This window comes from Flavobacterium sp. RSP46 (assembly GCF_003984825.1).
Lineage (GTDB): Bacteria > Bacteroidota > Bacteroidia > Flavobacteriales > Flavobacteriaceae > Flavobacterium.
In genome coordinates, this window is sequence record NZ_RYDM01000004.1 from 115344 (window position 1) to 158052 (window position 42709).

Genomic DNA, 42709 nt, shown 5'->3' on the forward strand with positions numbered 1-42709 from the left:
TCGAATCACATTAATTTTCAGCATTTTTTTTAAAATTAAAATAAAAATTCCGGGTAATTCGGGTAATTCGTGGCTGGAATAATTAAGTGGTATAATTACGGACGGTCCTGTATAATAATCTTATTAATAGCAGAACAGCAAAACTTATTTAGAGAAATACTTAAAAAGTATATTTATAAAAAATAAAACTTGCCTTATATTTTTAATAGTACTCTGAATTTTAAAATTGATTTGAATTATTATCTATATTTGGACTGATATCCAAAGTAAATAAACCAACTTTAAAATTTATAACATGAAAAAAATACTAACATTTGTTGCAATTGCATTCTTCACTACTGCTCTTAGTGCGCAAGAAGTAAAAGCTGTCGCAAAAGCTAAAAAAGAATCCTGTTGTGCCAAAAAAGACTCCAAAGCAATGACTGCCGCAGAAGTTGAAACATGCAAAACAAAATGCAAAGCCGAAGGAAAAAAGTGTGCGGCAACAATGGCAAAAGTCAGCGGAAAAAAATGCTAAACTAAAACCTTCCATTTTCACTTTATAAAAAACGACGCTTATTTCAGCGCCGTTTTTCTTTTTAATAACCAGAAAAAAAAATGTTTAACACCGTTGGGGATAAATCATCGACATTCGTTAACCATAGCTTAAACTCCTTTCGAATCCCAGCTTGTTAAAATTGATTTCATTTGTAGCAACTACTACAGCATGAAAACAACACTACTGCTATTATCCGATACGGAATTACAAACAAGATTGCAGCACCAGGATCAGCTTGCCTTTGGCATCTTATTTGACCGTTATTGGAAAAGATTGTATACCTATGCTTTTAAAATCTACAAAGAGGAAGCCATTTGCGAAGATATTGTTCAGGAAATATTTATTAGTCTCTGGGAAAAATCAGCCAATACATCTATTGAAAATTTAGAAGGTTATTTACTCCGAGCCGTCAAATACAAAGTTGCCAATCACATTCGGGATTTAAAATTTGATTCCGGGCATCTTGAAATACTCCAAAACATCCCGAATCCTTCCGGAACCGACAAGCATTTAGTATACCAAGAATTTGAATCCGAAATTTTTAAGCAAATAAAGAAACTCCCTCCCAGAAGCCAAGAAGTCATAATCCTGAGCCGATTGGAACATTACACCAATATTGAAATTGCCCAAAAATTAAACATTTCAGTCCGCACCGTAGAAAAGCACATCAGTGATGGATTGAAATTGCTTAAAATGAAGATTGACCCCTGCCAATTCTCGATTTTTATTACGGGAATGTTGCTGCAATGTTAATCCACTCCCCCTTCTGTTACCAAATCTTTAAGACTGAATTTCCCACTACGTAAAAACAATACCAGCGGGTACTTATAGTAAAAAGACCCGTTTTGCAAAAAGAAGACTTCCTCACATTAGCCCAAAAATATGTTCAAAATAAATGCACGCTATCCGAAAAAGAGGCTGTAGAAACCTTCTTCTTTAAACAAACAGAGAAAGAACAAAACATCATAATACTTTCTTTAACCCAAGAGAAAAGAAATGCAATCCTGCATAAAATAAATACTACCATTAACAAGCCCAAAGGAAAGCTGCAAAAACGCTATTCGAATATGGGCAAAATAGCTGCCATTGCAATTCTTTTTATCGGAATTTCTTTCGTAATAACCCAATCTACCAGTACAAATCGCATCACACAATCCGCTACCAAAGGGGAAATAAAAACACTCTTTTTGCCTGATGGCAGTCAGCTGGTTTTAAATGGCAACAGCAGCGTTACTTACGCAACCAATTTCAAAAACAACCGAAAACTAGACCTTAAAGGAGAAGCTTATTTCAAAGTAGTTCGCAATCCAAAAAGTCCTTTTACAGTAGAAACCCCTCAATTCAAAATCAAAGTTTTAGGAACTTCTTTTACCATTAGCGCGTATGAAAATTACCCCAATACCATCCGTGTGCTATCCGGAAAAGTAACCGTGAATTCTAAAGAAAATCCCAATCACAACGTATTGCTAACTAAAAATCAACAACTGCGTTTTCATACATCACAGCTTCCACTGCTCACAAACAATACCCGGGAAGATTTCTTGGCTTGGACTAAAAATATTATAGTGCTCGAAAATACAAGCCTTGGCGAAACAGCCGCAATTTTGAAAAATAAATTTAATGTGACCATTCTTTTTGAGCATCCAGAATTAGAGCAACTTCGGATTACCGGAAAATTTAAAAACGAAAATATCACTACTATCCTCAACAGTATTGCCGAGGTAAAACAATTAGAAATTCACGTTCAAAACCAAAACACCATTTTTATACGAGAAAAACCAAAGAAGTAAATGCTGGAATTCGCTATTAAAACCAATACTTAAGTGGCATTCGAATTGAGATCCCATTAAAACAAAATAAATATTTAAAACCTATTAAAATGAATTTGAAAATCCAATTTCTTTTTTCCCTAAAATTAAAAAAATACCTGTACCTGTTCAGTTTCCTCTTCATGTTTTCTGCAATGGTTGCAATGCCTCATACAACTATAACTACCGAGGAGAAAAATTTCTCTATCGACATCAAAGAAATCCAAATCAGGGAAGTCTTTGATATCTTAGAAAAAAAGACTCCTTACACCTTTGTTTTTGACGAAACAATCGCCTCTTCAAAACAACGTTTGACTTTAGTGGTAAACAAGGAAAGCATACATACTATTTTAAATAAAATTACCGCCCAAACTGGCTTTCAATTTCGCCGCATCAACAATACCATTTCTGTAACCAAATCTCCTTCAATTCAGCAGCTCACCCGCGGCACAGTAAATGATTCTCAAGGCTTGCCTTTACCTGGAGCAAGCGTTTTAGAAAAAGGAACTACAAACAGCACCACAACTGATTTTGACGGAAAATTTAGTCTGACCACCTCCACGGCTAATGCGATTTTAGTAGTTTCCTATATGGGTTTTGATGACAAAGAAGTATCCGCAAATAATTCTGCGCCACTGGTAATCCGCTTAACAGCGAACACTAATGCGCTGAACGAGGTTGTGGTAACTGCTTTAGGAATTAAAAGACAGGAAAAACAATTGGGTTTTTCGCAACAAACCATCAATGCCGATAATCTGGCACAAACCGCTCCAAATAACTGGTCTTCAGGCCTAAAAGGAAAAGTGGCCGGTTTAAATATCGTTTCCTCAGGATCCGGGCCTCTAAATTCCCAACAAATTACCTTAAGAGGAAATAATTCGTTGAATCCCAATGGGAATAATGCCTTAATTATTGTAGATGGTGTTCCCCTAAACAGTAAAATAACCAGCTCAGGATCTGACAGTGCGTATATGGGCCGCGATTCTCCAGTTGATTTTGGTAACGGTATTTCAGACCTTAACCTGGATGATATCGAAAACGTAACAGTCTTAAAAGGACCCGGAGCCACTGCACTTTATGGAAGTCGTGCCGCAAATGGTGCGTTAATTATCACTACCAAATCCGGTAAAAAGAACAAAGGCCTTGGGATTAGCTATAATACAGGAGTCACTTTTGACGTCATTCAACGTTGGCCAGATTACCAATATGAATATGGTCAGGGTACCGGAAAATCATTTGATCGAAATGGAAATCCGTATTATTCCTATTTAAGTTCTTCCGATGGAAACAATACGGGTTCCACCAGTAGCGCCTGGGGACCAAAATTTGACGGACAATCCTATTTTCAATACGATCCCGTAACGCAGACTCAAGGAACCGAAAGAACACCTTGGACTCCCTACAAGAATAATATTAAAGATTTCTGGCGTACCGGAATTACTATAAACAACAACCTCACGCTTCAAGGCGGGGACAAAAATGGTTCCATGAGAATGTCTATTGGTCATTCTAAAAATGAATGGATCATGCCTAATACCGGATTTGAAAGAATTACAGCCTCTGTGAATGCGGATTATAAAATCTCGGATAAAATTAAAATTGCTTCGGTGATCAATTACAACAACAGAGACAGTGACAATTTACCGAGTACCGGTTACAATAATGGCTCTATCGCCTACTTTACGATTTTCCAAAATCCAAATGTAGATCTCGATTGGTACCGCCCTATTTGGAGACAAGGTCAAAACCAAATCCAACAGCTGCAACCCTTCAGTAGTTATATTGATAATCCCTATTTAATTGCCAATGAAGCTACAAATTCCTTAGCAAGTAACCAAATCGTGGGAAATCTGAACGCCACAATCCAGTTGGCTCCCAATTTAGATCTTTTATTAAGAACTGCTTTAAACACCTACCATCAGGATCGGGAGCAAAAAAGACCCTACAGTATCAACCGGTATGCTAAAGGATTTTTTAGAACACAGGATGTATTTATGCAGGAAGTAAATTCTGATTTTTTATTGACTTACAAGAATAAGCTGTCAAACGATTTTTCCTTTTCTGCGTCAGCAGGTGGAAATGCGATGAGCTATAAATACCAAAGGATGGATGCTGCTGTGGAAGGCTTAGTAGTTCCTGATGTTTATAAATTGGCAAATGGGATCAGCAATCCAATCATAAGTGTAAATGACAGTTATAAAAAAGTCAATAGCTTGTACGGACTGTTCTCCCTTTCTTTTAAAGATCAGATTTTCTTAGATGTTACGGGCAGAAACGACTGGTCCAGTACTTTACCAGTACAAAACAATTCTTTCTTTTACCCTTCTGTAAATACCAGTTTTATTCTTTCTGAAATATTCAACTTACCCAAATCACTGGAATATTTTAAATACCGATTGTCTCTTGCCCAAGTGGGTAATGATACTGATCCGTATAGAACCAGTAAATACTACGATCAATCTGCCTTTGCAAGTTCAGCAGTAGCGCCATCAACCTTGTATAATGCAAATTTTAAACCGGAAATCACCACCAGTATTGAAACCGGTTTTGAAGGGCGATTATTCAAAAACAGAATCAATTTTGACGCGACGGTCTATCAGACAACGACTAAAAACCAAATTATTTCTGTTCCCTTAGACATCACAACGGGATTCAGTTCCGGCATCATGAATTCTGGCGAAGTTCGAAATCGAGGAGTTGAACTCACCCTAACCGGAAAAATTGTCAATATGGATAAATTTAAGTGGTCAACCACTTTAACTTGGTCCAAAAACTGGAATCGCGTCATGGAACTTGCCGATGGTATTCAGGGACAACAAACCATTGGTTCAGGAGGTTCAGCCACATTGATTGCCAAAGAGGGTGGGACAACAACCGCAATATACGGCTACGGTTTTGTACGATCTCCTGACGGTCAGATTGTATATGACAATGCGGGTTTACCGGCCTATCCGGATGAAATTCAATACATAGGCGATGCCACTCCGGATTGGAGAGCCGGATTATACAACAGTTTTAAATTTGGAAACATAGGTTTAAATGTCATGTTGGATGGTCAACTTGGCGGTATCATCTATTCCCAAACCCATCATAAACTATCTGAAATGGGTAAAATCAGATCTACCATAAAAGGACGCGAAGAAGGAGTGATTGTAGGCGAAGGAGTAGTATTAAATTCCGATGGTACGTATTCTCAAAACACTACTGAGGCCCTGACTCCGGACTGGTACGCCAGGTATTACCGCAGAGCCAATGTCGAGTCCAACTCTTTTGAAGCTTCTTATGTAAAATTGAGAGAAGTAAGTCTGCAATACAGTTTCTCTCCAATATGGCTTAAGAATACCGGCATTACAAGTTTAGATGTATCGGTTTTTGGTCGAGACTTAGCGGTTCTTTCTGACTTTCCTATTTTCGATCCGGAAACGGCAGCCTTAAATGGAGATACTATTTTACCCGGTATCGAAATGGGTCAAATGCCCACTCCTGCTACCTATGGTTTTAATTTAAAAGTGAATTTCTAAACTATTATTTAAAGATGAAAAAGATACAAATTTTTACTGCAACTTTAGTTCTAATACTGTTAAACTTTGCTTGCACGGGCGATTTTAGCGAGCTCAATGAAGACCCTAACCGGATTGCCCAGATAAGTCCGGGAACATTAATTAATCCTATTATTTATGGTCTGGCTACACACAACGCGACTAGAAGTGCGGGTGTCACGTTCGATTTGATGCAGGTATCGCTCCCCTTTCCCAGCGTTTCCGGAGGGCTTCACCGTTATGATTTAAGTCAGGAAATAGGCTATTCGTCCTGGGCTAATTATTACAAATGGCTCAATAATATCAAGGAAATGAAAACTGCGGCGATACGGGCAGAGGATCGCAATTATGAAGCCATTGCACTGACACTAAATGCTTGGGTGTATGCCAATCTTACGGATATTTTTGGACCGGTTCCCATGACCGAAGCTGTAAACGGTGAGGAAGGCAACCTTTATCCCGCATTTGATTCTCAGGAATTAATTTACACCACTATTTTAGCCGATTTAGAACGAGCAAATGCCCTTTATAATTCCGCTACACCTATGATTTATGCCAGTGACATCCTCTTTCAAAACAATGTCACAAAATGGAGAAAATTCACTAATTCCCTTCAAATGCGTTTGTTGTTGAGAATATCCAACCGTACCGAAACCAATTCTTTTCAAAAGTTGGCAACGATGATTCAAAATCCAACACAATACCCTGTTTTTGAAAACACATCCGAATCTGCCATCCTGAAAGTAACTGGAGTAACCCCTAATGTTTCTCCTTGGGGAAGACCGCAGGATTTTAGTTTAAACGTAAAAATAGCCTCTTTTTTCATAGACAATCTAAACACCATGGCCGATCCCCGAAGACCTGTTATTGCTGGTGTTGCAAGAGACTTGAACAATGTTTCCATAGGCTACAAAGGAATTCCCAGTGCCTATGCAGGAGCTGAATCTCAGTTTGCTTACAATGCTTCTACGTTTAATGCAACTCAGATAACCAATCCCATGAATATTTTCTTGATGACGTATGCCGAAGTAGCTTTTATAAAAGCCGAAATGGCGCAAAGAGGATTCACTACGGATGCCGAAACGCATTATAAAAAAGGAGTTCAGGCCGCCATGGAGCAATTGGGAGCCACAATACCCAGTACTTATTTTAATAATTCATTAGCAGCTTATGATGGTACTTTAGAAAAAATCATGCTTCAAAAATATTATGCCCTTTATTTTATCGATTACCAACAGTGGTTTGAATACCGCAGAACTGGATTCCCAATTCTTCCAAAAACGACTGCCATGGAAAATAATGGAATTATGCCTTCCCGTTTTTATTATCCAACGAGCATTCAAATCAACAACCAGCAAAATTACCTCAAAGCAGTTGAAATGTTGGGTACAGATGATATTAACACTAAAGTTTGGTGGGACAAATAAAATCTTAATTTAAAATAAATAAACAATGAAAAAATCAACATTCTCCATTTGTGCCTTGCTGTTTTCAATAGGAATTATGGCACAAACCAACGTTCAAGGTTATGTTTTTGAAGACCACAATCAGAACGGCAAAAAAGAACGAAATGAAAAAGGAATTGCTAATGTTTCCGTAACCAATGGTCTGGAAGTGGTCCTTACCGATAAAAAAGGCAAATACATCCTGCCTAGTAGCGACGATGCAATTATAGCCGTAATTAAACCCGCCAATTATAAAGTAGGCGTGGATGAAAATAATCTGCCTCAGTTTTTTTACAATCACAAACCCAAAGGCTCTCCTCAATTAAAATTCAAAGGAGTAGACCCCACGGGAAAATTGCCTAAATCAATCGATTTTGGTTTGGTTCCCCAACAGGAAAATCAAGAGTTTACAGCTCTTATTTTTGGTGATCCGCAACCTTATACCCAGGCTGAAGTTGATTTTTTTGCCAAAGGGATTGTAGCCGAAGTAAAAGGAATTAAAAATGTTCCTTTCGGATTGAGCCTGGGAGATCTAGTAGGAAATGACCTTGCTCTTTTTAATCCTTACATTAAAGCGGTACAAAAAGCGGGGATTCCGTGGTACAATTTATTGGGAAATCACGATCTTAATTTTGATGCCACCACAGATGAAATGGCCGATGAAACCTACGAAGCCCATTTTGGCCCAGCAAATTATGCCTTCAATTATGGTAAAGTCCATTTTATCGTCATGGATAATGTGCTCTATCCTGATCCCCGAAATCAAAAAGGATATTGGGGCGGTTTTACACCAAAACAGTTGCAGTTTATAGCCAATGATTTGAAATTGGTTTCAAAAGAACATTTAATAGTGCTGGCTTTTCATATTCCAATAAGTGAGCTTACCGATGAAGATACTTTCAGAAATGCAGATCGGGATCAGTTATTCGAACTTTTAAAAGATTTCCCAAACACACTTTCTCTTTCTGCCCATACCCACATTCAACGCCAGGATTACTTTGGCAAAACCGATGGCTGGTTACAGGAAAAACCACACCATCATTACAATGTTGGAACCACTTCCGGAGATTGGTATTCCGGAAAACTGAATTCTGAAGGCGTTCCGGTTTCGACCATGCGTGATGGAACACCAAAAGGATATGCCTTTATTAATTTTAAAGGAAATAAATACAGTCTGGATTATAAAGTGGCGGGCAAACCCAAAACCTATCAAATGGAAGTTTTTGCACCCAAAGTAGTGGAAAAAGGCCGTCCTACCCGATCCGGAATTTATGTGAATTTCTTTATGGGAAGTAAAAACGACAGCCTCGAATACCGCGTAGACCAAGGCGAATGGAAAGCAATGGACTATGTAAAGGAAATAGATCCTTCGTATGCCACTGAGGTTTATGAATGGGATCTAACCGAAGAATTAATTCCTGGCAGACGCTCGTCTAATCCTATAGAAAGCAAACATCTTTGGAAAGGAAAAATTCCTACGAATCTGGAAATAGGCGTACATACGATCGAGATTAAAGCCACAGATCAATTTGGAAAAACCTACACTGAAACAACTTCCTACCGCTTGGAGAATCAAAAATAAGTTTGTTTGTTTTTTATTTTTTAAAAGGCTCGCTAAAGATTTTAATCCAGGCGAGCTTTTTTTATTCAAAATAAATAGGAGTACGCTGCTCCCATATAATAGTACAGCACATTCCTTTTTCTGGATTTCAAACTAAAATCAACTTTTTTTCTTTCAAAGCAGTGCGAAATCATAGTCCTATACCAACGTATCACCATCCTTTCCGATATTGGAATGAAGTAAGTGAAGCTAGTTTATCATTTTTCTTTAGCAACCGAGAAATTACACCAATTGAACCAAAAAATACCAAAACAACAACGTGATAAAAGATAGTGGTATTCCAAAACCGATCATCATACTGCTCAATCGAGGTTTTAAACCGTGCGTAGAAGCTAAAATACAAGCTGTAATCATTGGGGCCATAGCCGACTCTAAAATAGCAACTTGAATAATTTTAGAATGCTGTTGCAAAATCAATACATACAACACATAAATAAGAGCCGGGGTCAAAATTAATTTATACAAAAGGCCCAGTCCTAAAAACTTCCAGTGCTGGCTTTTCCGTTCAAAACGCAATTGCAAACCAACCGATAGCAAAGCCAAAGGAGTTACTGCACTTCCCATTTTTTGAAATAAAACTTGGATGTACTCATGGAAATCCACATTACAAACATTCATCAAACAGGCTACTAAAAAAGTTATAAAAGGTGGAAAAAACAGAATCTTCTTGGCAATTTGAACACCATTTGGACTTCCGGTAGAGTATACTGTTGCCACCAGAATCCCTAAGGTCGAAAGCACTACAAAAGAACCGGGCTGATCTACTAAAATAGCCGTTTTCAAACCTTCTTCACCGTATAATGCTTCAATTATTGGAAAACCTAAAAAAGATGTGTTCCCTAAACCAGCCGTGATAATTAAACACCCAGTGAGTTTCTTAGACCAGCCAAATTTGTTTCCTAAAAAACTAAAAAACAAATAGGAAACTACAAATCCAATCCAGGCTACCCCAATAGGGAATAACAATTCAGGACTCCAGTCTATTTTTGGAATATAATACAAGGCCAGAGCCGGAAGGCAAATATAAATAACAAGCTTATTTAACAGCTTGTAAACACTAATAACAGGGAATGCTTTTATATTTTGCAGCACAATACCGAGGAATAAAAAAACAAAAATCAAGATAAAATTATTCATAATGGTGCAAAGATATTGACAAATCCTTTATAAACTCAATTCAAAAAATAAAATTATTGATTTAGCTGTGCATCAAAAGCCTGATCACGATCAATTTGATATTTTATGCAAATCACCATTCATTCACCATCCTTTTTTATTAATTTTACTTTTAAAAAAAGCTGCTTTGCCAAATAAAAAACTACTTCATTCTGCCCTTAACGAAAAACCTGGGATTTCTTCTCCTGAAGCTATCAGTGCTGCAGCGGTGGAACATATCCAGCAATTTAGAAAAATACAGCCTTCATCTAACGAACTCTTTAGCGGTATATTAGCGGGAAATATCACAGCTTTGAGTCGTGCCATTACGTTAGTAGAAAGTACAAACACCAACCATTTAGCGAAAGCCAATGAAGTCATAAATGCTTGTTTGCCTCACGCCAATAAATCCGTCAGAATAGGAATAACAGGGGTTCCCGGAGTAGGAAAAAGCACTTTTATTGAAGCCTTTGGTTTGCACTTGACCAGTTTAGGAAAGAAAGTAGCTGTTTTGGCAGTAGATCCGAGCAGTACCATTTCGCACGGAAGTATTTTAGGTGATAAAACCCGAATGGAGGAATTGGTTAAAGACAAAAATGCATACATCAGACCATCTGCTTCTGGGGAAACCCTAGGTGGAGTAGCCCGAAAAACCAGGGAAACCATCACGCTTTGTGAAGCCTGCGGTTTTGACACTATATTGATCGAAACGGTGGGTGTTGGTCAAAGTGAAACCGCAGTACACAGCATGGTAGATTTCTTTTTGTTGTTAAAAATTACCGGGGCTGGTGATGATTTACAAGGAATAAAACGCGGTATTATGGAAATGGCTGATGCCATCGTAATTAATAAAGCCGATGGAGACAATATCCGAAAAGCTCAATTAGCCAAACTGGAATTCAAGAGAGCTCTGCATCTTTTTCCGGCTAAAAAATCAGGCTGGATCCCTACCACTTCTACCTGTAGCTCCATAAGTCACGAAGGAATAGCGGAAGTTTGGGAAACCATTCATAAATTTCTGGAACTTACTAAAGTCAATAATTATTTCTTTGAAAAACGGAAAGAACAAAACCAATATTGGATGTTAGAAACCATCAACGAACAATTAAAAACTAATTTTTACAATAATCCGGAAATTCAAGCATCAATGAATGCAACTAAAAAAGCGGTGCAAAATGATGAAATTTCACCCTTTGCAGCCGCTCAAAAATTATTAGAAACCTATTTTAAAAAATAGATTTACTCCTCGTAAAGTTTGATTTCTCTATCGTAAAACTCATTGGCAAGAATAATTAATCCTTCCATTTCTGCATTTAGTTCGCCTTCATCCAGATCTTCGGCTTCTTCGATAAATTCGACTTCATCATCTTTCAGATTGATAATAAATCGGGGATAATCCAAATGAATGATAAAAATATCTTCAGGAAAATCGGTGTTGTCGCCCAGTAAAAATTTTGGTAATTCCATGAATTTAATAGTTAAGTATTTATTGTTTTATTTATTCTCGCTTTGCATTACCAACTTTCTTGTCAATCTTGCAAAGCGAATATACAAAAATAAAGCGGCTGCCGTCAATCCTGCCAAAAGCCCGATCCAAATTCCAACTGCTTTTAGATTGGTATAGTTTCCCAGATAGTAGGAAATTGGAAAACCAATAACCCAATAGGACACAAAGGTAATATACATGGGGATTTTCACATCTTGCAAGCCACGTAAAGCACCAAGAACAACAACTTGAATTCCATCTGAAATTTGAAAAACAGCGGCTACTAACAGTAATTTTGATGTGATAGTGATAATTTCAGAATTATCAATCATTTGAGCCGAATCAGACATATTCAAAAATAAATGTGGCAGGTATTGATGAAACGCCACAAAAATAATGGCAAAAAATGTTTCTAAAATTATAGCCAGTAAAAAGATAGAACGGGCTACAACAATCAATTCTTTGTAATCATTCATTCCCTTGGTATGACTCACGCGGATCATGGCGGCAACACTCAATCCCATAGCGACCATAAATGTTGATGATGACAGGATGAGGGCTATTTGATTGGCGGCCTGACTGTTTTTTCCAATCGAACCTGAAAGCCAAATAGCAGCGGTAAACAATGCTACTTCAAACAGCATTTGCATAGCTGAAGGCAACCCAAGATTGATGATTTTTTTCAACACTGATTTTCGTATTTCCTTGAAACTGAAATTTTTGAAATATCGTTTTAATGCTGCATTTCTTTTTATTAAATAATGCATAAAAACGACCATCATAATTCTTGAAATGACAGTTCCTAAAGCCGCCCCAAGAATACCTAATTTAGGAAAAATCCAAATGCCATAAATAAGAACATAGTTAAAAAAAATATGCACCACATTAGCCATAAGTATGGCATACATAGAATATTTAGTTTTTGCTAAACCATCCGCAAATTGTTTGTATCCCTGGTATATTATTACCGGAATCAAAGAAAAAGCAACCCAGTCAATGTACGGAGCAGCCATGTCAGCCACTTCTTTGGGTTGGTGCATCAAGTACATAATTTGTTTGGACAAAACGGTCAGAATAAATAAAGCGACTCCAAGAACTGTACATAAAAGCAATCCATGGTGAAAAATAGAACGGATTTTATCCTCCTCTTTTTCCGCATCAGCTTCTGCAACTAAAGGAGTAATTGCTGTTGAAAATCCTATTCCTATCGATAACGCAATAAAGATGAAACTGTTTCCCAGTGATACCGCCGCCAGCTCCGTAGACCCTAATTTTCCTACCATGAAATTGTCAACAATCCCTATTAAGGTATGTCCCAACATTCCTAAAATTATGGGATACGCTAATCTTGTATTATAAGAAAACTCTTTGAAGTATTGGGATAAATTCACTTTTTGCTTTTTTGATGGCAAATATAATTAGAAGCTTTCAATTGCATCACTACTATTTGATATATATCACTACTTTTTTAGTAAAACAGGCTGCAAGTTATAAATTCTATAACAAAACGAAATAATTGTATAACTTTTTCAGCATTGGTACTGTTACTTTTGATATGTTGTTTTGGGGGCAGTTTAACCTACAAAACAGAATATAAATTTAAAAAATACAATTATGAAAATCACAGAAAAAATGAAAATCGCATTTGCATGTACCATCGTAATGATGTTTGCAAATAATGTACAAGCTCAAGAAACAACCAAAGTAGAGCACTATGATCAAGGATTCCGTTTAGGAGTTGGTGTAAATGGTGGATATTCCGTAAATGATCCATACAAATTAACTTTAGGAGCCGATGCCAGATTACAATATGATTTATCAAAACGATATTCTGTAACCGTAACAACTGGTTTCAACAACTTATTTGTAAGTAAAGCTGATGGATCTGATCTAGGGTTTATTCCGGCAAAAGCAGGTTTTAAAGCTTTTATATGGGACGATCAATTTTATGTAATGGGAGAAGCCGGTGCTGCTTTTGCAGTGACTAACGGTTATAATGAAACCTCATTAATCGTAGCGCCAAGTATTGGTTACGCTACAAAATACATTGATATCTCTTTGCGATATGAGCACTATTCTGATTTTCCTAGAGTGAATAACAATGGAACTCTAGGAGAAGGTGTAGGACAAGTTGGCGTTCGTGTGGCTTATGGTTTCAAACTATAACGTTATTTTGCATTCGGTTAAAAACCGCAAACTTCCCGAATCAGGCTACACTTAACGATGTATCCATGCCTTGCAAACAAATCAAAACCAGAACCTGTTGTGCGCATGCATCACATCCTGCAACTCGCTCCATTTTGCCAATCACTTTAAAATCATCGGGATTTATAGATTTCATAACAAATAATTTATCTTTGCAACTCAAATGTAACAAACTATAAGGATTAATCCTGATGAATTTTAGGAGCATATTCCAGCTATTCGTTGCAATCTTTTATTATTTTAAAGAAAAATAATAAAAGGATTTCCACTATTATCTGGGCTAGGCACTTGTTTTCAAAACATATACAATGGAAAAATTCACACTCGAATTACTGTTTCAAATTATCGGCATTGGTTCCGCATCAGGACTTGTTTACAAAGACAATTTGCTACTGATTATTGGCGACAACAGCGGCTTTCTTTACGAATATCACATCGATTCCAAGGATTTAAAACGCTATCCGCTACTGGAAAATCCTACAGAGAACACGCCAAAAAAAGACAAAGCTGATTTTGAAGCCATAACCCATTTTGAAGACAGCGTGTATGTTTTTGGCTCCGGTTCCACCGAAAAAAGGAACAAAATGATTCAAATCAACTCCAGCCATAAAAGAGTAACTGCCACAAATGATATCACTAATTTATATGCAGCGCTGCAAAGTTTCGGGGAAATAAAAGCCGAAGATTTCAACATTGAAGGTGCCATCTACAATGGCAAAAGTTGGTTTTTAGTGAATCGTGGCAACGGAAGCGCCAATAAGAATGTCCTTTTTACCATCGAAGGAAAAAACCTCACTACTGATTTCGCTATTCTTTCAAACAACTACAAACTCCCAAAAATACAAGGAGTACGAAGTAGTTTTACCGATGCCGTTTTAGTCGACAACAGCATTTATTTTTTGGCCACAGCCGAAGATACCAAATCTACTTATGAGGATGGCGAAATTTTAGGAAGTCTTATTGGAAGCATCAACCTGACAACCATGAAAATCGATTTCACACAAAAAATTAGCAGCACCCATAAATTCGAAGGGTTGACTTTATACGCCAATTCAAAAGAAAAAATAGAATTTCTGCTCTGTGAAGACAAAGATACCGAGGTTTTAGAAACCGAAATTTACAAACTGACATTGGACAACAAATAAAGTCCATTTGATTAAAAAATGTTCGTTGCTGTCAAAATAGCAGAACGTTAAATTTAGATTAAATAGAAAATCAAAATAGATTTCAAATGTAAAACGGACTACTTTTACAGTAAACTTAGCCTTTTATTGGCCTAAAATAATTCTCCAAATGACAGATTTAAAAAATAAAAATGCCCTGATCACCGGCGCAGGAAAAGGAATTGGTAAAGCAATCGCTTTGGCCCTAGCCAAAGAAGGTGTTAATGTAATTTTGATTGCCAGAACACAGGATGAAATAGACAGCGTAGCGGCAAAAGTGCGTTCGTTGCGCGTAAAAGCACTTGCAATAACTGCTGATGTTGCTGATATCAACTCGGTAAACGCTGCCGTTGAGCAAGCATTGGCTGAATTTGGAACCATTGATATTCTAATCAACAATGCCGGAATAGCCGCTTTTGGAAAATTTTTAGAATTAGAACCTACGGATTGGGAACGCATCATTCAGGTAAACTTAATGGGAACCTATTATGTAACTCGCGCCGTTTTACCCAATATGATCGAAAGACAAACCGGGGACATCATCAACATTTCTTCCACAGCCGGATTAAGTGGCAATGCATTGACAAGCGCTTACAGTGCCTCAAAATTTGCCGTTTTAGGATTAACGGAATCGTTGATGCAGGAAGTGCGTAAACACAATATTCGTGTAACAGCCTTAACCCCAAGTACGGTTGCCACGGAAATGGCCAAAGATTTAAAACTGACCGACGGGAATCCGGAAAAAGTCATGCAAGCAGAAGATATGGCCGAATTAATTATCGCACAACTCAAACTTAACCGACGCGTTTTCATTAAAAACAGCAGTATTTGGTCTACGAATCCTTAAAAGTAGTCGGAAGTCAAAAGTCTTAAAGTCGAATGACCAATATCTAGTAAAAAAAAGCATTAAGGGATTAAGAAAATTAAGCATAAAACTTAATGAACTTAATCCCTTAATGGTTTTTTAATCTTTTGCTTATATGACTTATATGTTTAAAAACTAATTAAACCAAAGTTGTAACAAATTCCATTCGAACACTACCGTCTTCATCAATTTTTGTCAAATTGATTTTTTGTAATGTATTTACTAATTCCGGATTCCAAGGGGTTTTTACTTTCACATAGTTTTCCGTAAACCCGTGAATATAGCCTTCTTTATTTTCACTTTCGAACAAAACAGTTCTATTAGTTCCCAACTGACTTTCATAAAAAGCACGGCGTTTTTTGACGGATAAACTGCGCATCATTTTACTGCGTTTAGCCCGAACATTAGCAGGAACAATACCTGCCATGGTTGCTGCCTCAGTATTATCACGTTCAGAATAGGTAAAAACGTGCAAATACGAAATATCCATATCATTCACGAAATGATAGGTTTCCAGGAAATGCTCGTCTGTTTCTCCAGGGAAACCCACAATCACATCCACGCCAATGCAAGCATGCGGCATCACTTCCCGAATTTTATTTACCCTTTCAGTATAAATTTCACGTTGGTACCGACGCTTCATTAATTTCAAAATATCATTGCTTCCAGACTGCAACGGAATATGAAAATGCGGCACAAAAGTTCTGCTTTTTGATACAAATTCAATCGTTTCATTTTTCAATAAATTCGGTTCAATAGAGGATATTCGCAATCTTTCTATTCCTTCTACTTTGTCTAATTCCCGAACCAATTCCAGGAAAGTATGTTCGTGTTTTTTATTACCAAATTCCCCTTTTCCGTAATCACCAATATTTACGCCGGTAAGCACAATTTCCTTGATGTTTTGTTTCGAAATTTCGGCTGCATTTTTCAATACATTTTCCAGTTCATCACTTCTGGAAATCCCTCTTGCTAATGGAATTGTGCAATAAGTACATTTGTAATCACAACCGTCCTGTACTTTCAAAAACGCACGGGTTCTATCCCCAATCGAGTAACTTCCCACATAAAAATCAGCTTCGGAAATCTCGCAGGAGTGTACTTCACCAAAATCATTTTTGGACAAATCATTGATATAATCGGTCAATTTAAACTTTTCGGTAGCACCAAGAACTAAATCCACACCATCAACAGCCGCTAATTCTTCCGGTTTCAATTGCGCATAACAACCCACCGCCGCTACAAAGGCTTTATTGTTCAATTTCATCGCTTTTCGCACAACTTGCTTGAACTGCTTATCCGCGTTTTCCGTAACGGAACAGGTATTAATCACATACATATCAGCCACTTCCTCAAAACCTACCCGATCAAAACCCTCGTCTTGCAGGGTACGGGCAATTGTTGACGTTTCTGAAAAATTCAGTTTACAACCTAGTGTATAAAAAGCAACTTTTTTTCTGTTTTCCATAAGATAACTCAATTAATGAAATCGTTGTCAAAAAATTAAGAGTGCAAATTTACGAACAATATTCTGGAAAATGAAATCAATAATTTTCTATATACTAGCATCGTGAAGTAGACTACTTTAGACTCAAAAGATGAAAAAAATAATTTTAATTATATTCCTTTTTAATGCAATTCAAGCAAATGCTCAAAACATTGTTGAATGGCATGATAAGTACCAAATGCAGCTTTCCGATTTTCAATCTAGCGCTACTCAAATTGGGAATATAAAATCAATAGTATTCATAACGCTTCCAGTCCTGATTTTGCGTTTCAAATGAGCAATATTGAGTTCCTGTTTACCAAGGATTTTAATTCAAAAGTGCTACGGCATCCATTATTGCAATTAAAACTAATACAGCAAACCATTTAGTGAATTTTGCTCAGTATGAATTTAATTTATCTGTACTCTATGCATAAAATTGCTAAAATAAATTTACAACCCAAAAGGAATTTTTTCTGACACCACCTTTTACAAGTGCTTTTTAACGCCGTTCAGAAACAATACAAGAAGGAATATGCAATTGCTTCAAAAACTACTGAACTGAGACAAAAAGAGAAAAGCTTTTAGAAATTCGAACAGGTCTCCTACAAAGATTACAACAATACCTTGATTTTTATATTAGTTAAAACTCCTAAAAAAAATCTTAGTTCAATATAAACCGTCTTACCACCTCAGCCACTCCATGATTATTATTTGATGCCACGATAAAATCTCCTCTGTGTCTTAATTCAGGATCCACATTATCCACCCAAATACCCAATCCAGCATATTCAATCATGGTTAAATCATTCCCTGCATTTCCAACAGCAATAATTTCACTTTGCAGAATATTTAATTTTTTGGCTAAAAATTCAATACTGGCTCCTTTATCAATTCCATTTTGTGCTACTTCCAGAAAAAACGGCTTAGACATGCTGACACTTAGATGCGGCATAGCGATTTTCAGGTCTTTTTCTACTTCTTTAAGATAACTTGGCTCTTGCAATAAAATACATTTTACAGCTGAAGACTGCACTTCCTCTTTAAAACTCACCACTTTATTATGGGCTAAACCGGTAATTTTCTTTTCAATTTCTATGTATTCAGAATCCGTTTCACTTACAATTTTACCGTCAATATAGGTAATAATATGTGTCTTACTTTTTATACTATAATCGTACAATTCATGGATTTGCTTTTGTGTCAACATTTGCTCAAAAATAATTTTATCTTCCTTTAAATCGGTAATTACTGCCCCGTTGTAGGATATCATGTAGGAATTATCCAATTGTAGCTCTTTGGCGTAGGCAATCATTGCAGGTGTAGGTCGTCCAGAAGCCAGAATAACATAAACCCCTAATTCCTGCGCCTTAGCCAACATCCCTTTATTCTCGTCTGAAATGGTATGATCATCGTTCAACAAAGTATCATCCATGTCCAAAACCAACATTTTATATTTCATTTTTATTTTTTAAACGTAGTCGTTTCAATTACTGCGGATTCACAAATTACTTTTTCAATTTGATTGAATTCTGACGATTGTCAAAAATTTGAAGAATCCGAATTTTCATTTCAGAATGAATTTTGTAAATAATTTTATACGTTCGAATAATCATTCTTCTGTATGGTTCTCCCAAGAATTCATCAAGTTGATATTGTTCCACAAAATGAATATTTTTACTTTGAATTACAATATCTCTGAGACCATTTCTCGCTCCTTGAAGAGATTTTAATTTAATCAATTCAACTATTAATTTTAAATCGGCTTTCGCTTCATTATACTAAAGTAGGGTGATTTGTTTTTACCTATTACCATTTCTCAATTTACTTATATATATCCTCAATAGTTGTATATTTTCCTGATAAAATTCATCTATCAGCTTCTTTATAAACTGTATAACAGCTATAGTATGAGCAACAAATTTCTGGTCTAAAACAGATTTAAACACTATTATTTTCTCAATTTACGTTCATGATCGATGTGAAGTAATCAATCCATCAATTCTATTTTTTTTCGCAGTTATATCCGTCTTATAGCCGTATTTGAATAGCAAATATACTAATTTAAATACTCATTCTGAATTCTTCAATAACGGGGTTTACTTTTGCAAACTCGGTTTCCTGAACAAACAATTCAACCGCTAAATCTGAATTTCCAAATCCTCCCAATCGAGCCGATTGTATATTGTTTTTCACTACTACATTTACACCAATCGCTTCGATTTTTTCTTGTAACGCCATTGCTAAAATTTCACTTCCCGAAAACACTTTCATTAATCCCATTTTACTCTTTATTTAATTGTTTAGCTCCGCAAAGTTTCCAACTTTGAGGATGCGTAAAAGGTCTCCTGACCTTATTATTTATAATCTAATAGTTTTCCCTATTTTATTTTGATTAGCTCCGCAAAGTTTCCAACTTTGAGGATGCGTTAAAGGTATCCTGACCTTGTTATTTATAATCTAATAGTTTTCCCTATTTTATTTTGATTAGCTCCGCAAAGTTTCCAACTTTAAGGATGCGTAAAAGGTCTCCTGACCTTATTATTTATAATCTAATATCCTGTTCTTAGCTCCGCAAAGTTTCCAACTTTGAGGATGCGTTAAAGGTCTCCTGACCTTATTATTTTCAATGTAATATCTGTTCTTAGCTCCGCAAACTTTCCAACTTTGAGGATGCGTTAAAGATCTCCTGACCTTGTTATTTATAATCTAATAGTTTTCCCTATTTTATTTTGACCTCGTTACCAAATAAAATTATTCGTTATTGAAGACGGTTTTAAAACATCTATTACTGGATTGTCAACTTTTGTAATTGCTATGATTCCTTCATCATTTACATAATTCGATGCACTTGAATAGTAATAATGTGACGCTTTAATAACTATTCCCGCTCGTATTGGGTTCATGTGGATATAATCTAATTTAGACCACATAAATTTTTCAGAAAAGATTTCTTCGGGATGGCTGCCATATTGCCAAAACTGATATTTTTCATTACGCGTATGACTTTTACAAGCAAATTCAAATCGTTTTAACATCCAGTCTGCGCGACTTTCTGGTCCGTTTTCTATTTTATTCAAAATAGTCTTTGCCGTAAACTTTTTGAAATCTCTAATCAAATCAGATAATTTACTTTCTTCGGATTGAATAATCAAATGAATATGATTGGACATAATTACAAATCCATACAAAATCATCCCTTTGTTTTTTATGCAAAAATCCAAGCTTTCAATAATGCAATCTTTGTAATTTTTTCTAGAAAACACATCTACCCAATCTACAACTGTTGCCGTAATAAAATGAGGTTTTGATTGGTCTCGGATAATGTAGCCTTCTTTCATATCGTTATTATTTCAGTCTGAGACTTGACTACACCTCCTCAAAGTTAAAAACTTTGAGGAGCAAATATGTAGCCTATTCTATTGTTATTATTTCAGTCTGAGACTGAACTACACCTCCTCAAAGTTAAAAACTTTGCGGAGCATAAGGAGTATAAATTATTCTAGCTATGGAAGTCATCTCCAACTTCAGGTTCTAAATCTTCCTCCTCTTCCTCTTCCTCTCCTCCATCAAAATCGAATTCAAAAGGCTCCACCAGCATTTTTTCAGCAAGAACCTCTATTCGCTCGGTGAATTGTTCCGACAAAATAATACGTTGAGTTTTGACAATGCTATTCGAAATACGCATGATTTTTGTCTCATGACGCAATTTCAAAATTGGATCTGCATCATCAAGAACAAGCATTTTTAATCGGTTTACATTATAACCAGCCGTAGTAAACATTTCACTTAGTTTATTTGGAGTCCCTATCAACACATCAATTCCGCTGGAAATATAATTCTTATCGTATTCCATATCTCCTTTGTCATGAACACCATAGACTTCTAAATTAGAATACTTCCCATATTTTTCAAATAGGGATTCCATTTCCAATACTTTCGCTTTGTCTTCAACAATTATCAAAGCCCTTGGCGATTCTTCGGTTGCTCCTGTCAATCTCTGAATTACATTTAGCACGATTGTAGTTGATTTCCCGCTTCCTTTTGGTGCAATAATAATACAATCCGAACCACTTTTTAGTGTCGAAAATGTTTCTTTTTGAATTGCATTGGCCTCAGTCAAACCGTTTTCAATCAGGGCTTGTTGTAACGCTTGGTTTATTTTTTTTAGTTTCATTTATTTTAGATTGAAAGATTAAAAATTAAAAAATTAAAAGATTAAAGCTATTGCCAAATCTTTAAATCATTAAATTTTTAAATCATTAAATTAATTTTATTTAGATGCGAATAACTTCACATCATTCTCAGAAATTTCGTTTCCGCCAAGGATAATCAAACGCTCCACTACATTTCGTAATTCCCGAATATTTCCTGTCCAATCATAATCCTGCAATAAATGAATCGCTGCTGAAGAGAATTTTTTTACCGCATTTCCTTGCTCCAAAGCAATTTTTTCGGCAAAATGAGCAATCAACATCGGGATATCATCCCGTCTTTCGTTCAATCCCGGAACTTTTATCAAAATCACGGCCAAACGATGGTATAAATCTTCCCGGAAACGTCCTTCGGCAATTTCGACTTTCAAATCTTTATTGGTTGCCGCAACTACACGAACATCGACTTTGATATCTTTGTCCGCTCCCACTCTGGTAATCATACTTTCCTGTAAAGCACGCAATACTTTAGCTTGCGCCGAAAGACTCATATCTCCAATTTCATCCAAGAAAATAGTGCCTTTATCTGCCGCTTCAAATTTTCCTGCGCGGTCTTTCACTGCGGAGGTAAACGCTCCTTTTACGTGACCAAATAATTCGCTTTCAATCAATTCCGATGGTATAGCCGCACAATTCACTTCGATTAAAGGGAAGTTAGCTCTCTCACTTTTTTCATGTAATTGATGTGCAACCAGTTCTTTTCCGGTTCCGTTGGGTCCCGTAATTAAAACTCTGGCTTCGGTTTGGGCTACTTTCTCAATCATCACTTTAATGTGATTGATGGCGTCGCTTTCGCCAATCATTTCGTAGTTTTTGCTGACTTTTTTCTTCAGAAATTTGTTCTCTACTACAAGTTGTTTTTTGTCCAAAGCATTTCGAACTGTATTCAACAATCGGTTTAAATCGGGCGGTTTTGAGATGTAATCAAAGGCTCCCAAACGCATTGTATTGATAGCCGTTTCCATATCGCCATGACCAGAAATCATCACCATAGGAATTTCGGGCTTGATTTTTTTGACAGCTTCCAGTACCTCAACACCATCCATTTTAGGCATTTTGATGTCGCACAAAACCAAATCGTAATCGTTATTTTTTATTTTTTCAAGACCTGCAAGACCATCTTCGGCTTCTTCCACCTGATAAGTATCATTTTCTTCCGAAAGTATTTTTGTAAGTACTCTTCGAATGGCGGCCTCATCTTCTATGATTAGTATTTTTGACATCTCTTTTCTTTATTGGGTTAATCAGTTAACCAAATAACCGATTAAACTTCTATTAGTATTTCAACCATTTATATAATTCCCTCCAAGTGGGTTTCTTGCCATACATTAGTATTCCTATTCGGTATATTTTTGCGGCAAACCAAACTACAGAAAAGAAGGTGCCAAATAGCAGCGTTACTGAAATGGCGATTTGCCACAAAGGTACGCCAAACGGAATTCGCATCAGCATAACAATTGGTGATGTAAGCGGAATCATTGAAAAAATAACGGCAATTGTTCCGTGTGGATCATTGATAACCGTAAAAAAACCAACGTAAACACTCAGCATCAATGGCATAATGATAGGTAAAAGGAATTGTTGTGAGTCCGTCTGATTGTCTACTGCGGCACCAATGGCTGCGTAAAACGAACTGTACAAAAAATAACCGCCGATGAAATAAATCACGAATCCAATCAAGATATTTGCAATGGGCAGATTCCATAATTCCTTAATATACATTTGGGCAGTTCCAGTCATTTCCTGCTGTGCAGCTTGCATCAATTCAGGCGAAACGCTGGCGCTTGGACCCACATTTACCCCAAAAAAGACTGAGGCTGCAAACATTAATGAGAGTCCAATGATAGCCCAAATAAGGAACTGCAGCAATCCGGCTAGCGCAGTTCCAATGATTTTGCCCATCATCAGTTGAAACGGTTTGACCGAGGATATAATAATCTCTACAATTCGGCTGGTTTTCTCTTCGATCACACTTCGCATCACCATGTTTCCGTAGATGATTATGAACATCATTATGAGGTATCCAAATGCGCCACCAATCCCAATTTTGATTTCGTTAAGTCCTTTGACACTCTCTTCACCCGATGCTTTTGTCAAACTAATATTGACTTGGGCCTGGGCTTTTTTTATGGCAAGCGTATCTAAATGTGCTTTTTCTAAATTGTTTTTCGTCAATTTATTAGCAATCACATCCTGAACTTTTTCTATAAAAGAAATACTGGGACTGTTGTTTGAAATAAACTGTATTTTATTTTCGAAATCCTTTGTGTGTTCTGACTTTGGAATATACAATAGTCCTTCATAGCGCTCGTCAGCGATGCTGTCTTTCAAAAATTTTAAATCTACAAGAGATAAATCGAGGTATTTGTACTGGCTGTTGTTGTTGTTTTTAAGTATAAATTCTTTAACGAACAAACCTGATTCATCATGAATGGCGATGCGTTTGGTATCCGCTTCCATGGAACTTAAATAGCCTATAAATGCTGCTATCCCAACAAATAACAACGGACTTAAAAAAGTCATTACAACAAAAGATTTATTACGCACTTTAGTAATAAATTCTCTTTTTATGATTAATGAAATGATACTCATTTTTTAGACTGCTTAAATTTTTAAATTACTTAGATTTTTTTAGAACAATTAGATTAGGAAACTGTAAAAAGTCTGACAATCTAAGAAGTCTAACCATCTATTGTGTTACTGTTTGAATGAAAATATCATTTACACTAGGAATTTTTTCTACAAAATGTGTTACTTGTCCACATTGTGTAAGGATATTCAATAATTCATTTGGCGTAGCATTTCCGAGTTGGATTTCCAGTTTTAACTCGTTATTCAGTGATTTAAAATGTGCCGGAGCAACGCTAAATTTCTGTGTAATAGCAGACATCAATCCCGTTGCATTATCCGATAAAATACCCACTTCAAAACTATTGGTTTTAAATTGTCTTTTAACATCGTCCAGTTTTCCTTCAATCAGTTTATCTGATTTGTGAATCAAAGCGATGTGATCACATAATTCTTCTACGCTTTCCATGCGGTGTGTCGAAAAAATTATGGTTGCTCCTTCTTCTCGCAACGCCAGAATTTCTTCTTTGATAATAGTGGCATTCACGGGATCAAAACCAGAAAAAGGTTCATCAAATATCAATAGTTTTGGTTTGTGCAACACACACACGACGAACTGAATTTTCTGAGCCATTCCCTTAGAAAGTTCCTGGATTTTCTTGTTCCACCAGCCTTGTATTTCAAACTTTTCAAACCAATACTCCAGTTGTTTTTTGGCTTCAGCTTTAGAAAGCCCTTTCATCTGAGCTAAATACAAGCATTGTTCTCCTACTTTCATCGTGTTGTACAAGCCTCTTTCTTCCGGTAAATATCCTATATATTGAACGTGTTTGGGTTGCAGTTTTTCGCCATCAAGAATAATTTCGCCACTGTCCGGTAATGTAATTTGGTTTATTATTCGGATAAGTGATGTTTTTCCGGCTCCGTTTGGACCTAAAAGTCCGTAGATACTTCCTTTAGGAACCGTTAATGAAACCTGGTTAAGCGCAACATAATCACCGTATTGCTTGACAACTTTATTCACTTCAAGAATATTACTCATGCTTATTTTTTAATTCGTGTAAAAGTAAATAATTCGTGCCAAAATACTAAGAATTGTTTCCTTTATGTAGCATTTAATTTTTAGCGATCCTCTGTTATTGCCTTAAGTGTATTGGTGTTTATATGCAAACAAATTGTTAATGACGATTTCATAAAAAACCCATCCTTATTATAACAAGGATGGGTAATGTATTTTTATAATCGAATCGATAACTCGAGTCTAACTTTTTTTATGAAAACATGTCTTTTACTTTCTCAAAAAAGGATTTGTCTGATTTTTCCGGATTTGGAATAAAATTCTCATCCGTAAGATTTTTTTCGAAAAACTGTTTTTGATCTTTATCCAGCGTTTTTGGCGTCCAAACATTGACATGAACCAGTAAATCGCCGTTTCCATACCCATTGATACTCGGAATTCCTTTTCCTTTTAATCTCAAAATTTTACCGGATTGGATTCCTTCTTCTAGTTTGATTCTCACTTTTCCGTTTATAGCTTCAATGTCTTTGGAAATTCCTAGAACCGCTTCTGCAAAACTGATGTATAAATCGTAGTGTAAATTCTCTCCTTCGCGTTTCAAGAATTCATGCTCTAACTCTTCAATTGCCACAATTAAATCTCCAGGAATACTGTTTCCCGGAGCATCGTTCCCTTTATTAGACACTTTCAATTGCATGCCGTCTACCACACCCGCAGGTATTTTTATAGAAACCGTTTCATCTTCAAGAATCATTCCTTGCGCGTCTGCTTCGGCTGGTTTTTTATCTAGAATTTGTCCGGAACCACCACAGGTAGGACAGGTAGAAGCCGATTGCATTCTGCCCAAAATGGTATTCGTAACACGCATTACTTGTCCTTGACCGTTACAGGTTGAACACGTTTTATAACTAACTCCAGGGGCCTGAACTTTACGTTTTACTTTTACTTTTTTCTCCACGCCGTTGGCAATTTCTTCCAACGTCAATTTTACTTTGATGCGCAGGTTGCTTCCTTTAGCGCGACGAACACCGCCTCCACCGCTGTTGAAACCACCAAAACCGCCACCAAAAATATCCCCAAACTGACTGAAAATATCATCCATATTCATACCTCCGTGACCACCTCCGCCACTAAAACCACCCGATCCATCAAAAGCTTGATGGCCGTATTGGTCGTATTTGGCTTTTTTCTGAGGGTCGCTCAATACTTCGTAAGCTTCAGCAGCTAGTTTGAATTTATCTTCTGCCGATTTGTCTCCGGGATTTTTGTCAGGATGGTACTGTAAAGCGTTTTTTCTGTATGCTTTTTTAATTTCAGCAGCATCAGCACTTTTAGAAATGCCTAATATTTCGTAAAAATCTTTTTTCATTTTTATTTTTTTATACAGTACAGACGCAATGTATCTCGTCTTTGTCTATTTAATTAAGACGCAATAAATCGCATCTCTACTGACCGATAACCACTTTTGGAAAACGAATGATCTTGTCTCCTAATTTATATCCTTTTTCAAGAACATCAACAATTTTCCCCTTCATCTTTGGAGCTGGAATCTGAGTAATTGCCTCTGCAAAATCCGCATCAAAAACATCTCCAGCTTTAACCTCAACTTGCTCTAATCCTTTAGAAATCAAAGTGCTTTTTAATTTCTCATGAATAAGCTCCACTCCCTTTGTCAACAATTCGTCATCCGATTTGTTTATTTCAACCAAAGCCCTGTCAAAATCATCCAATACAGGCAGCATCGCTAATAACACTTCTTGATTAGCCGTTTTGAATAATTCAATACGCTCTTTGGTTGTTCTGCGTTTGTAATTTTCAAATTCAGCAAATAAGCGTAAATATTTATCTTTCTCTTTAGCTAAGTCTTGCGTTAATTGCTCTTCTACACTTAATTCCTCAACAATGATTTGCTCTTCATTGGCATTATTTTCTAATGTCACCTCCTCTAATTCTTGATCGATTTCTGTATTTTCGGTAGTCATAGTACTCGTATTTTTAAAAATATTCTTAAACTTCATTTTTATTCTTTTTGGGATTGCAAAAGTACTGCCAATTCTTTTAAAATGTCAAATTGTCATCTTTTTATTGATTTCGCTTTTCTTTTCAATATAACACCTGAGTACTCAAAATTTTAAGATTATTTTAAGATTATCTTGCTATTGTTTCTTTAGCTTTGTTAAAATTTTTTATTTAGAACACTTTTAGAAAGTAAAAACTCACGATTTTATTCTAAACAATTATTAATTCACCATTACCTAATAGTAAAAAAAAGCTTCGTGTACTAAAACGGAGCTTTTTTTATGTGTTTAAATTAAGACCGTAATAAATCTTGTTTTAGACTCTCAAAATCCACTGTACGCTGTTCCCCCGATATTAAATTTTTGAGCACAAACGTATCCGACGCGATTTCCTGTTCTCCTGCAATTACGGCAAAAGGAATTCCTCGTTTGTCCGCATGCTGAAACTGCTTGGCCACTTTGGCATTATCCGGATACAATTCCACTTTAATTCCTGCAGCTCTAAGCTTCTGAATGGCTTGCAATCCATAAAAAGCTTCAGCATCACCATAATTAATAAACAATGCTTTTGAAGTTGCTGTTACGGTTTCCGGAAACAAATTCAATTCTTCAATCACCAGGTAAATGCGGTCCAGTCCAAAAGAAATCCCCACACCACTCATGTTTTTCAATCCAAAAATTCCGGTCAAATCATCGTATCGTCCGCCGCCGCCAATGGAGCCCATTGCAACAGCTTTTGGCGGCGCCACTTCAAAAATGGCACCGGTATAATAATTCAATCCCCTAGCCAGAGTTACATCCAGGTCTAAAGTCGAATTGCTCAAACCTAATTTCATCACATTATCACAAATGAAACGCAATTCTTCCACGCCTTTCATTCCTTCCTCTGACTCAGCAAGCAAGACTGAAAGTTGGCTTATTTTTTCAGAAATGGTTCCTGTAAAATGGAATAACGGCTGGACTTTCAGAATTGCTGCTGCTGAAATTCCTTTCTCCATCATTTCTTTTTTGACACCGTCTTCGCCAATTTTGTCCAGTTTATCGAGTGCCACTGTGAAATCGATCAGTTTATCCGATGCTCCAATCACGTCTGCAATTCCGGATAATATTTTTCGATTATTGATTTTGATGGTTACCCCTTCTAATCCCAAAGCTGAAAAAACAGTGTCATATAATTGCACTAATTCTACTTCTTGCCACAATGATTTAGACCCTACCACATCCGCATCACATTGAAAAAACTCTCTGAAACGGCCTTTTTGGGGGCGATCCGCTCTCCAAACGGGTTGGATTTGGTATCTTTTGAACGGGAATTCAATCTCGTTTTGGTGCTGTACCACATACCGGGCAAATGGAACGGTTAAGTCATACCGCAACGCTTTCTCCGAAATGCTCGCTGTCAGTTTTGTACTGTCTTTATTTTCGAGATGCGTGGCATTGGCTTTCGCCAAATAGTCTCCGGAATTCAAAATCTTAAAAATCAAACGGTCGCCTTCTTCTCCGTATTTTCCCATTAGGGTTTCGGAATTTTCAAATGAAGGGGTTTCTATGGGTTGAAAACCAAATTTCTCGAAATTGTTTTTTATGATTTGGATGATATAGTGCCGTTTTGCCACCTCGGTTGGTGAGAAATCTCTGGTTCCTTTTGGAATACTAGGTTTTGATGCCATTTTAATTAATTACAAATTACGAAATACGAATTACAAAAAACAAAATCGATTTCTTCAAAATCGTAATGGCTACATTGAAAATCCTAATTCTCTCTGCAAATATCCTGATTTTTAAATAAAAAAAATTAGAAATTTCCAATTATCTCAAATTCCTTCTTTTGGTCTTTGTTATCAGAAACTCGTTTCAAAAAATCTTTAAGCTCATTCGTTAAAGGCAGTTGATTTTGAGTGTTCCAAAAGGTTGCCGAATAAGGAAATTTAGCTTTAAAAACATCTTTGTCAACAGCAAAATTGGATTCTACTTTTTCATTAGTAACAGAATTGGTTGTAAAATAATCCATTGTTAAGTTGTATTTAAATGACCCATCGCTATTTTTATCAGCTAATACTTCTACCTGTGCATTCAGTTTTGCTAAATTGAGATAGTATTTATTTACTGTACTGTTTTTGTTGTAGGTGACGAGTTTTTCGTATCGTGTGGTCCTATATTGCGTACTTGAAAGCTTAAATTTCTTAAAAGGTATTACTTCAGGATTATCATACATTGATACAAAAAATTCGACAATTGCATAATCATTTCTATTAATAATAAAATACCCTTTACTAATTTGCCCCCAAACATTTTTTTGTTTGGCTTCAAATAAAAATTTTCTAAAATCAAAATCATTATAATCCACCTCGGTAAAAATATTTTGATCCAACGCTGGATAGAATCCACCAAAAAACTCTGTAAAATCTGGAAAGGCAAAATCAATCTGCTTCTTTTTTTCAAAAAAACTAGTTTTCCTCATATTTAAAACTTCGATCTCACTAAAATTTTTGGGAAATGAATTTTTACCTCTTTTGGCGTGAATATCCTGCAACACGACGATGCTGTTGCCTTTTTTGAGTACATTTCTTAAAAAGAAGTTTGAAGTATACTTTGCACTATAATTGTCGACCATTTTATCATATACTTTTTTGATAAACGATTCATTATTAGCCACAACAACCTCCTTTAGTTCAAAGGCTTTGGCTTCCATAAAAATGGTGTCGTGCCTTTCTATTCTTTCAAAAGTAGTTTTCAGAGAATTATAGCCCAGCAAATTAAAATTAATTTCATTACGGCCAGAAATAAATACAAATAATCCTTCTTGATTTGTTGTAGAATTATCTTTATCATTATATATACTAACGTTTTCTAAAGGTACTTTTGTTGTTTTATCAGCAATCATTTTAGTGATTTTAAAATTCTGGGAGTGACCAATATTGCTACAAAAAAGAATACAGAAAAAGGCGAAAAAAATATTATTCATTTCAAATAATTATAAATTAAAAATTTCAAAAAAATATATTTCAAAAAAATATATTTCCTAAAAATGGAAATTTAAATTTTTCTCCCACCAAATATATTGATTCAAAATAAATATTCTGTCTTCGAAAGCTTAATTTGTAACAAAAATTGTAATTTCGTGTCAAACGTATATGATGTTAAAATTATTCAAAGAAAATATTCGGATTGCATTTGGTTCCATCCGAACGCAATTGTTGCGAACGGTGCTTACGGTGATGATTATCGCTATTGGGATCACGGCTTTAGTCAGTATTCTTACGGTTGTTTCGGCACTTGAAAACACTATTTCCTCCGATTTTGCCTCCATGGGAGCCAATACCTTCAACATTAAACAGTACGAAAACACCACTCGAAATCGTGGCGGGGACGAGCGAGAAATCATTAATCCCATCATTTCTTATCCGGAGGCTGTAGCTTTCAAGAAAAAATACAACTACCCATTTACAGAAACGTCGCTTTCCTTTACCGCGACATCTGCCGCCGAAGTAAAATATGAGGCAACAAAAACGGATCCCGAAAATGCGATCCTCGGAGTTGACGAATTTTTCATAACGAATTCCGGATTAGCAACCAGTTCCGGTCGCAATTTTACAGGATTTGACATTGACAACAATGCGTATGTATGTGTTGTAGGGTCTGATTTTGAAAAAGGATTGCTGAAAGACGTAAATCCCATTGATAAAATAATATCCATCCGAGGAGCTAAATTTAAGGTCATCGGAGTTTTGAAAGAGAAAGGATCCACGTTTGGGAACAGTCAGGATTTACGGGTTTTGATTCCAATTCAACTAGCGCGCTCCTTGTTTACGGCACCCAACATCAATTATACAGTGAGTGTCATGGTGGGCAAAAAAGAATTACTGGAACAAGCTCTGGACAACGCCACAAGTACGATGCGCCGGATTCGTAAATTGAGTCCCGTAGAAGACAGTAATTTTGGCGTCGTGCGCAGCGATGACTTGATCAACCGAATTTTAGGGATCACAAAATACCTGGGACTGGCATCCTGGCTTATAGGCATCATCACCGTCCTGGGATCTTCGATAGCCCTGATGAATATCATGATCGTCTCCGTTACGGAACGCACCCGGGAAATTGGAGTCCGTAAAGCCTTGGGAGCCAAGAAAACGACAATCGCCATTCAGTTTTTTATAGAAACATTACTGATAGGCCAAATGGGCGGATTAGTAGGCATTATTTTTGGAATCCTAATCGGATTTGGTATTGCCACAGCCATGGACTTTGCCTTTGTAATTCCGTGGGGCGCTATCATGGCGGCTTTTATTACCAGTTTCATTGTAGCGATTGCTTCCGGTTTATATCCCGCAATCAAAGCGGCGGTCCTGGATCCCATTGAAGCCTTGCGTTATGAGTAGATTACAGTGGTCAGTCTCTAAAACTTTTGAAAAACTGATCCGTTTTCAACTTATAAATACTAATTACTTATTTCTCCTTTAATCATCCGGTCATTCCCGTAAATATCTTTTCGTAATTCGATGTTTTTGAAATTCATTTTTTCGAGTAAATCGACCATTTCTTTGCCTAAATACTGATTAATTTCAAAATATAACTTTCCGTTTGGCAGCAGATTTTTTTGAGCCAGTTTGGCTATTTTTTTATAAAAAATCAATGCGTCATTATCTTCTACAAAAAGTGCCAGATGCGGTTCATAGTCCAATACATTTTTCTTAATTTCCTCTTTTTCTAAATTGCGAACATACGGCGGGTTAGAAACAATAACATCAAATTGTGGATCTAGCCCTTCGACTGCGCTCAGGGAGACCACTTCCAGAATGTTCTGCTTGATAAAAGTAATATTTACAGCATTATTGTGGGCGTTATTGTGGGCTGTAGCCAACGCTTTTTCAGACACATCAATTGCAAAAACCTGCGCATTCGGAATGTGTTTTGCCAATGAAACAGCAATACAACCACTTCCCGTGCCTATGTCAAGAATCTTTAAATCTTTGAATTTTTCAATCTTTAAATTATTTCTAATAATCCATGCGACTAGTTCTTCGGTTTCGGGTCTTGGAATCAATACATTTTCATTGACTTCAAAATCCAATCCGTAAAAACTCGTTTTGCCTAAAAGATATTGTATCGGGATTTCCTGCTTTAATTGTGCCAAAATCGAGTTCCAAACTACCCTTTCCGTTTCCGAAAAAACCAAATCAGGATGCAAGGCCAGATCTATTCTTTTCAGTTGATGCTTTTCTTCTGCTATTAAATAGAAAAAACTCTCTGCTTCTCCGGCATCATAAATTGGAGTCAGTTCTTGAATAAATTGGGTTCTGTAATCTCTAATTTTAACGGAACTGTTTTTCATTTAAAATTCATGATTTATAATTTTTTGAGCATCCATATCGGACAACTGGTATGACCAGTGCTTCCCATGGGCGACTCAAGGTATTCAAAACCTACTTTCTTATACAGTTTCTGGGCATCAAGCATAAAAGGCATGGTTTCAAGATAACAATTTTCAAAACCAAAATCCTTGGCACTTTCTAAACACTGAGCCATCATCTGACTCCCAAGTCCAAGACCTCTGGTTTCCGGCAGGAAATACATTTTTTGAAGTTCACAAATGGTTTCTGCTTCATTTTCAAGTGGGGCAACCCCGGCAGAACCTATAATTTTCCCATCCTTTTCCACCACATAATAAACCGATTTTGGCTTATTATACTCCTCATACATTAAATCCAAATACGGATCTTCATACGCCGTTCCTACTTTTGGAATCTTTAATTCGTCAAAAACTGCTCGTATCAATGCTGCAACTGCGAGATTGTCTTCTTTTTTTATTTTTCTAATGCGGTACTTTTCCATTTTTTTTCAGAAACTAATTTTAGCCACAAAAGTATCAATTGTTTGTTGTTATTCTCTAACGTTTTTAAACTAATCCTGCCTCAATCCCAAGTTTGGGTACCTGATTGGGGCTACACGCAAAAATCACTACTTTTGTAGGGTGAAAATACATGAAAAATACATCAAACGGTGCGTCGAGCTGGCCAAAAATGGTCTGGGAGCCACCTATCCAAATCCGTTAGTAGGCAGTGTAATTGTTTGTGACGGCAACATCATTGGCGAAGGCTGGCATCAAAAAGCAGGAGAACCGCACGCAGAAGTCCTTGCAATAAATTCCGTAAAAGACAAATCGCTGCTGAATAAAGCAACTATTTACGTGAGTTTAGAGCCCTGCAGTCATTTTGGCAAAACACCGCCCTGTTGTGATTTGATTATCAAAAATAAAATTCCAAATGTAGTTATAGGCACTGTTGACCCCAATATAAAAGTGGCAGGAAACGGAATCAAAAAGCTCATGGAAGCCGGAATACACGTAACCCTGGGCGTTTTGGAAGACGAATGCCAGGAGCTCAACAAAAGGTTTTTTACCTTTCACGAAAAGAAAAGGCCGTATATTATCTTGAAATGGGCACAAAGTCAAGATGGTTTTATTGCGCCAAAAGAAAAATCAGAAAAAAAACCGGTCTGGATCACCACTATTTATTCCAGACAACTGGTTCATAAATGGCGCACCGAGGAGCAAGCCATACTGGTGGGAACACAAACTGTTATTGATGATAACCCAAACCTCAATGCGCGCGATTGGTATGGAAACAATCCCATTCGGGTGGTTTTAGATCAAAACAACCGCATCCCAAAAGACAGTCACATCTTTGACAATCACGTTAAAACTATCCTTTTTTCCGGATTTAAAACGGGTGTTGAAAAAGAAAATACTATCTTTGAGTGCATCGATTTTGAAAAAAACACAGCTGAACACTTGGCTCAATCCCTGTACAAACATCAAATTCAATCCGTTATCATTGAAGGCGGAAGGCAAACGCTGCAAACTTTTATCGATGCTAATCTTTGGGACGAAGCTCGAATATTTGTTGGAAATATCCAATTTAAAACTGGAATCAAGGCGCCTATTCTTGTTCAAAAACAGTTCACAAAACAATGCATAGGTTCAGACGAACTTCTAATTCACAGAAACCATGATTAACACTATCATTTTTGATTTTGGAGATGTTTTTATCAACTTAGACAAACAAGCCACCGTTACTGCGTTCCAGAAATTAGGCCTGAAGGAATGGAATGCTGATTTAGACCATTTGAACATCCAGTTTGAAACCGGAAAAATTTCCCGTGAAAATTTCCTTTTGGGCATTCAAAAACATCTTCCAAATGCCACCACCAAAGAAATTCTAGCCGCTTGGAATGCCATACTCCTCGATTTCCCGTTGTATCGATTGGAATTCCTGCAAATGCTTTCGCAAAAATACCGCTTGTTTTTATTATCCAATACCGATGCTATTCATATAGAAACGTTCGAACGCAAAAACGGGATCTCTTTTTACAGGGATTTTTACCAATGCTTTGAGAAAGTCTATTTTTCATTTGAGCTAGGCTTAAGAAAACCAAATCCTGACGCTTTTCATCATTTGATAAGCAACCATGAATTAGCGCCCAAGCGAACGTTATTTGTCGATGATAAAAAAGAAAATACAGATGTCGCACTCGCATTGGGATTTGAAGTTTGGAATTTACAAGTAGGCACAGAAGATGTCATCCATTTACTAGACAAAAAAATAATTTGAAAGAACCGCTTCAAGTCATATCAAATTTCAAATTTCACTCCTTTTTTTAATTTCAATTGAAAGACACATACAACACCATTGCATTTTCTTCAGAGGAACTGCTATTCAAAGAAAAAAACAGCAAATTTTTTGGCTATGCCTATCCCATTCAATCGGAGGACGAAGTAAAGCCGCTCATCGATATTTTGCGGAAGCAACATCCTCATGCAGGACATTTTTGCTATGCCTATCAAATTGGCACCAGCACAGTGGCCTATAGAGCAAACGATGACGGAGAACCAAGCCATAGTGCCGGTATGCCTATTTACGGACAAATTCAGTCGTTTTCAGTCACTAATATCCTGCTAGTCGTAGTTCGGGTTTTTGGCGGCGTAAAGTTAGGCGTTGGCGGCTTGATTACTGCCTATAAAACCACGGCACAACTGATTCTGGAAAGCTGTGCCATTATAGAGAAAACAATCGATTGTCATTTTAGCCTCGCCTTTGAGTACCAAAATATGAATAAAGTGATGCGGGTCATCAAGGAACAAAAATTGGAAATTGTATCTCAGGAAATGGAAATAAGTGCGATTACTACCCTTCCGATAGGTAAAATCGAGCTAAAAACCCGAAAAAAAAATGCCGAAAAACTATTCGACACTTTCAATTCGATGTTTGAAATCGGTATAAAACGACTCTAATTCCCATTCAATATTGCTTCTTTTGTACTTTATTCGATTGTTTTTAACAATTCTAAAATATACGTTGGAGGAGCCATTGGACGACCTGTTTTTAAGGAGACAAAAACCAAAATAAATTGAGCCGTTGTTAATAACTCATCAGATTCATTATAAATAGCACAATCAAATTCTATCTTCACCGAAGTCTGGCTTTTGAAAATCGTATGAACCGTTAACAACTCATCATAGCGCGCTGATTTTTTATAATTAATATTCATAGAAACAATAGGCAGCGCAATTCCGCTTTGCTCCATATTTTTATAGGAGATCCCTTTGTTTCTAAGCCATTCCACCCTTCCTATCTCAAAATAAGGAATGTAATTCCCATGGTATACAACTCCCATTTGGTCCGTTTCCGAGTATCGCACCCGAACTTCTATTTGATGATCTTTCATTACTTATGTATTAAAAAAATTTAAATTTAAAAAAGCGCCTTACAACAATAATTCGGGAAATTAGTGCCCTATATATTTTTTTTTACAGAAATTTGTTCACATATTTGTTACCCCAATAAATAATCACACAACCTCTTTTTTTTAGTAAGATAAAAATTACCAATTAAAAATAATTTAATAGAATATATGAACAAAACTGCTCAATCAGTATGGGAAAACTGTTTGTCTTTCATAAAAGACAACATCCAAGACCAAGCGTACAAAACTTGGTTCGAACCAATCAAATCAGTTGAACTTACCGATAACGCATTATATATTCAGGTACCTAGTAAATTTTTCTACGAATGGCTCGAGGAGCACTATGTAAAATTGTTAAAAGTGGCCCTTACTAAAGAACTTGGAAAAAATGCTAAGTTACTTTATAAAATCAGAATGGAAAACACTTACGGCAATAAACAACCGTTTACGGAACAGTTGCCAAGCGCCAATAGAGTTCCTATGAAGCCGCAAGAAGTAGATGCACCTTTTAAAAACTTAAACCCCGAATTAAGAAATCCATTTGTAATTCCAGGCATCCGAAATTTAAAAATCGAATCACAGCTGAATGCAAATTATAGTTTTGACAACTTTTTAGAAGGGGATTCAAATCGATTGGCTCGTTCTGCAGGTATGGCTGTTGCCAATAAACCGGGTGGAACTTCGTTCAATCCGTTATTGATTTTTGGTGGTGTTGGTCTTGGAAAAACGCATTTGGCGCATGCCATTGGGGTAGAAATAAAAGACAAATACCCTGAAAAAACCGTTTTATACATTTCGGCTGAAATTTTTACCCAACAATACATCGACTCGGTTAAGAAAAATAACCGAAATGATTTCATCCATTTCTATCAATTAATTGATGTTTTAATTATTGATGACGTGCAATTTCTTTCCGGAAAGTCAGGAACTCAGGATGTGTTTTTTCACATATTCAACTATTTACATCAAAACGGCAAACAGGTCATCCTAACTTCGGACAAGGCGCCTGTTGACATGCAAGATATTGAACAACGGTTACTTTCGCGTTTCAAATGGGGATTGAGTGCTGAATTGCACCAACCGGATTATGAAACCAGAATTTCCATCCTAAAAAACATATTGTACAGAGACGGCGTTGAAATTCCGGACGAAATCATCGAATACGTAGCGCGTAATATCAAATCGAATGTAAGGGAATTAGAAGGAGCCATTATATCATTGATTGCACAGTCGTCTTTTAATAAAAAAGAAGTAACGCTGGAACTGGCTAAAAGTGTCGTTGAAAAATTTGTAAAAAATGTAAAACGAGAAATTTCTATTGATTACATTCAAAAAATTGTTTCGGAGTATTTCCAGCTGGATTTAGAAACACTGCAATCCAAAACCAGAAAAAGACACGTCGTGCAAGCCCGACAATTGGCGATGTTTTTTGCAAAGAAATTCACAAAAGCCTCTTTGGCAAATATTGGTTCCCAAATTGGAGATCGCGATCATGCTACAGTATTACACGCTTGCAAAACCGTTGATAATTTAGTGGCTACGGACAAACAATTCAAAAAATTTGTGGAAGACATCAATAAAAAATTAACGCTATAGACACCTTATGTCCATAAAAATTTTAATGGTTTGTTTGGGAAACATTTGTCGTTCCCCATTGGCTGAAGGCCTATTAGCTTCTAAGCTTCCAAAGAACAAATTCTCAGTGGATTCGGCAGGAACTGGATCCTGGCACATTGGCCATTCGCCAGACGAACGCTCTATTGCTGTTGCAAAAATAAACAAAATCAACATTTCAAATCAAAAAGGAAGGCAATTCAGCAGTGCTGATTTCGACACATTTGATTATATCTATGTCATGGATAATTCCAATTATGAGGATGTAGTGCAGCTTGCGGAGCACCCGAAACAAATAGAAAAAGTACAACTAATTTTGAATGAATTATTTCCAAACGAAAAAGTAGATGTTCCTGATCCATATTTTGGTTTGCCTAATGGATTTGAAATTGTGTACAACATGCTGGATGAAGCGTGTACGGTTCTTGCACAAAAGCTAATCGCCAAACACACCTAGTTTTTTCGGATAAAATTATTTTGGAGATCCTAACAATATACTGATCATACTATAAACACACTATTTTAAGGAACATAAATCACACCTATGAAACCAAACGCTGTTTTAGGAAAACTCTATCTAATCCCTACCACAATGGGCGATTGCGATCCTATGGATGTTTTGCCGCAAACCATAAAAAGAAGTATTGACCTCCTTGATTATTATATTGTAGAAAACGACAAAACAGCCCGCAAATCGATCAAAGGTGTTAGTCCTGAGAAGAAACAATCTGAGTTAAAACTTTTTGTTTTAAACAAACACACTGAAACCAAAGAACATTTAGACTTTATACAACCATTGCTGGAAGGGCAAAATATGGGATTAATGAGCGAAGCAGGCTGTCCCGGAGTGGCTGATCCTGGCGCTGTGATTGTCAAATTAGCCCATGAAAAAGGCATTCAGGTTGTTCCTTTGGTTGGTCCTTCTTCCATCCTTTTGGCCATGATGGCTTCCGGAATGAACGGACAAAGCTTTACGTTTCATGGTTATTTGCCTATTGAAAAAGACGAAAAAAAAGCCAGTTTCAAAACCTTGGAAAGAGTTTCTTTTGAAAAAAATCAATCTCAGATTTTCATTGAAACGCCGTATCGCAACAACAAATTATTGGAAGATTTAGTACAAACACTGCATCCCGAAACACACTTGTGCATTGCTGCGGATATCACTTTACCGACCGAATATATCAAGACTAAGAAAATTGCGGCCTGGAAAAAAGAAACCATCGACTTGCACAAACGACCGACTATTTTTATCATCCACAAAATGTAAATTTAAACTTCTTTTCCTTTTACTAAAAAGGTAAACCAGATCCGTTAACAAAGTTACAATTCAATAAAACAACAGAATACGCTGAATTGTTGGACTTAATAAAACAACACCTCTAATCATTAATTCTAATTATAAAACCCTATTTTTATGATTAGAATTAATGATTTTTTTTAGGAGTAAACTTCCAAATAGCAGCACGAGTATATTTATTGTTATGAAGTTCCCATAGTACGCGATCATTACACCTCAAATTGGGCGATTATAGAAAAAGCATGCACTCCAAAAACAAAAATGATTACAACACACACGCGGGAGAAACTGTTGAATCGTCGTGTGATGGTGTCGTCCTTTGGCAAATCGTTTCAATATATTATTATTTTATTATGCATGCATACTATTTAATTTTGCTATATTTACCATTAAAACATAAAAAACATGAGTTATACAGATAAAATGTTACGGGACGATGCTCTTAAAGGCAAAGTGATTGTAGTCACCGGAGGCGGAAGTGGTTTAGGAAAAGCGATGACTCACTATTTCTTGGAATTAGGTGCGCAAGTCGCCATCACCTCCAGGGATTTAGAAAAACTAAAAAAAACCGCTGCGGAGCTGGAAACGCTAACTGGCGGAACCTGCCTTCCTATTCAATGTGACGTACGTCATTATAGTGAAGTCGAAAACATGCTGCAAGAGGTTTTGAACACTTTTGGCAAAGTGGATGTCCTGCTTAATAACGCCGCCGGAAATTTCATTTCCCCCACAGAAAGACTCTCTGCCAATGCTTTTGACACCGTGATTGATATTGTTTTGAAAGGGACAAAAAACTGCACCCTTGCTTTTGGGAAACATTGGATTGACACCAAACAAAAATCAGCAACCATTTTAAACATCGTAACAACGTATGCCTGGACCGGTTCTGCTTATGTGGTGCCTAGTGCGACAGCAAAAGCAGGTGTCCTGGCAATGACGCGCAGTCTTGCTGTAGAATGGGCAAAATACGGAATCCGTTCTAATGCAATTGCACCGGGACCTTTTCCGACTAAAGGCGCATGGGACCGTTTACTACCCGGTGACTTAGCCGAGAAATTTGATATGGCAAAAAAAGTGCCATTGAAACGCGTGGGAGACCATCAGGAACTGGCTAATTTAGCGGCTTATCTGGTCTCTGATTTTTCAGCGTATGTCAATGGTGAAGTGGTGGTGATTGATGGTGGTGAGTGGCTGAAAGGCGCCGGACAATTCAATCTGTTAGAAGCGATACCGGAAGCACTTTGGGATCAACTGGAGCTGTTGATTAAAGCAAAGAAAAATAAATAATCCATACCCTACTCGGAACCAATTAAGTCCAAAGTTTAAACATCATAAAGTCAAATATGAAACTCGCTGGATGAAGATTGTTTTAATTGCAATTTTCATCCGTACGAGTGATCTTGATTTTGGGCGATCGTATGGGAAGTAATAAATTTGGAATTAAAAACGGCTCTCGAAACACGTCGCTCCGAGTGCGAAGCGTATTGAGAAGTTCACAATAATTATTGTTCTGTTAAATAAGGAACCGCAGCAACTTCCTCGTGTTTATCTAATATTTCATACGCTGAATTCATACTTTTAAATTCAGGCACAATCTTTTTCATTTGCGTCACAATAGCCTTATTTCCGAACCTGCTGGCAATACAAATTAATTCATCAATATCTGCATGTAATCCTTCAAACTCCTCTTGAATTTCCTGCGCAATCATAATTTTAGCATGGTGTGTGGGTATCGACTTAGACGTGTCATTGAGCAATTCCTCGTATAATTTTTCCCCGGGACGCAACCCTACAATTTGTATTTTAATGTCTTTATCCGGAATAAATCCCGCTAACTTAATCATCTTTCGAGCCAAATCAATAATTTTAACCGGTTTCCCCATGTCAAAAATATAAATCTCCCCTCCGTTCCCCATCGCACCCGCTTCCAGCACTAGTTGACACGCCTCTGGTATGGTCATAAAATAACGGATGATGTCCTTGTGGGTGATGGTCAGCGGCCCTCCTTCGGCAATTTGTTTTGTAAACAAAGGCACTACAGATCCATTGGATCCCAAAACATTACCAAAACGCGTCGTAATGAACTTTGTAGCTTCCTCCCCGTTCTCAATCTGATCCCTGAGTTGCAAGGACTGCACGTATTTTTCGGCGATCCGTTTGCTGGCTCCCATGACATTACTGGGGTTTACCGCTTTATCGGTAGAGACCATCACAAACTTTTTGACTTTGTACAAACAAGACAAATCAGCCAGAATTTTAGTTCCTTCAATATTGGTGAATATAGCCTGACAGGGATTTTCTTCCATCAGCGGCACATGTTTATAAGCTGCAGCATGATAAACAACCTGCGGACGGTAGGCTTTAAAGATTTCATCCATAGCCTGTCTGTTTCTGACATCTCCAATTACCGTGCATATTTTTACTGTGGTACTGATGTTTTCGGTTTCCAGTTTTAAATGATGCAATGGGGTCTCCGCCTGATCCAGAATAATAATTTTCTTAGGATTAAACACCAATATTTGTCGGACGATTTCGCTTCCTATAGAACCTGCTGCACCAGTAATCAAAACTACCTTATCCTTTAATTGTTTCGATATGGCTTTATTGTCCAGCACTATTGGTTTTCGCTCCAACAAATCTTCAATTTGTATGGTTTTTACTTTTTGGGAAATTTCCTTTTGATTTTCCCAATCGGAGATCAGCGGAACGGTAAATACCTTATAATTATACTCCAGACACTGGTCTACGATCACAATCTGTTCTTCTTTAGACAAACTTTTATCCGCTATAATGACACTTTCGGCACCTATAGAACGCATTAGTGTAGGCAACTTTTTCTTTTGGATTAAAATAGGCAAATCCAGCATGCGCTTAGATGCGTTTTGATTGTTCTTATCTACAAACCCGACTATTTTAAAGCGGGATGGTGTTTCAAATTTCAGCGCATTCGCTACCGAAATCGCATTGGCATCGGTTCCATAAATTATGGTTCGTATCAATTTACTGTCGTTCTTTTCTGAAAAATATAACTCAAACGTTTGCTTCACGACCACTCGGTATAAAAACAGGCCACAAAAAGAAAGTACAATATTGATAAAAAGGGCTGTATTTAAGAATGCTTTTTGTTTAAAAAAAATTTGGAAAAGAAAATTAAAAATAAAAAAAACAATCAGTACGGACATTTGTGAAAATAACAACTTGACCGCATCAATATTAGAAGAGTGCCTAATGATCCCGGAATAGGTTCTGAAAAGCCAAAAGAAAAACAAATTAGTCGCAAAAAAACCAGCAATTAAAATTGCGCTGTGGTCGGTAATAATATAATCCATTCCTGTTCCTTTAAAGATCAGAAAAGTAAACACAAAGGAGGTGGTAAGCACCATAAGATCAATTAATACGATGATCCATCGGGGCAAATAACCTAAATTATGCATGTTCAGCCTTCGGTTTATTCTTGAAAAAAATTTAGAATTAAATCGGGTTGCATTTCTGTTGGTTTCCGGGTTCAAAATTGATTGGTTTTAGGTTATGCGCTTTAAACGATATTCACGTCAAATATATGAAATAAAACATTTTCTTACACGCACTATTTTTTTTAAGCCGAACAAAAAGACTATTCCTTGTGTGTCATCAATAAAAATAGAGGTGTTTTGTCTGGATAGATGTTAGAGGAAGGAGACCAAAGAACTGTGTTCAAACGGCTTAAGTAAATCACATAACAAATCTTTTTTAACACAGATTACACTGATTGCCACAGATTATTTTTTGAATGGGAAGAGGAAACTCAGTAACAACTATTATATACTGTCGTGTATTAAAAATAGAGGTGTTTTGTCTGGATAGATGTTAGAGGAAGGAGACCAAAGAACTGTGTTCAAACGGCTTAAGTAAATCACATAACAAATCTTTTTTAACACAGATTACACC

General features: G+C 36.7%; 39 protein-coding genes. 19 read left to right on the forward strand and 20 right to left on the reverse strand.

The genetic code is table 11. The features are described 5' to 3' along the window. Positions 1-295 precede the first annotated feature (295 nt). The 6 genes from EKM01_RS08355 (at position 296) to EKM01_RS08380 (ending at position 8912) form a co-directional block, all read left to right on the forward strand. The gene (locus EKM01_RS08355; protein WP_126461142.1) at positions 296-517 is read left to right on the forward strand and encodes a hypothetical protein; all 222 of its coding nucleotides are present in this window, start codon (positions 296-298) and stop codon (positions 515-517) included. Between the two features lie 189 nt (positions 518-706). After that, positions 707-1291, forward strand: a complete 585-nt coding sequence (locus EKM01_RS08360) for an RNA polymerase sigma factor (protein ID WP_126561838.1) — start codon at positions 707-709, stop codon at positions 1289-1291. A 92-nt stretch (positions 1292-1383) separates the two neighbouring features. After that, complete coding sequence (locus tag EKM01_RS08365; protein WP_126767836.1) at positions 1384-2328, forward strand: FecR family protein; 945 nt, start codon at positions 1384-1386, stop codon at positions 2326-2328. An 89-nt stretch (positions 2329-2417) separates the two neighbouring features. Beyond that, positions 2418-5867: a SusC/RagA family TonB-linked outer membrane protein gene (locus tag EKM01_RS08370; RefSeq protein WP_126767838.1), complete on the forward strand. Its 3450-nt coding sequence runs from the start codon at positions 2418-2420 to the stop codon at positions 5865-5867. 14 nt (positions 5868-5881) lie between these two features. Continuing rightward, positions 5882-7312, forward strand: coding sequence for a SusD/RagB family nutrient-binding outer membrane lipoprotein (locus tag EKM01_RS08375; RefSeq protein WP_126555216.1), 1431 nt, complete (start codon positions 5882-5884; stop codon positions 7310-7312). A gap of 25 nt (positions 7313-7337) precedes the next feature. Then, on the forward strand, positions 7338-8912 hold the full coding sequence (locus tag EKM01_RS08380) for a calcineurin-like phosphoesterase C-terminal domain-containing protein (protein WP_126767840.1): 1575 nt from the start codon (positions 7338-7340) through the stop codon (positions 8910-8912). Positions 8913-9173: 261 nt separating this feature from the next. On the opposite strand, the gene EKM01_RS08385 is transcribed toward EKM01_RS08380, so the two are convergent. Next, complete coding sequence (locus tag EKM01_RS08385) at positions 9174-10088, reverse strand: AEC family transporter (protein WP_126453692.1); 915 nt, start codon at positions 10086-10088, stop codon at positions 9174-9176. A gap of 166 nt (positions 10089-10254) precedes the next feature. On the opposite strand from EKM01_RS08385, the gene meaB reads away from it, so the two are divergent. Further along, on the forward strand, positions 10255-11343 hold the full coding sequence (gene meaB / locus EKM01_RS08390) for a methylmalonyl Co-A mutase-associated GTPase MeaB (protein WP_126740080.1): 1089 nt from the start codon (positions 10255-10257) through the stop codon (positions 11341-11343). A gap of 2 nt (positions 11344-11345) precedes the next feature. On the opposite strand, the gene EKM01_RS08395 is transcribed toward meaB, so the two are convergent. Both EKM01_RS08395 and EKM01_RS08400 read right to left on the reverse strand, forming a co-directional pair. Then, positions 11346-11573, reverse strand: a complete 228-nt coding sequence (locus tag EKM01_RS08395) for a hypothetical protein (protein ID WP_126461163.1) — start codon at positions 11571-11573, stop codon at positions 11346-11348. Positions 11574-11600: 27 nt separating this feature from the next. After that, positions 11601-12983 (reverse strand): MATE family efflux transporter, encoded by a 1383-nt coding sequence (locus EKM01_RS08400; protein WP_126461166.1) that lies wholly within the window; start codon positions 12981-12983, stop codon positions 11601-11603. A 223-nt stretch (positions 12984-13206) separates the two neighbouring features. Between EKM01_RS08400 and EKM01_RS08405 the strand changes: the two genes are divergently transcribed. Next, on the forward strand, positions 13207-13758 hold the full coding sequence (locus EKM01_RS08405; protein WP_126461169.1) for a hypothetical protein: 552 nt from the start codon (positions 13207-13209) through the stop codon (positions 13756-13758). Between the two features lie 40 nt (positions 13759-13798). Here EKM01_RS08405 and EKM01_RS14935 read toward each other — a convergent pair whose 3' ends face one another. Then, complete coding sequence (locus EKM01_RS14935) at positions 13799-13933, reverse strand: hypothetical protein (RefSeq protein ID WP_255416325.1); 135 nt, start codon at positions 13931-13933, stop codon at positions 13799-13801. 172 nt (positions 13934-14105) lie between these two features. On the opposite strand from EKM01_RS14935, the gene EKM01_RS08410 reads away from it, so the two are divergent. Beyond that, positions 14106-14942 carry a hypothetical protein gene (locus EKM01_RS08410; protein ID WP_126767842.1) on the forward strand — a complete coding sequence of 279 codons (837 nt, stop codon included), beginning with the start codon at positions 14106-14108 and terminating at the stop codon, positions 14940-14942. 148 nt (positions 14943-15090) lie between these two features. Next, entirely contained in the window at positions 15091-15807 is a 717-nt protein-coding gene (locus EKM01_RS08415) for a 3-ketoacyl-ACP reductase (RefSeq protein ID WP_126461175.1), read from the forward strand. A gap of 157 nt (positions 15808-15964) precedes the next feature. Here EKM01_RS08415 and mtaB read toward each other — a convergent pair whose 3' ends face one another. Beyond that, the gene (mtaB, locus tag EKM01_RS08420) at positions 15965-17293 is read right to left on the reverse strand and encodes a tRNA (N(6)-L-threonylcarbamoyladenosine(37)-C(2))-methylthiotransferase MtaB (RefSeq protein WP_126461178.1); all 1329 of its coding nucleotides are present in this window, start codon (positions 17291-17293) and stop codon (positions 15965-15967) included. A gap of 130 nt (positions 17294-17423) precedes the next feature. Here mtaB and EKM01_RS08425 point away from each other — a divergent pair, with 130 nt between their 5' ends. Next, complete coding sequence (locus EKM01_RS08425; RefSeq protein WP_126555233.1) at positions 17424-17609, forward strand: hypothetical protein; 186 nt, start codon at positions 17424-17426, stop codon at positions 17607-17609. A gap of 366 nt (positions 17610-17975) precedes the next feature. Here EKM01_RS08425 and EKM01_RS08430 read toward each other — a convergent pair whose 3' ends face one another. From EKM01_RS08430 to EKM01_RS08480, 11 genes are all read right to left on the reverse strand, one after another. Beyond that, a complete protein-coding gene (locus EKM01_RS08430) occupies positions 17976-18773 on the reverse strand; it encodes a Cof-type HAD-IIB family hydrolase (RefSeq protein ID WP_126767844.1) in 798 nt (265 codons plus the stop codon). 602 nt (positions 18774-19375) lie between these two features. Then, the gene (locus EKM01_RS08435) at positions 19376-19594 is read right to left on the reverse strand and encodes a DUF2007 domain-containing protein (protein ID WP_113633582.1); all 219 of its coding nucleotides are present in this window, start codon (positions 19592-19594) and stop codon (positions 19376-19378) included. Positions 19595-20052: 458 nt separating this feature from the next. Then, positions 20053-20652 carry a transposase gene (locus EKM01_RS08440; protein WP_126461188.1) on the reverse strand — a complete coding sequence of 200 codons (600 nt, stop codon included), beginning with the start codon at positions 20650-20652 and terminating at the stop codon, positions 20053-20055. A 161-nt stretch (positions 20653-20813) separates the two neighbouring features. Beyond that, positions 20814-21488, reverse strand: a complete 675-nt coding sequence (locus EKM01_RS08445; protein WP_126461191.1) for a DEAD/DEAH box helicase — start codon at positions 21486-21488, stop codon at positions 20814-20816. A gap of 96 nt (positions 21489-21584) precedes the next feature. Next, positions 21585-22748 carry a sigma-54 dependent transcriptional regulator gene (locus EKM01_RS08450; RefSeq protein WP_126461194.1) on the reverse strand — a complete coding sequence of 388 codons (1164 nt, stop codon included), beginning with the start codon at positions 22746-22748 and terminating at the stop codon, positions 21585-21587. Positions 22749-22800: 52 nt separating this feature from the next. Further along, positions 22801-24117, reverse strand: coding sequence for an ABC transporter permease (locus tag EKM01_RS08455; protein ID WP_126767847.1), 1317 nt, complete (start codon positions 24115-24117; stop codon positions 22801-22803). A 97-nt stretch (positions 24118-24214) separates the two neighbouring features. Then, positions 24215-25135, reverse strand: a complete 921-nt coding sequence (locus EKM01_RS08460) for an ABC transporter ATP-binding protein (protein ID WP_126555245.1) — start codon at positions 25133-25135, stop codon at positions 24215-24217. Between the two features lie 229 nt (positions 25136-25364). Further along, the gene (gene dnaJ, locus EKM01_RS08465; RefSeq protein WP_126453722.1) at positions 25365-26480 is read right to left on the reverse strand and encodes a molecular chaperone DnaJ; all 1116 of its coding nucleotides are present in this window, start codon (positions 26478-26480) and stop codon (positions 25365-25367) included. A 76-nt stretch (positions 26481-26556) separates the two neighbouring features. Next, positions 26557-27129, reverse strand: a complete 573-nt coding sequence (locus tag EKM01_RS08470; protein WP_126461203.1) for a nucleotide exchange factor GrpE — start codon at positions 27127-27129, stop codon at positions 26557-26559. 293 nt (positions 27130-27422) lie between these two features. Beyond that, positions 27423-28799: a histidine--tRNA ligase gene (gene hisS, locus EKM01_RS08475; RefSeq protein WP_126461206.1), complete on the reverse strand. Its 1377-nt coding sequence runs from the start codon at positions 28797-28799 to the stop codon at positions 27423-27425. Between the two features lie 125 nt (positions 28800-28924). Further along, a complete protein-coding gene (locus EKM01_RS08480; protein WP_126740032.1) occupies positions 28925-30094 on the reverse strand; it encodes a hypothetical protein in 1170 nt (389 codons plus the stop codon). A 169-nt stretch (positions 30095-30263) separates the two neighbouring features. On the opposite strand from EKM01_RS08480, the gene EKM01_RS08485 reads away from it, so the two are divergent. Beyond that, positions 30264-31508, forward strand: coding sequence for an ABC transporter permease (locus EKM01_RS08485; RefSeq protein ID WP_197037205.1), 1245 nt, complete (start codon positions 30264-30266; stop codon positions 31506-31508). A gap of 59 nt (positions 31509-31567) precedes the next feature. Here EKM01_RS08485 and prmC read toward each other — a convergent pair whose 3' ends face one another. Together prmC and EKM01_RS08495 are read right to left on the reverse strand one after the other, a co-directional pair. Continuing rightward, a complete protein-coding gene (prmC, locus tag EKM01_RS08490) occupies positions 31568-32461 on the reverse strand; it encodes a peptide chain release factor N(5)-glutamine methyltransferase (protein ID WP_126743169.1) in 894 nt (297 codons plus the stop codon). A 14-nt stretch (positions 32462-32475) separates the two neighbouring features. Continuing rightward, on the reverse strand, positions 32476-32961 hold the full coding sequence (locus EKM01_RS08495; RefSeq protein WP_126461216.1) for a GNAT family N-acetyltransferase: 486 nt from the start codon (positions 32959-32961) through the stop codon (positions 32476-32478). 139 nt (positions 32962-33100) lie between these two features. Here EKM01_RS08495 and ribD point away from each other — a divergent pair, with 139 nt between their 5' ends. The 3 genes from ribD to EKM01_RS08510 are packed head-to-tail and all read left to right on the forward strand — an operon-like array spanning position 33101 to position 35419. Further along, positions 33101-34144, forward strand: coding sequence for a bifunctional diaminohydroxyphosphoribosylaminopyrimidine deaminase/5-amino-6-(5-phosphoribosylamino)uracil reductase RibD (gene ribD / locus EKM01_RS08500; RefSeq protein ID WP_126767850.1), 1044 nt, complete (start codon positions 33101-33103; stop codon positions 34142-34144). Then, the gene (locus tag EKM01_RS08505; protein WP_126461222.1) at positions 34137-34739 is read left to right on the forward strand and encodes an HAD family phosphatase; all 603 of its coding nucleotides are present in this window, start codon (positions 34137-34139) and stop codon (positions 34737-34739) included. Before ribD ends, EKM01_RS08505 begins: the two co-directional genes overlap by 8 nt. A gap of 56 nt (positions 34740-34795) precedes the next feature. Further along, on the forward strand, positions 34796-35419 hold the full coding sequence (locus tag EKM01_RS08510; RefSeq protein WP_126561824.1) for a YigZ family protein: 624 nt from the start codon (positions 34796-34798) through the stop codon (positions 35417-35419). A gap of 29 nt (positions 35420-35448) precedes the next feature. Here the strand turns inward: EKM01_RS08510 and EKM01_RS08515 are convergent, their stop codons facing one another. Beyond that, positions 35449-35853 carry a thioesterase family protein gene (locus EKM01_RS08515; RefSeq protein ID WP_126767853.1) on the reverse strand — a complete coding sequence of 135 codons (405 nt, stop codon included), beginning with the start codon at positions 35851-35853 and terminating at the stop codon, positions 35449-35451. Positions 35854-36039: 186 nt separating this feature from the next. Here EKM01_RS08515 and dnaA point away from each other — a divergent pair, with 186 nt between their 5' ends. From dnaA to EKM01_RS08535, 4 genes are all read left to right on the forward strand, one after another. Further along, positions 36040-37467, forward strand: a complete 1428-nt coding sequence (dnaA, locus tag EKM01_RS08520) for a chromosomal replication initiator protein DnaA (protein WP_126461231.1) — start codon at positions 36040-36042, stop codon at positions 37465-37467. Positions 37468-37474: 7 nt separating this feature from the next. After that, positions 37475-37942: a low molecular weight protein-tyrosine-phosphatase gene (locus tag EKM01_RS08525; RefSeq protein WP_126555257.1), complete on the forward strand. Its 468-nt coding sequence runs from the start codon at positions 37475-37477 to the stop codon at positions 37940-37942. An 87-nt stretch (positions 37943-38029) separates the two neighbouring features. After that, positions 38030-38752 carry an SAM-dependent methyltransferase gene (locus tag EKM01_RS08530; RefSeq protein WP_126555260.1) on the forward strand — a complete coding sequence of 241 codons (723 nt, stop codon included), beginning with the start codon at positions 38030-38032 and terminating at the stop codon, positions 38750-38752. A 435-nt stretch (positions 38753-39187) separates the two neighbouring features. Then, on the forward strand, positions 39188-40069 hold the full coding sequence (locus EKM01_RS08535; RefSeq protein WP_126461240.1) for an SDR family oxidoreductase: 882 nt from the start codon (positions 39188-39190) through the stop codon (positions 40067-40069). 215 nt (positions 40070-40284) lie between these two features. Here the strand turns inward: EKM01_RS08535 and EKM01_RS08540 are convergent, their stop codons facing one another. Then, positions 40285-42216: a nucleoside-diphosphate sugar epimerase/dehydratase gene (locus EKM01_RS08540; RefSeq protein WP_126767856.1), complete on the reverse strand. Its 1932-nt coding sequence runs from the start codon at positions 42214-42216 to the stop codon at positions 40285-40287. Positions 42217-42709: the final 493 nt, after the last annotated feature.

What these genes read in the sequence shown, in the direction of transcription:
- EKM01_RS08355 (WP_126461142.1), top strand. Translation starts at nt 296, where the DNA reads ATGAAAAAAATACTAACATTTGTTGCAATTGCATTCTTCACTACTGCT.
- EKM01_RS08360 (WP_126561838.1), top strand. Translation starts at nt 707, where the DNA reads ATGAAAACAACACTACTGCTATTATCCGATACGGAATTACAAACAAGA.
- EKM01_RS08370 (WP_126767838.1), top strand. Translation starts at nt 2,418, where the DNA reads ATGAATTTGAAAATCCAATTTCTTTTTTCCCTAAAATTAAAAAAATAC.
- EKM01_RS08375 (WP_126555216.1), top strand. Translation starts at nt 5,882, where the DNA reads ATGAAAAAGATACAAATTTTTACTGCAACTTTAGTTCTAATACTGTTA.
- EKM01_RS08380 (WP_126767840.1), top strand. Translation starts at nt 7,338, where the DNA reads ATGAAAAAATCAACATTCTCCATTTGTGCCTTGCTGTTTTCAATAGGA.
- EKM01_RS08385 (WP_126453692.1), bottom strand. Translation starts at nt 10,088, where the DNA reads ATGAATAATTTTATCTTGATTTTTGTTTTTTTATTCCTCGGTATTGTG.
- EKM01_RS08395 (WP_126461163.1), bottom strand. Translation starts at nt 11,573, where the DNA reads ATGGAATTACCAAAATTTTTACTGGGCGACAACACCGATTTTCCTGAA.
- EKM01_RS08405 (WP_126461169.1), top strand. Translation starts at nt 13,207, where the DNA reads ATGAAAATCACAGAAAAAATGAAAATCGCATTTGCATGTACCATCGTA.
- EKM01_RS14935 (WP_255416325.1), bottom strand. Translation starts at nt 13,933, where the DNA reads ATGAAATCTATAAATCCCGATGATTTTAAAGTGATTGGCAAAATGGAG.
- EKM01_RS08410 (WP_126767842.1), top strand. Translation starts at nt 14,106, where the DNA reads ATGGAAAAATTCACACTCGAATTACTGTTTCAAATTATCGGCATTGGT.
- EKM01_RS08415 (WP_126461175.1), top strand. Translation starts at nt 15,091, where the DNA reads ATGACAGATTTAAAAAATAAAAATGCCCTGATCACCGGCGCAGGAAAA.
- mtaB (WP_126461178.1), bottom strand. Translation starts at nt 17,293, where the DNA reads ATGGAAAACAGAAAAAAAGTTGCTTTTTATACACTAGGTTGTAAACTG.
- EKM01_RS08425 (WP_126555233.1), top strand. Translation starts at nt 17,424, where the DNA reads ATGAAAAAAATAATTTTAATTATATTCCTTTTTAATGCAATTCAAGCA.
- EKM01_RS08430 (WP_126767844.1), bottom strand. Translation starts at nt 18,773, where the DNA reads ATGAAATATAAAATGTTGGTTTTGGACATGGATGATACTTTGTTGAAC.
- EKM01_RS08435 (WP_113633582.1), bottom strand. Translation starts at nt 19,594, where the DNA reads ATGGGATTAATGAAAGTGTTTTCGGGAAGTGAAATTTTAGCAATGGCG.
- EKM01_RS08440 (WP_126461188.1), bottom strand. Translation starts at nt 20,652, where the DNA reads ATGAAAGAAGGCTACATTATCCGAGACCAATCAAAACCTCATTTTATT.
- EKM01_RS08445 (WP_126461191.1), bottom strand. Translation starts at nt 21,488, where the DNA reads ATGAAACTAAAAAAAATAAACCAAGCGTTACAACAAGCCCTGATTGAA.
- EKM01_RS08450 (WP_126461194.1), bottom strand. Translation starts at nt 22,748, where the DNA reads ATGTCAAAAATACTAATCATAGAAGATGAGGCCGCCATTCGAAGAGTA.
- EKM01_RS08455 (WP_126767847.1), bottom strand. Translation starts at nt 24,117, where the DNA reads ATGAGTATCATTTCATTAATCATAAAAAGAGAATTTATTACTAAAGTG.
- EKM01_RS08460 (WP_126555245.1), bottom strand. Translation starts at nt 25,135, where the DNA reads ATGAGTAATATTCTTGAAGTGAATAAAGTTGTCAAGCAATACGGTGAT.
- dnaJ (WP_126453722.1), bottom strand. Translation starts at nt 26,480, where the DNA reads ATGAAAAAAGATTTTTACGAAATATTAGGCATTTCTAAAAGTGCTGAT.
- EKM01_RS08470 (WP_126461203.1), bottom strand. Translation starts at nt 27,129, where the DNA reads ATGAAGTTTAAGAATATTTTTAAAAATACGAGTACTATGACTACCGAA.
- hisS (WP_126461206.1), bottom strand. Translation starts at nt 28,799, where the DNA reads ATGGCATCAAAACCTAGTATTCCAAAAGGAACCAGAGATTTCTCACCA.
- EKM01_RS08480 (WP_126740032.1), bottom strand. Translation starts at nt 30,094, where the DNA reads ATGAATAATATTTTTTTCGCCTTTTTCTGTATTCTTTTTTGTAGCAAT.
- EKM01_RS08485 (WP_197037205.1), top strand. Translation starts at nt 30,264, where the DNA reads ATGATGTTAAAATTATTCAAAGAAAATATTCGGATTGCATTTGGTTCC.
- prmC (WP_126743169.1), bottom strand. Translation starts at nt 32,461, where the DNA reads ATGAAAAACAGTTCCGTTAAAATTAGAGATTACAGAACCCAATTTATT.
- EKM01_RS08495 (WP_126461216.1), bottom strand. Translation starts at nt 32,961, where the DNA reads ATGGAAAAGTACCGCATTAGAAAAATAAAAAAAGAAGACAATCTCGCA.
- EKM01_RS08505 (WP_126461222.1), top strand. Translation starts at nt 34,137, where the DNA reads ATGATTAACACTATCATTTTTGATTTTGGAGATGTTTTTATCAACTTA.
- EKM01_RS08515 (WP_126767853.1), bottom strand. Translation starts at nt 35,853, where the DNA reads ATGAAAGATCATCAAATAGAAGTTCGGGTGCGATACTCGGAAACGGAC.
- dnaA (WP_126461231.1), top strand. Translation starts at nt 36,040, where the DNA reads ATGAACAAAACTGCTCAATCAGTATGGGAAAACTGTTTGTCTTTCATA.
- EKM01_RS08525 (WP_126555257.1), top strand. Translation starts at nt 37,475, where the DNA reads ATGTCCATAAAAATTTTAATGGTTTGTTTGGGAAACATTTGTCGTTCC.
- EKM01_RS08530 (WP_126555260.1), top strand. Translation starts at nt 38,030, where the DNA reads ATGAAACCAAACGCTGTTTTAGGAAAACTCTATCTAATCCCTACCACA.
- EKM01_RS08535 (WP_126461240.1), top strand. Translation starts at nt 39,188, where the DNA reads ATGAGTTATACAGATAAAATGTTACGGGACGATGCTCTTAAAGGCAAA.
- EKM01_RS08540 (WP_126767856.1), bottom strand. Translation starts at nt 42,216, where the DNA reads ATGCATAATTTAGGTTATTTGCCCCGATGGATCATCGTATTAATTGAT.